The 44,641-nt window shown below is 34.5% G+C and carries 52 protein-coding genes, 9 tRNA genes, 3 rRNA genes and 1 other RNA gene; 4 read left to right on the forward strand and 61 right to left on the reverse strand.

Annotated elements, in window-relative coordinates; genetic code table 11:
* Positions 1–10: 10 nt before the first annotated feature.
* The 20 genes from M915_RS04670 to M915_RS04760 form a co-directional block, all read right to left on the reverse strand.
* Positions 11–86 (reverse strand) — tRNA-Thr (locus M915_RS04670).
* Positions 87–106: 20 nt separating this feature from the next.
* Positions 107–183, reverse strand: a tRNA-Asp gene (locus M915_RS04675).
* A gap of 26 nt (positions 184–209) precedes the next feature.
* A tRNA-Val gene (locus tag M915_RS04680) sits at positions 210–285 on the reverse strand.
* Positions 286–293: 8 nt separating this feature from the next.
* Positions 294–368 (reverse strand) — tRNA-Glu (locus M915_RS04685).
* A 9-nt stretch (positions 369–377) separates the two neighbouring features.
* Positions 378–454: transfer RNA gene (locus tag M915_RS04690), tRNA-Met, on the reverse strand.
* Between the two features lie 77 nt (positions 455–531).
* Positions 532–608, reverse strand: a tRNA-Met gene (locus M915_RS04695).
* 24 nt (positions 609–632) lie between these two features.
* Positions 633–721: transfer RNA gene (locus tag M915_RS04700), tRNA-Leu, on the reverse strand.
* A gap of 5 nt (positions 722–726) precedes the next feature.
* A tRNA-Asn gene (locus M915_RS04705) sits at positions 727–801 on the reverse strand.
* A 39-nt stretch (positions 802–840) separates the two neighbouring features.
* Positions 841–956 (reverse strand): 5S ribosomal RNA (gene rrf, locus M915_RS04710).
* 30 nt (positions 957–986) lie between these two features.
* Positions 987–3,846 (reverse strand): 23S ribosomal RNA (locus tag M915_RS04715).
* Positions 3,847–3,980: 134 nt separating this feature from the next.
* Positions 3,981–4,057, reverse strand: a tRNA-Ile gene (locus M915_RS04720).
* 155 nt (positions 4,058–4,212) lie between these two features.
* Positions 4,213–5,741, reverse strand: a 16S ribosomal RNA gene (locus M915_RS04725).
* The 16S, 23S and 5S rRNA genes sit together here with 9 tRNA genes alongside, the layout of an rRNA operon.
* A gap of 212 nt (positions 5,742–5,953) precedes the next feature.
* Positions 5,954–6,490 carry a response regulator transcription factor gene (locus tag M915_RS04730; protein WP_036730058.1) on the reverse strand — a complete coding sequence of 179 codons (537 nt, stop codon included), beginning with the start codon at positions 6,488–6,490 and terminating at the stop codon, positions 5,954–5,956.
* Positions 6,487–7,500 (reverse strand): LacI family DNA-binding transcriptional regulator, encoded by a 1,014-nt coding sequence (locus tag M915_RS04735; protein WP_036730061.1) that lies wholly within the window; start codon positions 7,498–7,500, stop codon positions 6,487–6,489. Before M915_RS04735 ends, M915_RS04730 begins: the two co-directional genes overlap by 4 nt.
* A 14-nt stretch (positions 7,501–7,514) precedes the next feature.
* Complete coding sequence (locus M915_RS04740) at positions 7,515–8,408, reverse strand: diacylglycerol/lipid kinase family protein (RefSeq protein ID WP_036730064.1); 894 nt, start codon at positions 8,406–8,408, stop codon at positions 7,515–7,517.
* A 107-nt stretch (positions 8,409–8,515) separates the two neighbouring features.
* Positions 8,516–9,010: a hypothetical protein gene (locus M915_RS04745; protein WP_009221324.1), complete on the reverse strand. Its 495-nt coding sequence runs from the start codon at positions 9,008–9,010 to the stop codon at positions 8,516–8,518.
* A gap of 15 nt (positions 9,011–9,025) precedes the next feature.
* Positions 9,026–9,508 (reverse strand): YtxH domain-containing protein, encoded by a 483-nt coding sequence (locus M915_RS04750; protein ID WP_009221325.1) that lies wholly within the window; start codon positions 9,506–9,508, stop codon positions 9,026–9,028.
* Between the two features lie 266 nt (positions 9,509–9,774).
* Positions 9,775–9,955, reverse strand: a non-coding RNA gene (gene ssrS, locus M915_RS07420) — 6S RNA.
* A gap of 49 nt (positions 9,956–10,004) precedes the next feature.
* The gene (locus M915_RS04755) at positions 10,005–11,540 is read right to left on the reverse strand and encodes a tyrosine-protein phosphatase (RefSeq protein ID WP_051259799.1); all 1,536 of its coding nucleotides are present in this window, start codon (positions 11,538–11,540) and stop codon (positions 10,005–10,007) included.
* A gap of 49 nt (positions 11,541–11,589) precedes the next feature.
* Positions 11,590–12,468, reverse strand: coding sequence for an RluA family pseudouridine synthase (locus tag M915_RS04760; RefSeq protein ID WP_036730068.1), 879 nt, complete (start codon positions 12,466–12,468; stop codon positions 11,590–11,592).
* Between the two features lie 69 nt (positions 12,469–12,537).
* Here M915_RS04760 and M915_RS04765 point away from each other — a divergent pair, with 69 nt between their 5' ends.
* Positions 12,538–13,341: an NAD(+)/NADH kinase gene (locus tag M915_RS04765; protein ID WP_036730071.1), complete on the forward strand. Its 804-nt coding sequence runs from the start codon at positions 12,538–12,540 to the stop codon at positions 13,339–13,341.
* Between the two features lie 48 nt (positions 13,342–13,389).
* Here the strand turns inward: M915_RS04765 and rplQ are convergent, their stop codons facing one another.
* The 37 genes from rplQ to M915_RS04950 all read right to left on the reverse strand — a co-directional run bounded on the left by rplQ (position 13,390) and on the right by M915_RS04950 (position 34,524).
* Complete coding sequence (rplQ, locus tag M915_RS04770; RefSeq protein WP_009221329.1) at positions 13,390–13,731, reverse strand: 50S ribosomal protein L17; 342 nt, start codon at positions 13,729–13,731, stop codon at positions 13,390–13,392.
* A gap of 13 nt (positions 13,732–13,744) precedes the next feature.
* Positions 13,745–14,692, reverse strand: a complete 948-nt coding sequence (locus M915_RS04775) for a DNA-directed RNA polymerase subunit alpha (protein ID WP_009221330.1) — start codon at positions 14,690–14,692, stop codon at positions 13,745–13,747.
* 41 nt (positions 14,693–14,733) lie between these two features.
* Entirely contained in the window at positions 14,734–15,129 is a 396-nt protein-coding gene (gene rpsK / locus M915_RS04780; protein WP_009221331.1) for a 30S ribosomal protein S11, read from the reverse strand.
* A 13-nt stretch (positions 15,130–15,142) separates the two neighbouring features.
* Positions 15,143–15,505 carry a 30S ribosomal protein S13 gene (gene rpsM, locus M915_RS04785; protein WP_009221332.1) on the reverse strand — a complete coding sequence of 121 codons (363 nt, stop codon included), beginning with the start codon at positions 15,503–15,505 and terminating at the stop codon, positions 15,143–15,145.
* A 14-nt stretch (positions 15,506–15,519) separates the two neighbouring features.
* Complete coding sequence (rpmJ, locus tag M915_RS04790) at positions 15,520–15,633, reverse strand: 50S ribosomal protein L36 (RefSeq protein ID WP_009221333.1); 114 nt, start codon at positions 15,631–15,633, stop codon at positions 15,520–15,522.
* Positions 15,634–15,662: 29 nt separating this feature from the next.
* On the reverse strand, positions 15,663–15,881 hold the full coding sequence (infA, locus tag M915_RS04795) for a translation initiation factor IF-1 (protein ID WP_036730075.1): 219 nt from the start codon (positions 15,879–15,881) through the stop codon (positions 15,663–15,665).
* Between the two features lie 20 nt (positions 15,882–15,901).
* On the reverse strand, positions 15,902–16,156 hold the full coding sequence (locus M915_RS04800; protein WP_009221335.1) for a KOW domain-containing protein: 255 nt from the start codon (positions 16,154–16,156) through the stop codon (positions 15,902–15,904).
* A gap of 2 nt (positions 16,157–16,158) precedes the next feature.
* The gene (locus M915_RS04805) at positions 16,159–16,803 is read right to left on the reverse strand and encodes an adenylate kinase (RefSeq protein WP_009221336.1); all 645 of its coding nucleotides are present in this window, start codon (positions 16,801–16,803) and stop codon (positions 16,159–16,161) included.
* Between the two features lie 11 nt (positions 16,804–16,814).
* Positions 16,815–18,095, reverse strand: coding sequence for a preprotein translocase subunit SecY (gene secY / locus M915_RS04810; RefSeq protein WP_036730079.1), 1,281 nt, complete (start codon positions 18,093–18,095; stop codon positions 16,815–16,817).
* Positions 18,095–18,544, reverse strand: a complete 450-nt coding sequence (gene rplO / locus M915_RS04815) for a 50S ribosomal protein L15 (RefSeq protein WP_009221338.1) — start codon at positions 18,542–18,544, stop codon at positions 18,095–18,097. Before rplO ends, secY begins: the two co-directional genes overlap by 1 nt.
* A 13-nt stretch (positions 18,545–18,557) precedes the next feature.
* Positions 18,558–18,725 (reverse strand): 50S ribosomal protein L30, encoded by a 168-nt coding sequence (gene rpmD / locus M915_RS04820; protein ID WP_009221339.1) that lies wholly within the window; start codon positions 18,723–18,725, stop codon positions 18,558–18,560.
* A 13-nt stretch (positions 18,726–18,738) separates the two neighbouring features.
* On the reverse strand, positions 18,739–19,245 hold the full coding sequence (gene rpsE, locus M915_RS04825; RefSeq protein WP_009221340.1) for a 30S ribosomal protein S5: 507 nt from the start codon (positions 19,243–19,245) through the stop codon (positions 18,739–18,741).
* Between the two features lie 15 nt (positions 19,246–19,260).
* On the reverse strand, positions 19,261–19,623 hold the full coding sequence (gene rplR, locus M915_RS04830; protein WP_009221341.1) for a 50S ribosomal protein L18: 363 nt from the start codon (positions 19,621–19,623) through the stop codon (positions 19,261–19,263).
* 17 nt (positions 19,624–19,640) lie between these two features.
* On the reverse strand, positions 19,641–20,177 hold the full coding sequence (gene rplF, locus M915_RS04835; RefSeq protein ID WP_009221342.1) for a 50S ribosomal protein L6: 537 nt from the start codon (positions 20,175–20,177) through the stop codon (positions 19,641–19,643).
* 14 nt (positions 20,178–20,191) lie between these two features.
* Positions 20,192–20,587: a 30S ribosomal protein S8 gene (gene rpsH, locus M915_RS04840; RefSeq protein WP_009221343.1), complete on the reverse strand. Its 396-nt coding sequence runs from the start codon at positions 20,585–20,587 to the stop codon at positions 20,192–20,194.
* Positions 20,588–20,617: 30 nt separating this feature from the next.
* Complete coding sequence (locus tag M915_RS04845) at positions 20,618–20,803, reverse strand: type Z 30S ribosomal protein S14 (RefSeq protein WP_009221344.1); 186 nt, start codon at positions 20,801–20,803, stop codon at positions 20,618–20,620.
* Positions 20,804–20,818: 15 nt separating this feature from the next.
* Positions 20,819–21,361 carry a 50S ribosomal protein L5 gene (gene rplE, locus M915_RS04850; protein ID WP_009221345.1) on the reverse strand — a complete coding sequence of 181 codons (543 nt, stop codon included), beginning with the start codon at positions 21,359–21,361 and terminating at the stop codon, positions 20,819–20,821.
* Positions 21,362–21,372: 11 nt separating this feature from the next.
* Positions 21,373–21,681 carry a 50S ribosomal protein L24 gene (gene rplX / locus M915_RS04855; RefSeq protein WP_009221346.1) on the reverse strand — a complete coding sequence of 103 codons (309 nt, stop codon included), beginning with the start codon at positions 21,679–21,681 and terminating at the stop codon, positions 21,373–21,375.
* Positions 21,682–21,696: 15 nt separating this feature from the next.
* The gene (gene rplN / locus M915_RS04860) at positions 21,697–22,065 is read right to left on the reverse strand and encodes a 50S ribosomal protein L14 (protein ID WP_009221347.1); all 369 of its coding nucleotides are present in this window, start codon (positions 22,063–22,065) and stop codon (positions 21,697–21,699) included.
* 20 nt (positions 22,066–22,085) lie between these two features.
* Positions 22,086–22,340 carry a 30S ribosomal protein S17 gene (gene rpsQ, locus M915_RS04865; protein ID WP_009221348.1) on the reverse strand — a complete coding sequence of 85 codons (255 nt, stop codon included), beginning with the start codon at positions 22,338–22,340 and terminating at the stop codon, positions 22,086–22,088.
* A gap of 4 nt (positions 22,341–22,344) precedes the next feature.
* A complete protein-coding gene (rpmC, locus tag M915_RS04870; protein ID WP_036730084.1) occupies positions 22,345–22,551 on the reverse strand; it encodes a 50S ribosomal protein L29 in 207 nt (68 codons plus the stop codon).
* Entirely contained in the window at positions 22,541–22,972 is a 432-nt protein-coding gene (rplP, locus tag M915_RS04875; protein ID WP_009221350.1) for a 50S ribosomal protein L16, read from the reverse strand. Before rplP ends, rpmC begins: the two co-directional genes overlap by 11 nt.
* Before the next feature lie 26 nt (positions 22,973–22,998).
* On the reverse strand, positions 22,999–23,760 hold the full coding sequence (gene rpsC, locus M915_RS04880; protein ID WP_009221351.1) for a 30S ribosomal protein S3: 762 nt from the start codon (positions 23,758–23,760) through the stop codon (positions 22,999–23,001).
* Between the two features lie 12 nt (positions 23,761–23,772).
* Positions 23,773–24,108, reverse strand: a complete 336-nt coding sequence (gene rplV, locus M915_RS04885) for a 50S ribosomal protein L22 (protein ID WP_009221352.1) — start codon at positions 24,106–24,108, stop codon at positions 23,773–23,775.
* 16 nt (positions 24,109–24,124) lie between these two features.
* Positions 24,125–24,412, reverse strand: a complete 288-nt coding sequence (gene rpsS, locus M915_RS04890; RefSeq protein ID WP_009221353.1) for a 30S ribosomal protein S19 — start codon at positions 24,410–24,412, stop codon at positions 24,125–24,127.
* A 14-nt stretch (positions 24,413–24,426) separates the two neighbouring features.
* Complete coding sequence (gene rplB, locus M915_RS04895) at positions 24,427–25,257, reverse strand: 50S ribosomal protein L2 (RefSeq protein ID WP_009221354.1); 831 nt, start codon at positions 25,255–25,257, stop codon at positions 24,427–24,429.
* Positions 25,258–25,273: 16 nt separating this feature from the next.
* A complete protein-coding gene (rplW, locus tag M915_RS04900) occupies positions 25,274–25,564 on the reverse strand; it encodes a 50S ribosomal protein L23 (RefSeq protein ID WP_009221355.1) in 291 nt (96 codons plus the stop codon).
* Positions 25,564–26,187 carry a 50S ribosomal protein L4 gene (gene rplD / locus M915_RS04905; protein ID WP_009221356.1) on the reverse strand — a complete coding sequence of 208 codons (624 nt, stop codon included), beginning with the start codon at positions 26,185–26,187 and terminating at the stop codon, positions 25,564–25,566. Before rplD ends, rplW begins: the two co-directional genes overlap by 1 nt.
* A 17-nt stretch (positions 26,188–26,204) precedes the next feature.
* Positions 26,205–26,837 carry a 50S ribosomal protein L3 gene (gene rplC, locus M915_RS04910; RefSeq protein WP_009221357.1) on the reverse strand — a complete coding sequence of 211 codons (633 nt, stop codon included), beginning with the start codon at positions 26,835–26,837 and terminating at the stop codon, positions 26,205–26,207.
* A 60-nt stretch (positions 26,838–26,897) separates the two neighbouring features.
* Positions 26,898–27,215, reverse strand: a complete 318-nt coding sequence (gene rpsJ / locus M915_RS04915; RefSeq protein ID WP_009221358.1) for a 30S ribosomal protein S10 — start codon at positions 27,213–27,215, stop codon at positions 26,898–26,900.
* Positions 27,216–27,584: 369 nt separating this feature from the next.
* Entirely contained in the window at positions 27,585–27,869 is a 285-nt protein-coding gene (locus M915_RS04920; RefSeq protein WP_036730089.1) for a hypothetical protein, read from the reverse strand.
* Positions 27,870–28,115: 246 nt separating this feature from the next.
* The gene (locus tag M915_RS04925) at positions 28,116–29,852 is read right to left on the reverse strand and encodes an ABC transporter ATP-binding protein (RefSeq protein ID WP_115737023.1); all 1,737 of its coding nucleotides are present in this window, start codon (positions 29,850–29,852) and stop codon (positions 28,116–28,118) included.
* The gene (locus M915_RS04930) at positions 29,830–31,572 is read right to left on the reverse strand and encodes an ABC transporter ATP-binding protein (protein ID WP_036730094.1); all 1,743 of its coding nucleotides are present in this window, start codon (positions 31,570–31,572) and stop codon (positions 29,830–29,832) included. The genes M915_RS04925 and M915_RS04930 overlap by 23 nt, the downstream gene beginning before the upstream one ends.
* A 1-nt stretch (position 31,573) precedes the next feature.
* A complete protein-coding gene (locus tag M915_RS04935) occupies positions 31,574–32,527 on the reverse strand; it encodes a helix-turn-helix domain-containing protein (protein WP_036730097.1) in 954 nt (317 codons plus the stop codon).
* 301 nt (positions 32,528–32,828) lie between these two features.
* Positions 32,829–33,569, reverse strand: coding sequence for a DUF4097 family beta strand repeat-containing protein (locus M915_RS04940; protein WP_036730100.1), 741 nt, complete (start codon positions 33,567–33,569; stop codon positions 32,829–32,831).
* Positions 33,569–34,213, reverse strand: a complete 645-nt coding sequence (locus M915_RS04945; protein WP_051259800.1) for a DUF1700 domain-containing protein — start codon at positions 34,211–34,213, stop codon at positions 33,569–33,571. Before M915_RS04945 ends, M915_RS04940 begins: the two co-directional genes overlap by 1 nt.
* A complete protein-coding gene (locus M915_RS04950; protein WP_009221365.1) occupies positions 34,210–34,524 on the reverse strand; it encodes a PadR family transcriptional regulator in 315 nt (104 codons plus the stop codon). The genes M915_RS04945 and M915_RS04950 overlap by 4 nt, the downstream gene beginning before the upstream one ends.
* A gap of 246 nt (positions 34,525–34,770) precedes the next feature.
* Here M915_RS04950 and M915_RS04955 point away from each other — a divergent pair, with 246 nt between their 5' ends.
* Positions 34,771–35,826 carry an NAD(P)-dependent alcohol dehydrogenase gene (locus M915_RS04955; RefSeq protein ID WP_009221366.1) on the forward strand — a complete coding sequence of 352 codons (1,056 nt, stop codon included), beginning with the start codon at positions 34,771–34,773 and terminating at the stop codon, positions 35,824–35,826.
* Positions 35,827–35,867: 41 nt separating this feature from the next.
* A complete protein-coding gene (locus tag M915_RS04960) occupies positions 35,868–36,854 on the forward strand; it encodes a CobW family GTP-binding protein (protein ID WP_051259801.1) in 987 nt (328 codons plus the stop codon).
* Between the two features lie 23 nt (positions 36,855–36,877).
* Here the strand turns inward: M915_RS04960 and M915_RS04965 are convergent, their stop codons facing one another.
* From M915_RS04965 to pflB, 3 genes are read right to left on the reverse strand one after another with little or no spacing between them, the layout of a single operon-like run.
* Positions 36,878–37,558, reverse strand: coding sequence for a Crp/Fnr family transcriptional regulator (locus tag M915_RS04965; protein ID WP_036730103.1), 681 nt, complete (start codon positions 37,556–37,558; stop codon positions 36,878–36,880).
* A 1-nt stretch (position 37,559) separates the two neighbouring features.
* Positions 37,560–38,306, reverse strand: coding sequence for a pyruvate formate-lyase-activating protein (gene pflA / locus M915_RS04970; protein ID WP_036730106.1), 747 nt, complete (start codon positions 38,304–38,306; stop codon positions 37,560–37,562).
* Between the two features lie 24 nt (positions 38,307–38,330).
* Positions 38,331–40,574, reverse strand: coding sequence for a formate C-acetyltransferase (gene pflB, locus M915_RS04975; RefSeq protein ID WP_036730109.1), 2,244 nt, complete (start codon positions 40,572–40,574; stop codon positions 38,331–38,333).
* 315 nt (positions 40,575–40,889) lie between these two features.
* On the opposite strand from pflB, the gene nox reads away from it, so the two are divergent.
* Positions 40,890–42,224, forward strand: a complete 1,335-nt coding sequence (gene nox, locus M915_RS04980) for a H2O-forming NADH oxidase (RefSeq protein WP_036730112.1) — start codon at positions 40,890–40,892, stop codon at positions 42,222–42,224.
* A gap of 90 nt (positions 42,225–42,314) precedes the next feature.
* On the opposite strand, the gene M915_RS04985 is transcribed toward nox, so the two are convergent.
* A partial coding sequence (locus M915_RS04985) for a Cna B-type domain-containing protein (RefSeq protein WP_036730115.1) occupies positions 42,315–44,641 on the reverse strand: 2,327 nt, incomplete at its 5' end.

A 44,641-nucleotide genomic window follows, 5' to 3' on the forward strand; every position in this document is an offset into this window, starting at 1 on the left:
TGATTTCTCTTGGAGCTGGTGAGAGGACTTGAACCCCCAACCTACTGATTACAAGTCAGTTGCTCTACCAATTGAGCTACACCAGCACTTCTTTTCCCTTTTTCTTTGGCGACCTGGATCGGGCTCGAACCGACGACCTCCAGCGTGACAGGCTGGCATTCTAACCAACTGAACTACCAGGCCTCGTTAGAACTCTCTCTTTATTTAAATGGTGGGCACAATAGGGCTCGAACCTATGACCCCCTGCTTGTAAGGCAGATGCTCTCCCAACTGAGCTATGCGCCCATTTATTTTGGTGACCCTGCCGGGAATCGAACCCGGGATACCACCGTGAAAGGGTGGTGTCTTAACCGCTTGACCACAGGGCCTGATTTTTTTGGTAGCGGCGAACAGATTTGAACTGCTGACACTGCGGGTATGAACCGCATGCTCTAGCCAACTGAGCTACGCCGCCACATATTTAGATTGGAGCTACGCTCACAGAACTCTGTTAGTATAACATAATAATATTATTATGTCAATACATTTTTTTGGTAGCGGGAGCAGGATTTGAACCTACGACCTTCGGGTTATGAGCCCGACGAGCTACCGGACTGCTCCATCCCGCGCCATTCTTTTTTTACACCTTTTTTTGGTGCCGAGGACCGGAATCGAACCGGTACGGTGTTTTACCACCGCAGGATTTTAAGTCCTGTGCGTCTGCCAGTTCCGCCACCCCGGCATTTCTGGCTCTCAGGGTGGGACTCGAACCCACAACCTACCGGTTAACAGCCGGTTGCTCCACCATTGAGCTACCTAAGATCATTTGTCGCTTATTTAGCGACTTCTTTTGTTTTTACAATCCGGCAATACCTACTCTCCCGGGCCGTCGCCAGCCAAGTACCATCGGCGTATTGAGCCTTAACTTCTGTGTTCGGTATGGTTACAGGTGTTTCCCTCTTACTTTCGTTACCGGATACCATTTAACTACAAATCTTTCTTCTTTCTTGGTCAAGTCTTCGACCTATTAGTACTCTTTAGCTTAAAACATTGCTGCTCTTACACCTTGAGCCTATCTACCTCGTTTTCTTCAAGGGGTCTTATCTTTTCAGGGGAAATCTCATCTCGAGGGGGGCTTCGTGCTTAGATGCCTTCAGCTCTTATCCCTTCCTAACTTAGCTACTCAGCCGTGCACTTGGCAGTGCAACTGATTCACCAGAGGTTAGTCCATCCCGGTCCTCTCGTACTAAGGACAGCTCCTCTCAAATTTCCTACGCCCACGACGGATAGGGACCGAACTGTCTCACGACGTTCTGAACCCAGCTCGCGTGCCTCTTTAATGGGCGAACAGCCCAACCCTTGGGACCTACTTCAGCCCCAGGATGAGACGAGCCGACATCGAGGTGCCAAACCTCCCCGTCGATGTGGACTCTTGGGGGAGATAAGCCTGTTATCCCCGGGGTAGCTTTTATCCGTTGAGCGATGGCCCTTCCACTCGGTACCACCGGATCACTAAGTCCTAGTTTCCTATCTGCTCGACTTGTTGGTCTCGCAGTTAAGCTCCCTTCTGCCTTTGCACTCTTCGCACGATTTCCGTCCGTGCTGAGGGAACCTTTGAACGCCTCCGTTACTTTTTGGGAGGCGACCGCCCCAGTCAAACTGCCCGACTGACAGTGTCCCTTCCCCTGATTCAAGGGGTTAGGTTAGAATTCTAAGCTTAAAAGAGTGGTATCCCAAGGTTGACTCCACTAATACTGGCGTACTAGCTTCTTTGTCTCCCACCTATCCTGTACATTTAAACTCAAAATCCAATGTCAGCCTACAGTAAAGCTCCACGGGGTCTTTCCGTCCTGTCGTGGGTAAGCGGCATCTTTACCGCTACTACAATTTCACCGGATCCTTTGTTGAGACAGTGCCCAAATCGTTACACCTTTCGTGCGGGTCGGAACTTACCCGACAAGGAATTTCGCTACCTTAGGACCGTTATAGTTACGGCCGCCGTTTACTGGGGCTTCAGTTCTATGCTTCGAATTGCTCCTAACATTTTCCCTTAACCTTCCAGCACCGGGCAGGTGTCAGCTCCTATACTTCGTCTTTCGACTTTGCAGAAACTTATGTTTTTGGTAAACAGTCGCTTGGGCCTTTTTACTGCGGCCCCCTTTTACAGGGGCTCCCCTTCTCGCTAACTTACGGGGTCATTTTGCCGAGTTCCTTAACAAAGGTTCTTCCGCTCGTCTTAGGATTCTCTCCTCTCCTACCTGTGTCGGTTTGCGGTACGGGCGATATGTTACTTGATAGTGGCTTTTCTTGGCAGTGTGGAGTCATATCCTTCTCTACTTGTTTTTCGATCCGCATCACACTTTAGTGTTCTTAGAATAGGGATTTGCCTCTATTCCCACCTTTGTGCTTGCACGCCTCACCAACTGGGCGCTGCTACTATCCTCCTGCGTCCCCACTTACTTTCTTACGCTTCATATCGGTACAGGAATTTCCACCTGTTGTCCATCGACTACGCTTTTCAGCCTCGCCTTAGGTCCCGACTTACCCTGAGTGGACGAGCCTTCCTCAGGAATCCTTAGGTTTTCGACGGGTGAGATTCTCACTCACCTTTCGCTACTCATGCCAGCATTCTCTCTTCTGTAAAATCCACATCGGCTTACGCCTTATGCTTCGTCTCTTACACATTGCTCCTCTACCACTACTTTCGTAGTCCACAGCTTCGGTATATAGTTTAGCCCCGGTTATCTTCGGCGCAGAGTCACTTGACCAGTGAGCTATTACGCACTCTTTGAATGTATGGCTGCTTCTAAGCCAACATCCTGGTTGTCTGAGTAACTCCACATCCTTTCCCACTTAACTATTATTTTGGGACCTTAGCTGGTGGTCTGGGCTGTTTCCCTTTCGACAATGAAGCTCATCCCACATTGTCTGACTCCTTAGTGCTTGATTTGGTATTCGGAGTTTGATACGTATTAGTAATCTTACAGACCCCTCTACGATTCAGTGCTCTACCCCCTCATCATTGATCACTAAAGGCTAGCCCTAAAGCTATTTCGAGGAGAACCAGCTATCTCCGTGTTCGTTTGGCTTTTCACCCCTATCCACAGGTCATCCGATAGCTTTTAAACGCTACCCGGTTCGAGCCTCCATTGAATTTTACTTCAACTTCACTCTGCCCATGGATAGATCACACGGTTTCGGGTCTATGACATCTAACTTTCGCCCTATTAAGACTCGATTTCTCTACGGCTCCGGTACTTTATACTTTAACCTTGCTAGATATCATAACTCGCTGGCCCGTTCTACAAAAAGTACACGATCCTGGCTTTTGCCAGTTTCGCTGCTTGTAAACATTAGGTTTCAGTTTCTATTTCACTCCCCTCCCGGGGTTCTTTTCACCTTTCCCTCACGGTACTTGTTCGCTATCGGTCACCAAGTAGTATTTAGCCTTGGGGGGTGGTCCCCCCATTTTCCCACAAGGTTTCTCGTGTCTCGTGGTACTCTTTTGTGCCGGTATTTCTTCGCCTTCGTTTACAGGACTGTTACCTTCTTTGGTTCATCTTCCCAAATGATTCTACTGGCTATTTATACTTTATGCACGGTTGGGCTCTATCCTGTTCGCTCGCCGCTACTTGGGATATCGAGTTTTCTTTCTTTTCCTCGGGTTACTTAGATGTTTCAGTTCACCCGGTTCGCTTCTTTAAGTTATTTATTCGCTTAAAGATACCTTTTTAAGGTGGGTTTCCCCATTCGGATATCTGTGGGTCGATGGATATTTGCTCCTTACCACAGCTTTTCGCAGCTTGTCACGTCCTTCTTCGCCTCTTGGTGCCTAGGCATTCACCTAATGCTCTTTTTTACTTGACCTTTGTTATATTTATTTCTAAATTTAACTTCTTTTCCAGTGTTCTTGTCTTTTCTTTATTTCTTCTGAAATTTAAGTTTTGACTTTCTTCTAGATTTGTAGTTTTCATGGTTCTTTTAATGATTTTCATCATTACTGGTGGACCTGGGAGGACTCGAACCTCCGACCTCACGCTTATCAGGCGTGCGCTCTAACCACCTGAGCTACAAGTCCATAAATTAATTCAAAACTATATAGTTTTGAATTGGATTTTTTTATATATAATTAATAGTGTAAGAGCTTAGAACCAAGCTCTCTTTGGTTTGTTGTGTGTCCTTCACTTTTGATTACTGCCTTTCCTTTTACAGTCCAACAGTTAATCTCCTTAGAAAGGAGGTGATCCAGCCGCACCTTCCGATACGGCTACCTTGTTACGACTTCACCCCAGTCATTAACCCTACCTTCGACTGCTGCTCCCCTAAGGTTAGCTCACAGGCTTCGGGTATTGCCAACTCCCATGGTGTGACGGGCGGTGTGTACAAGACCCGGGAACGCATTCACCGCAGCATTCTGATCTGCGATTACTAGCAACTCCGACTTCATGTTCTCGAGTTGCAGAGAACAATCCGAACTGAGATCGGCTTTTTGAGATTTGCTTACTTTCACAAGTTTGCTACCCTTTGTTCCGACCATTGTAGCACGTGTGTAGCCCAGGGCATATAGGGCATGATGATTTGACGTCATCCCCACCTTCCTCCGATTTATCATCGGCAGTCCCTTTAGAGTTCCCATCTTTACATGCTGGYAACTAAAGGTAAGGGTTGCGCTCGTTGCGGGACTTAACCCAACATCTCACGACACGAGCTGACGACAACCATGCACCACCTGTATAGCGGTTTCCGAAGAAAAGTATTTATCTCTAAATATGTCCACTATATGTCAAGCCCTGGTAAGGTTCTTCGCGTTGCTTCGAATTAAACCACATGCTCCGCTGCTTGTGCGGGTCCCCGTCAATTCCTTTGAGTTTCATACTTGCGTACGTACTCCCCAGGCGGAGTGCTTATTGTGTTTACTGCGGCACCGAGATTACTCCCGACACCTAGCACTCATCGTTTACAGCGTGGACTACCAGGGTATCTAATCCTGTTTGCTCCCCACGCTTTCGTTCCTCAGCGTCAGTTTGTGTCCAGTAAGTCGCCTTCGCCACCGGTATTCCTCCTAATATCTACGCATTTCACCGCTACACTAGGAATTCCACTTACCTCTCCACATCTCAAGAAAAACAGTTTCAAATGCTTACGAGGGTTAAGCCCTCGCCTTTCACACCTGACTTGCTTTTCCGCCTGCGAACCCTTTACGCCCAGTGATTCCGGACAACGCTAGCCCCCTACGTATTACCGCGGCTGCTGGCACGTAGTTAGCCGGGGCTTCCTCCTATGGTACCGTCATTATCTTCCCATAGGACAGAGCTTTACGATTCGAAAACCTTCTTCGCTCACGCGGCGTCGCTGCATCAGGGTTCCCCCCATTGTGCAATATTCCCCACTGCTGCCTCCCGTAGGAGTTTGGACCGTCTCTCAGTTCCAATGTGGCCGTTCACCCTCTCAGGCCGGCTACTGATCGCTATCTTGGTGAGCCGTTACCTCACCAACTAATTAATCAGACGCGAGTCCATCTTTGACCGCTAAACGCTTTGATTTCCATGTCATGCGACTTGGAAATGTTATTGGGTATTAATCACGGTTTCCCGAGGCTATCCCCATGTCAAAGGCAGGTTACTCACGTGTTACTCACCCGTCCGCCGCTAATCCAAGGTTTCTTTGTCCCGAAGAACTCCAAATCCTTTTCATCGCTCGACTTGCATGTGTTAGGCGCGCCGCCAGCGTTCGTCCTGAGCCAGGATCAAACTCTCAATTGAAATTTGTATCCTTAGCTTTCAGTTTCTTTCACTGACTTTTTCCGCTAAGCTTTTTGCTTTGCTTGTGTTTCTTTCTCTTACACTATTTAATTATCAAGGTTTGCCACTCTTAAAGTAGCTTTAATATTATATAACGCCTTTTGTTCTTTTGTCAAGAACTTTTTTCAGGCTTTTTGTCAACTTACTTCGTCGACTTCATTAGTTTATCATTTCTATTTTTCTATGTCAATACAAATTTTACATTTTTTAATTAATTCTGTTCTGTTATTTATTTCTAATTTTTTGTATAATTCAGTGATGTTATTTTTTATCGTTTTTTCACTTAAATACATGCCCTTAGCAATTTGCTTGTTTGTATGTCCGCTTAAAATTTCTCTTATTATTTCCCTATCTTTAATTGTCAGATCGGCATACTGTTTTTCAAAATTTTTAAGCTGTTCACTTAATTCTTCAATCTCATATTGTACATAAGTGTTACCTTTTAAAATTTCTTCAACTGATTTTTGCAATTCTTTCACAGATACATTTTTAAGCAATTTATTTTCACTTTTAGAGTATGCAGCAATATTTTTATTTTCAAATATTGTTATAGTTTTTTCTCTTTTAATTTCCTCATCACTTATTATCACACTGCTTTTATCAGTGTTTTCTTTAGAGCTGTAATATTTTATGTTATATTTTTCTTCTAATGCTCTTTCTATTCCAATTCTAAATATTTCTTCTTTTATACTGAGATATATCGTTATCATTTTTTTAAACTTTTAACGCTATTTCTTTTTAGAATTTGCACCGGAAGTGATATCCTTTCTTCATCTATCACTTCTTTATTCTCTATTCTCTTTAAAATTCTTCTTATTGCTACTGCCCCTATATCATAATATGATATTTTTGCAGTAGTAAGACGAGGTCTGTATATATCCATTAAATCTGTTCCCCCGAATCCGGTTACAGAAACATCTTGCGGTACTTTTAATCCCTTATCTACTAAATGATTTATTATGTGTATTGCAATTTCATCTTGTGAACAAAATAATGCAGTTATTCCCGAATTTATAGTTTCATCTATTTTTTCAAAAATTTCTTCAATGTCATTTTCTTTTATTCCCATTGTATAAACGATATTATCATGCAACTTTTCTTCTTTCATTGCTTTTTTATATCCATTTAGTTTATATTTTTCTTCTGTTCTGTCTATATCTTTTTGTATCACTACTGCAGCTATATGTTCATGTCCTTGTTCAATTAAATATTTTGTCATATCATAGCTTGCTTTTTCATAGTCTATCCTAACAGTAAGATTTTCTTCTATATCATAAAATCTGTTTATATTTATATATGGTATTCTTGACTCCTCAAGTTTATACATAAGTTTTTGATTTAGTACTGCAGATATTAATATTATTCCCTCAACCTGCTTTTGCGCAAAAAGTTTTGCAAATTTAAGTTCTATCTCAGGGTCTCCATAAGAACTTGATAATAAAATATCATAATTATACATTCTTCCTACTTCTTCAACGCCTCTCAGAACCTTACTTGCATATGCACTTCCTATATCATCTACTATTACTCCTATTATATTAGATTTTTTTGTAACTAAGCTTCTTGCAACTTCATTTGGTCTATAATCTAATACTTCTATTGCATGAAGAACTCTTCTTTTTGCTTCCGGACTGACTGGTTTAGAATCATTTATTACTCTTGATACAGTTGAGATAGATACATCTGCCATCTTGGCCACATCTTTAATAGTTGATGCCATTTTTATCACTCCTTCTAATTTACAACCAGATTTAATGCTTTTTCCAATACTCTAAATGTCATCGGTAATTTGCCCGCTTTTTCTCCGTCTACATCTATTACAATTTTTTCTTTTGTACTTATCTTTATTTCCTTAGTTTTCAAATACTCGACTTTTTCATGACTAACATGAGAACCGCTTAATATTGATGTTAAAAGAGTCGGCAAATCAGTAATATTTATTGCTTTTATTATCAAAACATCCAAGTATCCGTCATATACTTCAGCATCCGGAGCCAAATTTTTAAATCCTCCTATATGTCCGGAGTTTGCTATTATGAACATAAGTGTTTCTTCTTCTCGTTTGTATTCTTGGCTTTCAAATTTAATTTTTTTAAATTCTATATCATTTATTATTCCAATTTTTGATACTTCTTTAATTCCCTCTAAATAATATGCCATTCTTCCAAGTATAGTTTTTTTATCTTCCGACACCTGATATGCTATATCTGTTAAAAATCCTCCTGCTGCTACATTTACAAACACTCTGTCTCCAGCCATTCCAAGATCTACCGGCATAACTTTTCCAATTTTTATCATATTATAAAAATCTTTAATATTTGATGGTATATTCAAAACTGTAGCAAAATCATTTACAGTTCCGCACTGTAGTACTGCAAGCGGAGTTTTTCTATTTGCAAAATACATTCCATTTACAACTTCATTTAAAGTCCCATCTCCGCCTACGGAAATTATTAAGTCTTCACCCTCATCCTCACTGGCAAAGCGCAAGGCATCTCCTCTTTTTGTTGTAAATCTCAAGTCTATCTTATATCCGTCTTTGCTTATTAAACCTATAAGAGCGCTTAATTTTGCAATAGATTGTTCTCTCCCCGACTTCGGATTTACTATAATTTTTATTTTTTCCATGTCTTCCTCCGTAGATATATTATACAAGATTACAATCTTAAAATATAGTAAAATTAAAGTAAAAATAAGGCGAAATCCCGTATTTTTTTACAGAATTCCGCCTTATTTTACTTGCTTAGAAAAACCTCTTTTAATGACTCTACTATTTCTTTTAAAATATAGAAATAGTCTATTACATTATTGGCATTAACAGAAATTGTCTTTGCAGTATCCGAAATTGTATCAGATACATTCGATACTGTGTTTGTAAGCTTAAGCGCAGTAGTATCTACGCTCCTTGAAATATCACTAACTGTATTTGTTATGCTTCCAACCGAAGATATTAATTTTTCAATCTCAGGCTTTGCAGAAACCATAATTTCAGATGTTTCCGAACTGATAGTCCCTAAATTATTTGTGATTTCAACCGCATTATCAGTTAATGCAGGAACTTTTTTTATAGTGTCATCTATTATATTTTGATTTTCCTCAATAGTTTCATTTACCCTTTTTAAAATCTCAAGTAGGTTTTTAAGTACAAGAGCAAGGTATATGAGAACTCCTGTCCCCGCTAAATATAGGATGATCTTCAGCAAATCATGAAGAGTAATTGTAGCTTGCATTAATTTCCTCCTAAATTAGTCTTCTTTAGATTCATCTGAAGTTTCTTCAATTTTTTCTTTGACATCTTCTACAGATTTATCTATTGTTTCTTTAGTTTCTTTTATTTCTTCTTTTATATCTGACGCATTTTCACGAACAACTTCTCCGATTGCTTTAGCTTTTGCCTTGGCAACCTCAATACTTCCCTCAAGGTCTACTTTTACATCCGCTGCCTTTTCTTTTAAATCGGCATAAGTTTTTTTCACTTGTTCGCTTGCTTGATACGCTTTAAACTGAATACTTTCTGAAGCATCTTTAGTTGCACTTATAGCACTTTCAGCAACATCTTGAGCCTTATTTTTAATATCTTCTCTTGTTTCTTTTCCTGATTTAGGAGCAAATAAAATTCCCATAAATGCTCCAAGTGATGCTCCGGCAACAATCTTTCCCGCATCTTCTACTTTTCTTTTTCTTGCAGCTTCTCTTTTTCTTTTTTCTAAATAATCAAATAATCCCATAATATCTCTCCTTAATCAATTATCGTTATATCTTTAATACCCTATATTAAGCTTTTCAATCAATATTGAAAATATAACGATGTTTTTCTAATTTTTTATAGTTCTTATAGTTGTATAATACTATAAGCTAAGTAAAATTAAAAGGTATTATTTAATAATATATTTTAGAATTGGCTGAAAAATTATAAATTATACTAAACTAAAAAAAGACCGGTTCTGTTACCCCCGGTCTTTTTAATTCCTACTGTCTTTTAATTTTAGTTACAAAAAACTCCACAATGCCGTTGTTCCATTAATTCAGACCCGCCCCCATAAGTAGGTGGGTAACCTCATCCCATTTTCTAACTTCCACACCAAGATGGCTTGTTATATTCTGTAATAGAAAGTTTCCCGGATCTTTTTTGTCGGTTGAATTAAATGAAAATCTGTCGTACATCGTAGAGTATATTAAAATTATAACTTAATCTATGAATTTTTTCAAGATTCAGGCAAAGTTTTATGCCGCCTTTTTAACTTCTTTACCAGTTGTTAAAATACCTTCTATTGCCTTTATTGTCACATCTTCAAGCTTTATTTTTTCTCTTAAATAATTTTCTGCGCAAGATTTTAAGTCAGCCTTGTTAAGCTCTTCCATATTTGTCGTTTTTGTTATTGTCATAAGTGTTTTTAAAACATTTGACTCAGCAATTTTCTTATATTGGTCAGAACCTTTTTCTACATGGAAGAAATTCATATATGATATCATATAATCTTCTTTTATTTCTTCTACTGTTGCTCCGCCTAACATTTCAAGCAATATTGAAACAAAACCTGCTCTGTCTTTTCCCTCTGTACAATGAATTGCATAAGGAGCTTCTCCCTTGGCAAAAAATTCTAAACCGTCTTTTAATTTAGTGCCGAATTCATCCGCCATAAAATCAACTCCCATATTAAGTGCTATTACTTTTCCGCTTTCAAATAACCCTTTGTAATATGGTGAGTTAAATTCTTTATCCGCAATATACTTTTTAATCTCATCTTCTGAGTCCGCAAAATTTAAAACTGTTTTTACATTTGCTTTTTTTATTAATGTATCTGCAAATGATGCCCTCTTTAATCCCGGATTAATAGGTGATGATGTTCTATATAAAACTCCCGGTGCTATTAATCCTGTTTTAACTTCTCTAAAATTTGCAAAAACTTCATCTGATGCATAATCATCTCTATTATTTGTCCTATTTTTATCTATACTTCTGATTTTGTACTCTTCTAAATATAATTTTTTACCTTGTAACATGAGTTTTACTGTATCATCAATCTTGATTCCATAAGTTTTGGCAAAATTACCCATATTAATTGCAACAATTATATTTCCGTTCTTTTCAGGTATTACTATTTCTTTTTTATTATCCACGTTTGAATAAGTATCTCCAAAAGGAGCCGTAATCTGTTTATCTCCCGCAACAATCGTTAAAATATCCCCTGCCTCAATTTTAGCATTTTTAACATCATCTTGTTTAACCGAAATTGTCAAATTTCCATATTTTGCAATTTCAGTAACCTTGCCCTCCAAATATTTCAATTCACTAATATTCTTTAATACTTGTGCAAATTGATTTTTAGTTAAATTTTCTTTAGGTGCTAACTTAACACCATCTCCAACTAAAATATTTAAATTATATAATTTTGCAAAATCTTTTTTGTAAGAATCGGCAATAGTACTATAATCAGATATATTTTTTATAATTTCATCATCATCATTCAATATAATATTTTTTTCTACAAGAGCCTTTACTATATATCCTGCAAGTTCTTCCCTTGATATAGCATCATTTGCTTTATCCTTAAGTTCGTCTTTTACATCTAAGTTCAACACTTTATAAAGCTTTTCTACAGCTTCTACCTTTGTAATTTCATCACTAAGTTCAATTTTTTCCCCCTTGATGAAATTAATTGCATCATCATACCATACCGCATATGCAGGCTTTACAATTGAAAGCATCATAACTCCCGATAATGCTGCTAATCCTAATTTTCTCTTAAAATTTTTCATAAAATACCTCCTGTATGCAGTATAGCATAAAAAGTATTATTTTTGTATACTAACTTACTATATTTTCCATATCCTTAGGAACAGGTGCGATAAATTTTAAAAGCTTTTTAGTTCTCGGGTGTATTATTTCCATCTCATAACAATGCAAAGCCTGTCTTAGTATTAAATTAGATGTACTTCCATAGAGTGGATCTCCTAAAATCGGAGTTCCCATATGACTCATATGAACTCTTATTTGATGAGTTCTCCCTGTATATAACCTAAGTTTTACAAGTGTAAAAAAATCATTTCTCTTTATTACTTCATAGGATGTCTTACTATATTTCCCATCCGGACTTACAATTCGTCTTATTCCATCCTTTGCAATATCTATCGGTTCCTCTATAATTCCACTGTCATTTTTTATAATACCGTCTACTATTGCAACATATTCCTTTTTAACACTGTCTCCAAATTGTTCTTGAATACTGCTGTGAGAAAAAGAATTTTTTGCAACAACTACTATTCCCGATGTATCTCTGTCAAGTCTATTTACAATTCTAACTTTCCTTCTGATTTTATTATCTTCAAAATATCCCGCAACAAAATTTAAAAGTGTATTTTCAACATCATCCTTTGCAGTGTGAGTTACCATATAGGGCGGTTTATTTACGACAATAATGTCATCATCTTCATAAATTATATCCAACTTTCCATGCTGTACTTTTGCATTTAATGATTCATCTGAAAATTTTACAAACAACTCATCATTTTCTCTGAGCAATTCATTTCTATATATTTTCTTTCCATTAAGATATATATTCTCTTCTTCAATGGATCTTCTTATAAATCTTGAAGATAACCCATTTTGTACTAAAAAATCTCTTATTTTTATATTACCGTCTAAAATTTTAAAACTTAAACCTTCATAAGAATTAAAGTAATTCATCATATCCTCTTTTCTTATTTTTAAATTTATTATATTATATACTTAGTAAAGTGACAATTGGAGGATAAAGTGAAAGAAAAAATAATTAACATAATTTCAAATTCAAATTTCGAATCAAGAAAAACATCATCTATATTGACAGATATATTAAAAGAACGAGGATTTTTCCCAACTACATTCTTTAATGAAAATGCAGAACTTACAATTTGTGTAGGCGGTGACGGAGCTTTTTTGAAAGCTGCTCATAAAAATAATTTTTCTCAAATCCCATTTGTCGGAATAAACACAGGTCATTTAGGATTCTATCAAGAAGTCAGTCCCGAAAATATAAATGAATTTGTAGATTCTTATATAAATAAAAATTACTCAATAGAAGAACTTAAACTGATAGGTGCTGAGGTATTTACAAAAAATAAAAATTATATATTGACCGCTTTAAATGAAATAGTTCTAAAAGCTCAACATTCTAAAATGATTCACATAAATGTATTCATAAACAGAAATCATGTAGAAAAATTTTCCGGAGACGGAATGCTTGTAGCGTCCCCATACGGCTCAACCGCTTACAATTACTCATGCAAGGGCTCAATAATACACCCAAGCCTTGATATACTTCAAGTAACTCCTATTGCTCCTGCAAACAGCAATGCATACAGAGCATTATCAAGCTCAATTATAGTTCCCGGTTCATTTGTAGTTTCTTTGGTTCCCGAAAAAAGATATATGAATTCAAACCTTATATTAATTGACGGAAACGAATATTTTTTCTCAAATTTAAAGAAAATAAATTTAAGACTGTCAAATAAAAGCATAAAAAGACTTGTATTTTCAGAAGACACTTATTGGGATAATTTAAAGACTAAATTCTTATAAATTAATATAAACATAAAAAAGAGAATCCTTAAAGGATTCTCTTTTTTATTATACTAATTCAATTCTTGCTTCTTCCGCTCCATCGCCTCGACGATTACCCAATTTTAATATTCTTGTATATCCGCCGTTTCTTTCTGCATATTTTGGCGCAATTTCAGCAAATAATTTTGTTACAACATCTTCGTCGTAAATATATGATAATGCTTGTCTTCTTGCATGAAGATCTCCACGCTTGCCTAAAGTGATCATTTTTTCTGCCATTCTCTTTGTTTCCTTAGCACGTGTCACTGTTGTTACAATCTTTTCTTCTCTTAACAATGATGTTACAAGGTTTCTAAGCATAGCCTTTCTATGAGCAGTTGGGCGACCAAGCTTTCTTAACTTTGCCATTTTAAACCCTCCTTTATTCGTCTTCTCTTCTTAAACCTAAGCCTAATTCAGCTAATTTATTTTCAACTTCTTCCAATGATTTCTTTCCAAGATTTCTAACTTTCATCATATCGTCTTCAGATTTTTGAGTAAGCTCTTCTACTGTATTTATGTTTGCACGTTTCAAACAGTTAAAGCTTCTAACTGAAAGGTCGAGTTCTTCTACCGTCATCTCTAATACTTTTTCCTTTTGATCTTCTTCTTTTTCGACCATAATGTTTACATTATTTACATGTTCTGTAAGTCCTATAAACAAATTCAAGTGTTCTGTAAGTATTTTTGCTGCAAGAGATGTTGCTTCATCAGCTTTCATTGAACCGTCTGTTGTTACTTCAAGTATAAGTCTATCATAGTCGGTTCTGTTTCCAACTCTTGTATTTTCTACTTTCCAATTTACTTTTTTTATCGGTGTATAATTAGAATCAATTGGAATTACTCCGATTTCAGTAATTTCATCCTTCTTTAATTCAGAAGGTTCATAACCACGTCCTCTTTCTATAGTAAGTTCAATATAAACATCCGCATCTTCATTTAATGTTGCAATGTGATGATCCAAGTTTATAATCTCTACATCTCCACCTGTTTGGATGTCAGAGGCTAGTATTTCTCCTTCGCCTTTTTTTTCAATTATAACTTTTACCGGCTCATCCTCATTTGTCTTTAAGACAATTCCTTTAATATTTAGAATAATTTGCGGAACATCTTCTAACACACCGGGAATAGTAGCAAATTCATGCTCTACTCCCCTGATGTTTATAAATGAAATTGCTGCACCCGGAAGAGAGGAAAGAAGTACTCTTCTAAGAGAGTTTCCTATTGTAATGCCATATCCACTTTCAAGGGGTTCAACTACAAATTTCCCATATACGCCGGATTCATCCAACTCTAACTTCTCAATGCTTGGCTTTTCTATTTCTATCATGGGTTACCCTCCTTATCATGGGTTATTAGGAGTGTAATTAATCAAACTCTCCTACGCTTAGGTGGTCTACATCCATTATGTGGAATTGGTGTTTCATCTTTTATCATTGTAACTTCAAGACCTGATGCTTGAAGCGATCTTATTGCAGCTTCTCTTCCTGAACCAGGTCCTTTTACAAATACTTCTACTGATTTAAGACCATGTTCTTTTGCCTTACTTGCTGCAGATTCTGCAGCTTCTTGTGCAGCAAATGGTGTTGACTTTCTTGAACCTCTAAATCCAAGTTGTCCAGCACTTGCCCAGGAAATAACATTTCCGCTCATATCTGTTAGAGTTACCATTGTATTATTAAAAGTTGAAGCTATATGCGCTTGTCCTTTTTCAATGTTTTTACGCTCTCTTCTTCTAACGCGTGTTACTTTTTGTTTTTTAGCCATGTTATTCCCCCCTTTACTTCTTCTTAGATACTAATTTCTTAGGACCTTTTCTTGTTCTTGCATTAGTCTTTGTCTTTTGACCTCTTACAGGAAGTCCTTTTTTGTGTCTCATTCCTCTATAGCAATTGATTTCTTTTAATCTCTTAATGTTCATTGCTATATCACGACGAAGATCTCCTTCTACATGGTACTTATCTATTTCATCTCTTATACGAGCAAGTTCAGATTCAGTTAAGTCCTTTACTCTTGTATCAAAGTTTACATCAGCATTAGTTAAAATCTCTTGAGATCTTTTTCTGCCGATTCCATATATATAAGTAAGACCAATTTCAACGCGTTTTTCTCTGGGTAAGTCAATACCAGCAATTCTTGCCATTAATAAGCCTCCTCTTATCCTTGTCTTTGCTTATGCTTTGGGTTTTCGCAAATTACCATTATTCTACCATTTCTTTTTATAATCTTACATTTTTCACACATCTTCTTAACAGATGGTCTAACTTTCATTTATATCCCTCCTAATTTTATAGGATTATCTATTTCTTTCTCCAAGTTATTCTGCCTCTAGACAAATCATAAGGTGATAGTTCAACTGTTACCTTATCCCCTGGAAGTATTCTTATATAATTCATTCTAAGCTTTCCCGAAATGTGAGCAAGTATTATATGCCCATTTTCAAGTTTAACTTTAAAATTAGTATTGGGAAGTGCATCTACTACTGTTCCCTCAACTTCAATTACATCTTCTTTGCCCATTAAAAGGCTCCTCCTTTTCTTTAGTTATAATTCTTTAATGCTTTTCTTATATAGCTATCGTTAAAATTTTCTACTTGTAAATCAACTTTTCCATTGTACTTAATTAAGTGCTTAATCTTTTTCTTCTTAGGATTATTAAGCTTTCTATTCGAGCCGTTAACTATATATACATAGCTGTCATCCAGAATTTCATAAACTAAAAATATTAATCCTGCATCTCTGCCTGATTTTGATTTTACTACCTGTCCAACTTCTATAAAAAAAGTTTTGTCCATACTTACTTTTCTAAGCCTTCTACTATACTTTCAAATACTTCTTTAATATCTTTTGTTCCATCAATATTTAATAGAAGTCCTTGTGCATGATAGTAATCTATCAGAGGTGATGTTTGATCAAAGTATACTTTAATTCTTGTTTCTACTGTTTCTTTAACATCGTCATCTCTTTGAATTAAAGGAGTTTGGTCTTTGTCGCATATTCCCTCAATTTTAGGAGGATTGTACTCTATATGGTAAGTAGCACCACATGTTTTACATACTCTTCTACCAACTGCTCTGTCAACTAAGATGTTTGTATCTACATCTATGTTTACAACTCTATCAAGTTTTGTTCCAAGCTTATCAAGTTCCGCATCAAGACTAACTGCTTGAGCTACCGTTCTTGGAAAACCGTCAAGTAAAAAGCCGTCTTTGCAATCATCTTTACAAATTCTGTCTTGTACTATTTCTATTACTACTTCATCCGGTACAAGCAATCCTTTATCCATATATGATTTAGCTTTTTTACCCAATTCAGTTCCATTTTTTATATTCTCTCTAAAAATATCTCCAGTTGAAATATGAGGTATGTTGTATTTTTTTATAATAAAATCCGCTTGAGTACCTTTACCTGCTCCTGGAGGCCCTAAAATAACTAATTTCATTTAATTACCTCCTATTTTTTCAAGAATCCTTTGTAGTGTCTCATTAATAATTGTTGTTCTAATACTCTTGTAGTTTCAAGCACTACTCCTACAACTATTATCATACTTGTTCCACCATAGTTAAATTGTAAACTGGATAGTTTAGTTAATACTATTGGAAGTACAGCAAGTATTGAAAGTGCTATCGCTCCCGGAAGTATCAATCTATTTACTGTTCTTTGAAGATAATCACTTGTAGGTTTTCCCGGTCTTATACCCGGTATAAAACCTCCATTTGTTTGTAAACTCTTAGAATATTCCACTGTATTAAATTGAATTGAAGTATAGAAATATGTGAAGAATACTATTAATAATACGGTAAATAATATATATAGTACAGCTCCGACCGTTCCTTCAGTTGTGAAATATTTCATAATAGCTTTTCTTGTCGGTTCACTCTTTACAAAAAGTGCTATTGTTGCAGGAATTGCTACCAATGAATTGGCAAATATTATCGGCATAACTCCACTCATTAATACTTTTACAGGTATATGAGTAGATTGTCCGCCATACATTTTTCTTCCAACCACTCTTTTTGCATATTGAACAGGAATTCTTCTTTCCCCTTCGTTAAAAACAACTACAAACACAACTATTAAAATGGCAAGTATTAAAAATATCACTAAAGCTATAGGACTTGCAAGTCCAGCTTTTACCATCATAACTGATTTTATTATATCTGTAGGGAATCTACTAACTATACCGGCAAAAATCAATAACGAAATACCGTTTCCTATTCCATGCTCTGTAATTTGTTCTCCTATCCAGATTAAAAGTGCAGTACCCGCTACAATTGATAATACAACTACTGTTTTTTCAAAAAAGTTGTCAGCTAAAACTGCTTGTCTGAAAAAACCGAAAGAATATCCTATAGCTTGTACAAATGTCATTGCTATTGCAAGATATCTTGTATATTTTGCAATTTTCTTTCTACCTGTTTCCCCTTCTTTAGCAAGTGCTTCAAGTGAAGGTATTGCTATTGTCAAAAGTTGAAGAACAATTGACGCTGTAATATATGGATATATATTTGCAGCAAATATTGTATAGTTTCTAAAATTTCCCCCTGCCATCAAGTCAAGCAATGAAAATACACTTTGATTTGCTCCGCTAAAAAGCTTTTGAACCTCTTGTGCATTCATATAAGGTACTGTTATATGTGAACCTAATCTATATATCAATAACATTAGAAGTGTAAACAACATCTTCTTACGTAATTGTGGTATTTTCCATGCATTTTTAAATGTGGAAATCATTAGATCACCTCTGCCTTTCCTCCAGCAGCTTCAATCTTTTCTGCCGCAGTCTTAGAAAAATGTTGAGCCTTTACTGTCAACTTTACATTTAACTCTCCATTTCCAAGGATTCTAACGCCATCTTTAGCCTTTGCACTTTTAATTATTCCTCTGCTTATTAACGTTTCAGGTGTTACTTCTGTTCCATTTTCAAAAACATTTAACGCAGAAATATTAATTTCAGCATATTCCTTTGCGAATACATTTGTGAAACCTCTCTTTGGAAGTCTTCTAAATAAAGGCATTTGACCTCCTTCAAATCCAGGTCTTACTCCACCGCCACTACGAGCATTTTGTCCTTTATGACCTTTTCCTGAAGTTTTTCCTGTACCTGAACCGATACCTCTACCAAGTCTTTTCTTAGCCTTTACTCCTCCGCCTTCTGCCGGTCTTAAGTCATGTAATTTCAAGTTTCACACCTCCTTATTCTTCAACTTCAAGCATATATGATACTTGTTTAATCATTCCTCTGATTTGAGGATTATCTTCTTTTTCAACTACTTGTCCAATTTTTTTAAGTCCAAGTGCTCTTACTGTTCTTTTATGAGTTTCTATTCTTCCAATAGGGCTCTTTACTAATTTTATTTTCATAGTTCTTACCCCCTTATCCTAAAATCTCATCTACAGATTTATTTCTAAGTCTTGCTACCTTTTCAGCTGTCTTTAATTGAGAAAGTGCTTCTATAGTAGCATTTACTGTATTTCTCGGATTATTTGAACCAAGATTCTTTGTACGAATATCACTTATTCCTGCAAGCTCGCAAACCGCACGAACTGCTCCACCTGCGATAACTCCTGTACCGGCATGTGCTGGCTTTAAGAATACTCTACCTGCACCGACAACTCCGGTTACTTGATGAGGGATAGAAGTATCTAATAGATTTACTTCAATAAGATGTTTCTTTGCATCTTGAACTGCTTTTCTAATTGCTTCAGGTACTTCAAGAGCTTTACCTGTTCCAACTCCAACGTGTCCGTTATGATCTCCTACTACTACAAGAGCTGAGAATCTAAAATTTCTACCGCCCTTTACTACTTTTGCAACTCTATTTATAGCTACAACTCTTTCTTCAAGATCAAGTTCTGCTGCATTTATTAATGAACGTTCCATTTTTCCCCTCCTTTTTTAGAATTTAAGTCCGGCTTCTCTTGCTGCTTCTGCAAGTGCTTTTATACGACCATGATATAGATATCCAGATCTATCAAAAACTGCTTCTTCAATTCCTGCATCAAGAGCACGCTTTGCTATTGTTTCTCCAATTTTCTTGGCTGCTTCCATATTCTTTGTGTTTTCAAGTCCAAGTGACTTGTCAAGAGTTGTAGCAGATACCATTGTGTGTCCTTTTACATCATCTATTAGTTGTGCATAAATATGCGCACCTGATCTAAAAACAGATAGTCGTGGGCAAGTTGTTGTTCCGGAGATTTTATTTCTTATTCTCTTGTGTCTTTTTATTCTATTTGCGTTTCTATCAATTTTATTAAACACTATTAATTCTCCTCCTTTTACTTACCAGTTTTTCCTACTTTACGTCTGATATGTTCATCAACGTACTTAATACCTTTACCCTTATATGGTTCAGGTTGTCTATAGCTTCTGATATGAGCTGCATAAGCTCCTACTTTTTGCTTGTCAATTCCTGAAACTATAATTTTTGTAGGTGCAGGTACTTCTACTTCTATTCCTGCAGGATCTTCCAATTCTAACGGGTGTGAGAATCCAAGAGTTAATGCAAGTTTATTACCTGTCTTAGCTGCTCTGTATCCTGTTCCCACTATTTCTAATTCTTTTTTATATCCTTCTGCAACACCGATTACCATATTGTTAATTAAAGTTCTAACTAAACCGTGCATAGCTCTGTGCTTTTTGCTATCGCTTGGTCTTGTTACTGTTAAAACTGAATTTTCAATTTCAATAATCATGTCACGATCAAAACTTTGTGTTAATTCTCCCTTAGGTCCTTTTACAGTTACTGTGTTATTTTCAACCTTAACTTCTACGCCAGCAGGGATTTCAATTGGTTTTTTACCGATTCTTGACATGCTAACACCTCCTGTTACCAAACGTAGCAAATAACTTCTCCACCAACACCATTGGCTCTTGCTTCTTTGTCAGTTAAAATTCCCTTTGAAGTTGAAACTATTGCAATTCCAAGTCCTCCAAGCACCTTAGGAATATCACTGCTTTGAGCGTAAACTCTTAGTCCAGGTTTTGAAATTCTCTTTATTCCACTTATAACTCTTTCTTTATTATCTCCATACTTAAAATCTATTCTAATAATACCTTGCTTATCATCTTCAATTACTTCGTAATTTTTAATGTATCCTTCCTTTAGAAGAATTTCAGATATTTCTTTTTTAATATTTGAAGCCGGAATATCAACAGATTTATGTCTTGCATTATTACCATTTCTTATTCTGGTAAGCATATCTGCAATAGGGTCTGTCATCATAATTTTTTGCCTCCTTTCCTAATGGTAGAATTACCAACTTGCTTTTCTAACACCTGGAATTTGTCCTTTATATGCTAATTCTCTAAAACAAATTCTACAAATTCCATATTTCTTTAAAACAGAGTGTGGTCTTCCACAAATCTTACATCTTGTATATTCACGAGTGCTATATTTCGGTTTTCTCTTTTGTTTAGCAATCATAGATTTTTTTGCCACAAATGTTACCTCCTATTACTTTGCAAATGGCATTCCCATTCTCTCAAGGAAAGCTTTAGCTTCTTCGTCTGTTTTTGCTGTTGTTACAACAATTATATCCATACCTCTGATAGCATCTACTTTATCGTATTCTATTTCAGGGAAGATTAATTGTTCTTTCAAGCCAAGTGCATAATTTCCTCTTCCGTCAAATGATGTATCCTTAACTCCTCTAAAGTCTCTTACTCTAGGAAGTGCAACATTCATTAATTTATCTAAGAAATCATACATTTTTTCTCCACGTAATGTTACTTTACATCCTATTTTGTGTCCTTCACGTAGTTTAAAGTTAGCTATTGATTTTCTTGCTAACGTAACTATAGGCTTTTGTCCTGAAATCAAAGTAAGATCATTTACAGCTGATTCAAGTGCCTTTGGATTGTCTTTTGCTTCTCCAAGTCCAATGTTTATGACAACTTTTTCAAGTTTTGGAACTTCCATTACATTCTTATATCCGAATTTTTCAAGTAGATAGTTTACTACTTCATTTTCATATTTTTCTCTTAATCTTGAAGTCATAGTCTACCTCCTTACTTTATAGGTTGTCCATCTGATTTTTTAAATCTGATTTTCTTACCATCTTCTATTTTATATCCAAGTCTTGTTGCTTTATTTGTTTTTGTATCGAAATACATAACATTTGAAACATGAATTGGAGCTTCTTTCTTTTCAATCCCGCCTGGGTTTTGTGGTCCTTTAGCCTTCATGTGTTTTGTAACCATATTAACTTTTTCTATGATTACTCTATCTTCACGAGGAAAAGTCTTTAATACTTTACCGGTTTTTCCTTTATCTTTTCCGGCAATTACTTTTACTGTATCACCTTTTTTAATACGCATATAATTACCTCCTGATTAAAGTACTTCTGGAGCCAAAGAGATAATTTTCATAAAGTTTCCATTTCTTAACTCTCTGGTTACAGGTCCGAAGATACGTGTCCCTACCGGACTCTTATCGTCTTTTATAATAACTGCCGCATTATCATCAAAGCTTATATATGAACCGTCTTTACGACTAATACCTTTACTTGTTCTAACTATAACAGCCTTAACTACGCTTCCTTTTTTCACAACTCCACCCGGTGTTGCAGTCTTTACAGAACAAACTACTACATCTCCTATGCTTGCTGTCTTTCTATTTGTACCACCAAGTACCTTTATGACAAGTAGTTCTTTTGCTCCGGAATTATCAGCAACACGTAGTCTTGTTTCTTGTTGAATCATGAACTTCCTCCTTCTAAGATTTATTGAGCTTTCTCAATAATACTTACTAATCTCCATCTCTTGTCTTTGCTAAGTGGTCTTGTTTCCATTATTTTTACTTTGTCGCCAATACCACATTCATTCTTCTCATCATGAGCTTTGAATTTTGTAGTCTTTTTAAATCTCTTTTTGTAAATGGGATGAGTTACAAAAGTCTCAACAGCCACTACAATAGTCTTATCCATTTTATCACTTACTACTGTACCAACAATAGTCTTTCTATTGTTTCTTTCCATGAGATTAAGCCTCCTTTCCCACTGCTAATTCACGTTGTCTGATTATCGTCTTTACTCTGGCGATATCTCTTTTTACACTCTTTATGCTTGATGGATTATCAAGTTGACCGGTTGCCAACCTAAATCTCAAGTTGAATAGCTCGCTTTTTAATTCAATAACTTTTTTATTTAATTCTTCACTTGACATTTGGCGAATTTCCTTAGTCTTCATTTGATTCACCATCCTTTTCTTTCATTACAAACTTTGTCTTTATAGGCAATTTCATTGCTGCAAGTCTCATTGCTTCTCTTGCAGTTTCTTCATCTACGCCATCCATTTCAAACATTATACGACCAGGTTTTACTACAGCTACCCAATAAGCAGGAGCTCCCTTACCAGATCCCATACGTGTTTCAGCTGGTTTTTCAGTAACAGGCTTATCCGGGAAAATCTTAATCCAGATATTTCCACCTCTTTTTATATATCTTGTCATTGCACGACGTGCCGCTTCTATTTGATTTGAAGTAATCCATGCAGGTTCAAGTGCTTGAAGTCCGTATCCGCCGTAAGTTAATGTGTTTCCACGTAACGCCTTACCCTTCATTCTGCCTCTGTGAACTCTACGATACTTTACTCTCTTAGGCATTAACATAAATGTTTCCTCCTTTCTTCGGTAGCTTAGTTTTCTTTTTTATCTTTAGAGTCATTTCTAAAGTTTTTTCTATTATTATTTCTTTTATTATCTCTGTTATCTTTGTTTTGAGGTCTTCTTCTCTTATTATCTCTGTTATTTTTCTTCTCATCTTTCTTTTCAGGAAGAACTTCCCCTTTATATAACCATACTTTTACACCAAGCTTACCATAAGTTGTATCAGCTTCTGCAAAACCATAATCAATGTCAGCTCTTAGAGTTTGTAGAGGTATAGTTCCCTCAGAATATCCTTCTGTTCTTGCCATATCAGCTCCGCCAAGACGACCCGATACCGCTGTCTTTATACCAAGTGCTCCGGCTCTCATTGTTCTTTGAATAGCTTGTTTCATTGCACGTCTGAAAGATACTCTTCTCTCAAGTGATTCCGCTATAGCTTCCGCTACTAATTGAGAATCTAAATCTTGATTTTTAATTTCTTCAATATTTAGAACAACACTCTTTTTTGTCAATTTTTCAAGTTCTGTTCTAAGTTCTTCTACTCCAACTCCTCCACGACCGATAACCATTCCCGGTTTAGCTGTTGAAATTGAAACCTTAACTTTATTTGCAGCTCTTTCTATTTCAACTTTTGAAATTCCGGCTGTATAAAGTTTTTTCTTTATATATTTACGAATTTTATTATCTTCAACTAATAGGTCTGCGAAATTCTTCTTATTAGCATACCATTTAGAATCCCAGTCCTTGATAATACCAACACGAAGTCCATGTGGGTTAACTTTTTGGCCCATTATTTACCCTCCTTACTCTTGTTCTGCAACTACAACGCCAATGTGGCTTGATCTTTTTAATATCGGATATGCCATACCTTTTGCCTTAGGATGAAATCTCTTCATTGTAGGACCATCATTGGCATAGGCCTTTTTAACGTATAAATTATCTCTGTTTAAATTTAAGTTGTTCTCAGCATTAGCTACTGCAGAATTAAGCACCTTATATAGTTCCTTTGCTCCTCTCTTAGGAGTGAACTTTAGAATAGAAAGGGCTTCGTCAACTTGCTTTCCACGAATTTCAGCACAAATATAGTTCACCTTTAATGGTGAAATTCTCACATATTTAGCAATTGCTCTTGCTTCCATTTTAATCCCCTTTCTCTTATTTCTTTAATCCAGTTGTCTTTTCATTCTTGCCTACATGGCCTCTGAATGTTCTTGTAGGAACAAATTCACCAAGTTTATGACCAACCATATCTTCTGTTATATATATTGGAACATGCTTTCTACCATCATGAACGGCGATTGTATGTTGTACCATTTCAGGAAATATTGTGGAGCGGCGAGACCAAGTTTTAACAACTTTCTTTTCGTTTGCTTCATTTAATGCGTCGATTTTCTTTAGCAAATGTTCATCTGCAAAAGGTCCTTTTTTAACTGATCTACTCATTTTTTACCTCCCGCTTACTTCGTTCTTCTTCTTACGATATATTTATCGCTCTTCTTGTTCTTCTTTCTTGTCTTAAGTCCAAGAGCCGGTTTACCCCAAGGTGTTACCGGTGACGGTCTACCTATCGGAGCTCTACCTTCCCCACCACCATGAGGGTGATCTACAGGGTTCATTGCAGATCCTCTTACATGAGGTCTGTTTCCAAGATATCTGCTCTTTCCTGCCTTACCAAGAGTTATAAGTTCATGTGATAGATTTCCAACTTGTCCGATTGTTGCTTTACAATCAACACTTACCAATCTAAATTCACTTGAAGGAAGTCTTAATTGTGCAAACTTTCCTTCTTTAGCCATTAATTGAGCTTCAGAACCTGCCGATCTTGCAAGTTGTCCTCCTTTTCCGGGAGTCATTTCAACATTATGAACTGTTGTACCTACAGGTATATCTTTTAATTTTAACGCATTTCCTATTTTGATATCAGCGTTTTCTCCAGATTCTACTTTATCTCCAACTTTTAATCCGTTAGGAGCCAGGATATATCTCTTTTCACCATCTACATAGTTCAATAGAGCTATATAACTTGTTCTGTATGGATCATATTCAATTGAAGCTACTGTTGCAGGAACTCCGTCTTTATTTCTTTTAAAGTCGATTATTCTGTATCTTCTCTTAACTCCGCCGCCTCTATGTCTTGAAGTTATTCTTCCTTGAGCATTTCTACCGGCAGTTGTTTTTAGATTTATAGTAAGGCTTTTTTCAGGTGCCTTTTTTGTAATCTCTTCAAATGTTGAGACAGTCATCTGTCTACGAGCAGGAGAAGTTGGTTTATATCCTCTAATTGCCATCTTTTTACCTCCTCAATTATTCCATACCTTCAAAGAATTCAATTGCTTTAGAATCCTCTGTAAGTTTAACTATTGCTTTTTTCCATGATGGACGTCTTCCTTGATGCGCACCTTGTCTCTTTAATTTTCCACGCATATTCATAGTGTTTATCGTCTTAACTTTTACTCCAAACACTTCTTCGACAGCTCTCTTTATTTCAGCCTTAGTAGCATCTTTTGAAACTTCAAATGTATATTTTCCGTGTTCCATTTGATCCATACTCTTTTCAGTAACTATCGGTCTTCTAATAATATCGTATGCATTCATTAGTTGAACACCTCCTCAATTACTCTTAAAGCGTCCTCTGTTATAACAAGTGAGTTGTATTTTAAGATGTCATATACATTAATATTTTCCGCCATTGTTGTCTTCACATTAGGAATATTTCTTGCAGCTATCTTTACTTTTTCATCATATCCGGCTACTACAACAAGTGCTTTCGGATCCGCTTTTATTGCCTTTAACATTTGAACAAAGTTCTTTGTCTTAGCATCGTTCATCTTAATATCATCAACTACTATCATTTCATTTTCACGTACTTTTGAAGTAAGAGCACTTCTAAGTGCAAGTCTTCTTACTTTCTTAGGTGTTGTATATGAGAAATCTCTTGGCTTCGGTGCAAATACAATTCCTCCGCCTCTCCATTGAGGAGATCTTATACTACCTTGACGAGCACGTCCTGTTCCCTTTTGTTTCCAAGGCTTTCTTCCGCCTCCACGCACTTCTGCACGTGTCTTTGCGCTCTTAGTGCCTTGTCTTCTGTTAGCTAAAATGTTTTTAACTACTAGGTATACAGCATGCTCATTTATATCAATATCAAATATATTTTCATTTAGTTCAATTTCTGAAACGGCAGCGCCTTCCATATTGACAACTTGAATTTTAGGCATATTATACCCTCCTTTCACTACTTATGAGCTTTAACAGTTTCTTTTAAAGTTACTATTCCCTTCTTAGGTCCCGGTATCGCACCCTTTACAAGAATTAAATTCTTTTCAAGATCAACTCTTACTACCTCAAGGTTTTGAACTGTAACTTGCTCATTTCCCATCTTTCCAGCCATTCTGTGATTTTTAAATACTTTTCCCGGATAAGTAGCGGCACCCATACCACCTGGCATTCTGTGGAACTTAGAACCGTGAGTTTCTCTACCACGTCCAAAGCCGTGTCTTCTTATAACACCTTGTGTTCCCTTACCCTTTGAAGTACCTGTAACATCAATAAATTCTCCAACTGAGAATAAGTCAACTTTAATTTCATCTCCGATATTATAGTTTTCAACTTCTTCAGTTCTGAATTCTCTTAAATTCTTTTTGCATTCTACGCCTGCCTTAGCGAAGTGTCCTTTTAAAGGTTTATTAACTCTTCTTTCTTTTACAAATCCTGTTGCAACTTGAACAGCATTATATCCGTCTACTTCAACAGTCTTTTTTTGAACTACTACGTTAGGCTCAGCTTCAATAACTGTTACTGGAGTAACTTTACCTTCTTCATCAAAGATTTGAGTCATCCCAATCTTTTTTCCAATTAATAATTTCAATGCTTAACCTCCTAAATTTTTACAGCGGATTGTATCAACAATCTTATAAAGAACAATTATCTATAGCTTAATTTCTATATCAACACCAGCCGGTAAGTTGAGCTTCATTAGTGAATCAACAGTCTTTTGATTTGGATTGATGATATCAATAAGACGTTTGTGAGTTCTTTGCTCAAATTGTTCTCTTGAATCCTTATACTTGTGAACTGCCCTTAATATAGTTACAACTTCCTTTTCTGTAGGTAGAGGTATTGGACCCGAAACAGTTGCACCTGTTTGTTTTGCAGCCTCTACGATTTTTGAAGCAGAACTGTCAATAAGTTCATGATCATAAGCTTTAAGTCTGATTCTAATTTTTTGTTTGCTATTGTTTGACATAATTTCCCTCCTATTCGCATAAATACGCTTCTTGCGAGAAAGGGTTATCGATAAACGCGCCCCGGTGTTTCATCGGGTGCACAATAAAAGAAAAAATAACCCATCGCCTAAATCAAGTTTAGACTTCTCATTCATAATTACCTTGAAATCCCTTTTTTCCACAAGATTTCAAGCAACTTATGAAATCATCGCAATTAATTCATTTCAAACGCTCTAATATTATACAAAATACAACTATATTTGTAAAGAATTTTTTTAATTTTTTTTCGTTTTTATGTGAAATTTTTGTGAAATTTATTTTTGTTTCAATTATCAAAAAAAGATATAGCTAATAGCCATATCTTTTTTAATTTACACAAATTTTTATTACTAATTCAATTGTTCACCTTCAGATGACATAACTTCTCCCTGTTTTTCTTCTTCACTTAGTCTATCATACAAGTCAGGATAATATTTTTTCATCAATTCAAGTCCCGTAGGAGTCCAAACAAATTGTCTACCTTCTTCTTTTTCTTTAATCGCCTTTAAAATATTTTCTTTGATTTTCTCACGTTTTTCATTATAGGACATTTTTACAAAATCATTAATTTCTTCCCCGTTAGTTGCATCCGCCACATTATTATCACTTAAAGATTTTCTTGCATCTTCTCCCATAAGAACTTCCGCATAAATCGGCTGAGTAGCTAAACTTAAAAATTCTTCCTCCGCTTTACTCCCGCTCTTAACTTTAAATAAAACTGTAAGCACTATTATAATAGGTAATACAAAAAATATAGTTAATACAAAAAATTTTTTTATTCATAAAACCTCTTTATATTAATTAATAACTTCAGTATACAATATAAATTAATTTACTATTATAACTTTATCAAAAAAACAAATTCAATTTCAACTATCTTATCAATATAAGTATTCTTCCGTTATATTTGATCTTTGAATCATTCTGTTATACAGCTTTGAAGTTTTCATTAATTCATCGTGTTTACCTATGGATTCTACTTTTCCATTTTCCAAAACAACTATCTTATCAGCCTTTTCAATTGACTTTAATCTATGAGAAATTATTACAACAGTCTTATTCTTTATAAGAGTGTTTAATCCTTCCTGTATTTTCATTTCATTTTCTACATCAAGCGAAGCACTTATCTCATCTAAAATTATTATAGGAGCATCTTTTAATATCGCCCTTGCAATAGAAATTCTCTGTCTTTCTCCTCCGGAAAGCTTACTTCCGTTTTCTCCTATAAATGTATTGTATCCATCAGGTAATTTTTCAATAAACTCATTACAATTTGCAAGTTTTGCAGCTTTTATTACATCTTCATCACTCGCATTTTTATTTCCTATTCTGATATTTTCCATAACAGATGTATTGAATAAGGTAACATCCTGAAATACTATTGAAATTTTTTCAAAAAGCGAATCTGTATCTATATTCTTTATTTCTTTTCCGTCGATAATAATTTGCCCCTTGTCATAGTCATAAAGCCTTGACATAAGTCTTAGTATTGAAGTTTTACCGCAACCTGACGGTCCTACTAAAGCTGTAACTTCATTTTGTTTTGCAATAAACGAAACTTTATCTATTACTTTTCTATCATCATTATAAGAAAATTCTACATCTTTAAATTCAATATCATATTGTTTAATATCAAACTTTTCTCCGCCTTGTAACTGAACACCTCTCAGCTCTTGAATTCTCTTAATTCTCGCATCTATATACAATATTTCGGCAATGTTCATATATAGCCCGCTAACTCCGTCTATTATTTTTGAAGCGGCAGCTAAATATCCGATTAAGTATAACAAAGATACTTCTCCTCTAATATATAAAATACTTCCGAATAAAATTGTAAGTCCTAAAGTAAATCTGAGAACGGAACTTGACAGTGAAACAGGTATTGCTTGATAAAATTCAGATGCTATATGAATTTTTTCAGTCTTTTCAACCTTTCTATTCAGATCTTCCGCCACTTTTTCACTTTGTCCATAGCTCTTAATTTCCTGCTGAAGTTCTATAGCCTCTTGAAAACTTTCTGAATTTTCTCTCAAATTTTTATAGTACTTGGTAGTTCCATAAATTTGAAACTTTTTAGACAAAATAAGCATTATAAAACTTAAAACAACCGGAATTATTACGCAAAGTCCCAATTTAAAATTTCCTGTAAGCATCATTATACTTATTACTATAAGATAAATTATAAATCCTATAACTTGAGGAATAGCATGACTCATTGCATGTTCTATATCCGATACATCCTTCATTACAGCTTGAGATAAGTCTGATATGTCATGCTTTGAAAAATAAGATAGCGGCAAAGCTTTCAAAATATTTGCAATTTCTATTCTAAGGTTTGCACTTTCCTTATAAACTTCCATATATAAAGTATTATAATTTATATAAATAATCACATACATCGCAACAGCAATAACTAAAATTCCGACTATATAAAAATTAATTCCGTTTAGATTATTTTCAATTAATCCCTGTATAAAATACATAATTAAAATTATCGGAGCCATATATGCAAGATACATAAAAAATGAAGATATAGATGCTCTAACAAGACCTCTTGCTCCTGTTTCAGTAAGCCCAAACATCTTTTTTATTCTGTTAATCATAAATCCTCCAATCATTCGCCTTTGCAAATAAAGCTTGCAATGCACTATATTTTCCCTCAATATTCATAAGCTCTTTATCCGTTCCTCTTTCTATTACATTTCCATCCTCAATTACTAAAATTTCATCTACATTCCTAATAGAACTGAGTCTGTGTGCTATCATTATTACAGTCTTATCTTTCATAAGGTTTGAAAAAGCTTGTTGTATTTCGTATTCATTTTCAGGATCAGCCGCAGCTGATGCTTCATCAAGTATTATAATATTTGCATTTTTTAAAATTGCTCTTGCAATAGCAATTCTCTGGATTTCTCCACCGGATAAATGTACTCCTTTAGACCCTATAACCGTATTTTCTCTATCCTTAAACTTATCCAGAATGTCATCACATCTTGCACTTTTTAAGGCATTCATAACATCCTCATAGCTTGCATTTTCATTTCCCATCTTCACATTTTCAAATATTGTTGTTTTAAACAGCTTTGAATTTTGGAATACAAAGGCAATATTACTCATAAGTGCTTTTTGAGAATATTCACTTATATTTCTTTCTCCAATCAAAATAGTGCCTTCATCCACCTTATAAAATCCGGAAATAAGCTTTGCTATTGTTGACTTTCCGCTTCCTGATGAACCTACAAGTGCATATACTCTTTTATCTTTTAATGAAAAACTTACATTTTTTAATACATAATCATCTTCATATTTAAAAGATACATTTTTAAATTCTATGTTATAACTGTCAAATTTTTCTATATTTCCATGTTTTAAATTTTCAACAGACATCCCTTCAAATAGTTTTTCAAGTTTTTCCACAGCTGATACTCCCATATATTGATACATTCCAACATACATTATTTTCATAAAACATGTGAACATAATCCCTGCAAAACACATAAAGAAAACTGTCTTAGCTAATATGAACTTCGGATTTACTCCTCTATTCAAAAAATAAATTGCAAAAGGTATTGAAATTACAGCAAAAATATTAAATAAAACTTGAAATGCAACATATGGTGTTCTACAACTTATTGTATAGTTAAAGGCATATTTGGAATAACTCATTATAGATTCATAAAATGCTTTAAATGAATGAATTGTACTTCTAAATATCTTTACCACTTGCATACCTCTAACATACTCAACAGCTTCACTGTTTAATTTTTCAAGAGATGCCATATATGTTGCCATAAATTCTTTATTACCCATCATCCAATTTACTTCAATTCCACCTATAAAAATCAAAATTATAATAGCTATTCCAAACTTTATATCTACCATAAAAGTTATCATTACCATTAAAATCGGTGTTATTACAGCTCCAACAAGATCAGGAATTAAATGCGCAACAATCATATGAGTTTCTGCCGCATTATCATCTATAATTTTTCTTATCTTTCCCGATGAATTCATATCAAAGAATGCAAATGATGAATTCATCAGATATTTTATTCCTACTTTTCTCAAATTTGTTTCAAGCCTAAATGCAAGCAAATGTGATGCCCAAAGCGCAAAGAAATATACTATCGAATTGGCAATCATCATTACTACTATTAGTACAGCATAATATTTTGAATTTTCTACATTACCGTTTACTATAAGTTCATTTAAAAATTTCCAAAAATACCAATATGGGCCCATTAATAAAAAACATGAAATAACCGACAATATCATTGAAATATACGCATCATGCTTTTTTTCAGGAACATAACTCAACAATTTTTTATAAGTATTCATACTACCTCCTCATATTTCTAAATTTAGAAGGACTACATCCTTTCATGTCCTTAAAAATTTTTGAAAACTTACTTACATTTGAATATCCAAGTAAATTTGCTATTTCAGTTATGGATTTTTCAGATTCTTTAAGCAAAATTTCAGCTTCATTTATCTTGTAATCAATCAAATATGAATTTATCGGCATACCATAAATTTCTTTAAACAACTTTTTAAGAGTAGTCATCGAGATATTAAATTTCTCTGAAATAAATTCAATAGTATATCTCTTAGATAAATCGCCAATCAAAAAATTTCTTATATCCTTTACTTTTTTCACCTGAGAACTTTTATAATATGTCAAAACATCTTTCTCAGACATGTCTAAATTTTGAATATAATTTAAAATTTCAATAAGCTTTATTCTATATGTATTTACATTCAAAAAATCATGTGAATTAAATCCATATAAAATTTCATTTATTCTCGGATTATCTCTTTTCATATAAGTTTTATGAATTTTAAACTTTTCATAAATTTCTAATATATCCACTCCAAACAAGCTAAATATATTTTTAGTATGTTCGTTTATATTCTTTATAGATATCATATAGGTAATTCCCTTAAATTTTTTCATAGGAAAACTATACGACTGTACAGATAAGGGACACGTATCTACCATAAAAGACTTTTTAGACAAGTACGTATATCTATTATCTTTTAGTCCCCACTCAATTCTTCCCTCTAAACAATAAGATAAATTTAAGTTTTCTATATAAATCTCTTCCGGCGATATACATGAAACAACATCCTCATAATCTGTAATAGCAACAAGTACACCATCAAATATTTCAGCACAATACATATCAAGTTTCTCGCCATTTTTCCCTGTAAATTTATAAAACTTATTTTCTTCTCCCACAAAGCGGAGACCTTTAATATCCATAACATTTATTATAAAATCAAGTCCAAGCATAAAATCACCTTTTTTTGATATTCATTATCATAATAATAAACTAATTATAATCTCATGTCTACTCTAAAAAGATATTTTTAGCCTGATCAGACATTTTTGCATAAAAAAACAGCACCCGTATCAATCAGTGCTGCCATTAAATCTTTAATTTTAATTATTAACTGTAATTATAGCTTAATTAACAAAATTACATTAATCTCAAAATCTATTTATATTTATTAAAAACTCACAAATTATATTATATATATTTTTTCATAGCTTTCACATGCGTCTAAAGATATAGTTATAATAAAATCTATAGCTATTCAGATATATAAACTTCTCCATTTACCATTTCTATATCAATTTCATCACGCCCATTTCCAATTTTTTTATTAAATTCATGTACACCTCCTACGGAGATACGAGATTCATCTAAAAATTTTATTACTCCATTTACAGCTTCCACACTTATAACCGCATCTATTTTTTTAAAGTTTATACTAACAATACCATTTATTGTCTCTATATTTGCGTTATAAGATTCTTCTGCATTCAAATTTATAGCTCCATTTGTAAAATCAACATCCAAATTTTTCAAAACTCCATCCACATCAATACTTCCATTTACAGAATCAATCTTTACAGCTAAACTTTTAGGATCAGTTGTATAAAATACAATCTTAAATACATTTTTATTAGTGGACTTGATTTCATCGACCTTGCATTCAAAGCCTCCATCATCTTTTGACGTACTGATATTTATATACTTTCTAAAATCCGCATTAGGTATTTTAGAATATAATTCATATTTGTCTTCTTCAGATTCAACTATTGCAATAGATAAATTGGTAGAGTTTATTTTTATGCTGTCAAATTTTCCGTTCTCTTTTAAAACCGATTTATATTCTCTATCCATTTGATTAGCAATAGAATTATTCCAATAATCTTCACAAAAAACTTTATCTTTTACATTTTTATAATCAAATGCAAAAAATGAACCTACTGTTAAACACGAAAATACAACTGCCACTATAGCTGTTTTTGTCATAAAATCTCTCATTACATTTCTCTCCTCTTGTTAATCTTCCATCTTATTGCAACGAAAATATTTTTTATTCCCTTTATAACAGTTTTAAATAATTTAATTGCAAGACCTATAAATAATACACCTATTGTTATCAGTGAAATAGTAGCAAAAATTTTTGTTATCGGATTTATCTCCATAAAAATTGAAGGGATTGAAATAAAATTAGGATATATTACCGTCGGTATTAATGATAAAGGAAGAGCTAATCCGACAAGTATAAAACTTCCGCCAATCGCTATTATAGAAGCCAAAAGTCCAAATATCGCTCCAAATATACCCATCCCAACTCCAAGTATCGGTCCTAAAAATATAATACCGCCAATTACTATTAATATAATTAACATCGTATCATTAGAAGACTTTTTCTTTTTTTCTCTATTCTCAGTGTAATCATAATCTTGCATCTGAACCTTTAACTTTTTACCTTCATTCTTCATATAATCCTTAGCAATTAACTCCGGTGCTCCAAGCTCATCACATATTTGTTCCTCGCTCTTTCCCCTTTCAACAGCAAAAGAAAAATGTTCTTCATAATCTGAAATAATATCATCCACTACTATTCTCGGCATATCTTTTAAATAATATCTAAGTAAATCTAAAAACTCCTTCTTTTTCATATCTGTCTCCTTAAAATAAAATTAACACTTTTTATAAAATCATCCCACTCTTTCAATTGAAAGATACACTCATCTTTTCCGGCATCAGTAAGCTTATAATACTTTCTCGGCGGTCCACTTTGAGATTCTTCAAGGTATGTCTCGACATATCTCTCATCTTTTAATCTCCTAAGTAGAGGATATATAGTTCCTTCCGATATATTTACGTGTGTGGAAATTTCTTCTACAAGCTCATAGCCATACATATCTTTTTCCATTAAAAGAGACAGTACAAGCAGCTCTAATACCCCTTTTTTAAATTGAATATTCATACTATTACCTCACTTTATAATTGCATTATATCATTTAGTACCTTTTAATACAAGATACTAAATTAAACTTAATATTAGATTTTCCTACATAGTTCCATTTTATAAATAAAAGTATATATTTTGTAACTATCTCCAAATGATTTGATATAATATACTAAGTATTACTTTAGTTTTTTTTTCAAAATATATTGTAATGCATATGCTAATGTATTAAAATATTACCAAACGATATAAGGAGGTTTTACTATGAAAGGTTTTGCAATGTTAGGTATAGGTCAAACCGGATGGATTGAGAAAGAACGTCCTGTTTGCGGTCCGTTAGATGCTTTAGTTAGACCATTAGCTCTTTCCCCATGTACATCAGATGTTCATACTGTATGGGAAGGCGCAATCGGTGATAGACATGATATGATTTTAGGTCATGAAGGCTGTGGAATAGTTGAAGAAGTAGGCTCTCTTGTAAAAGATTTTAAACCCGGCGACAGAGTTATGGTTGCTGCAATAACTCCCGATTGGAGTTCACTTGAGGCACAAGCCGGATATTCAATGCACTCCGGCGGAATGCTTGCAGGTTGGAAATTTTCCAACTTTAAAGACGGAGTATTCGGAGAACTGTTTCATGTAAATGATGCAGATGGAAATCTTGCACACTTACCTGATTCAATATCGCCTGAAGAAGCTTGTATGTTATCTGATATGGTTCCTACAGGATTCCATGGCGTAGAACTTGCAGATGTACAATTCGGAGATACAGTTCTTGTCGTTGGAATCGGTCCTGTCGGATTAATGGCAGTTGCCGGAGCAAACTTAAGAGGAGCTTCAAGAATAATTTGTGTCGGTACAAGACAAATTTGTAGAGATGTTGCTAAAGGATATGGCGCTACAGACTTTATCGGATATAAAGACGGTTCTATTGACGAACAGGTTCTTGCTCTAACAGATGGAAAAGGCGTTGATAAGGCAATTATTGCCGGTGGCGGAGTTGAAACATTTGAACCTGTTATCAAATGTTTAAAACCGGGTGGAAAAATCGGTAATGTAAACTATCTTGGAAGCGGTACTTACATCAATATTCCTCGTGTTGAATGGGGTGTAGGTATGGGACATAAACAAATTCTTGGCGGTTTAATGCCGGGCGGACGTTTAAGACTTGAAAAACTTGCATCTCTTATCGAATGTGGAAAGCTTGATGTAAAACCAATGCTTACACATAAATTCAAAGGATTTGAACATGTTGAAGATGCTTTGATGCTAATGAAAAACAAGCCAAGCGATTTAATTAAACCTGTTGTAGTTTTATAAATTTTCTGAGAGGTCTTCGGACCTCTCATTTAGGTGATAGAATGAAAATATTATTGATATCCGGATTTTTAGGTTCGGGAAAAACCAGTTTTATAAAGGCAATGTCAAAAGCCACAAAAAGGCAATTCGTAATAGTCGAAAATGAATTTGGAGATATGGGAATTGACGGAGAAATATTAAAATCCGATACTTTGAATTCTAAAAATACAGATATGAAAATTTGGGAGCTTTCAGAAGGATGTATATGTTGTTCACTAAACCTGGACTTTACACATTCAGTTTTAACAATAGCAAATACATTAAATCCGGACTATCTGATCGTTGAACCGAGCGGAGTAGCTTTCCCAAGTAAAATCATATCCCAATTGCGCAAAATATGTTATGAAAGAATTGAACTGTTGCCCCTGATTACAATAATAGATGCATATCATTACAAAAACAGTAAAAAAGATTTTCCCGATTATTTTTATGATCAACTTAACAACGCATCCTCTATTATATTAAGCAAGTCGGAATCGATGGATTATAATAATTTTTTGTCCATAAAAAATGAACTTAATATAGACGATAAAACTTTTTTTCCAACTACTCACTATTCAAAATGGAGCGAAGATATATGGTTTAATCTTCTAAATGGAAATATAGATTATACGAGAGAAAATAAAATTTCAAACATCGAAATTACAAAAGAGCAACAACTTGATAACATCAGTATAACAAATATAGGAATAACTAATCCTGCAACGCTTACAATCGCATTAAACATACTTATTTCCGGCGCTCTCGGAAAAATTGTAAGAGCAAAAGGATACTTTAAAGCCGGTCGTGATTGGATAAAATTTGACCTTGTTGACGGCAGCTATGCAATAACAGGTTGTACTCCAATGCCGGATAACAGAGTTGTCGTAATCGGAAACAACCTTAACAAATCCTCAATTAAAATGCTGTTTGAAAATAAAGTAATAAAAAAATTAAAGAACATATCTGCAATTAAAAGTAAAAATTTAAGCATAAAAAATAGAAGATGATAAAATCATCTTCCTTTTTATATTTAAATAGTCATATCATATAAAGCTTCAAGATCTTCTATTAATATTTTTCCTTTCGGCAACAAACTTATTATATTCATAGTTTCAAAATGATTGAGTTTTCTACTTATTGTTTCTCTTGACACTCCGGTATATGAACCGAGTTCTTCTCTATTTATGTTCAAATCTAATAAAATTTTATTATTTTTCTTCTTTCCACATATTTTTATTAAGTCTATAAGAAGCTTTGCCACTTTCATATCCGCATTAATTACAGACAATCTGTCTATAAGTTCTTCCGATTTTCTTATCCTGTAATAAGACTGATCTAAAAGTTTGCGCAAAATTTTTACATTTTTTAACAATATATCTTCAAAATCTTCTTTATGAATTATTATTATTTTAGTATCTGTGAGTGCCACCGATGTATATACATAACGATCTCCGGAAATTATATTAAATCCGCCTACAAAATCTCCTTCCTTGTATATATAGAGAATTTGCTCTCTTCCGTCTGATAAAAACATGGAAATTTTCATAAAACCATCATAAACTATATACATTTGCCTTGCTTCATCTTTAGATCTGAATATATATTCTCCTTTTTTAAATTCTTTAATCTGGGGTTTTGAAATAAATCTCTTTATCTCTTCCTCAGTTAAATATTTAAGTAAAGGTGTTTTTTTGTAATCTATAGTATCCATCCTAAATCACCTTATGATATTTTACCTCATAAGATTGTAACACATCATTTGCATATTCTTCAAGTTCCTTGGCTACATTCTTGTCCATAGCTTCCATATCTTTCAGCTTATATTCAATCCCCAAATCCTCATACTTATGGACTCCCATTGTATGGTATGGAAGAATTTCTATTTTTTCAATTTTATTTTTTATCGGAGCAATAAATTCACACAACTTATCCATATGATATTTACTGTCGGTAACTTTCGGCATCATAACATGTCTTATCCAAACAGGTGTGTTATGTCTTTCTACCGCCTCAATAAATTTTTTAAGAGGAGATATATTTCTTTCTGTTATATCTTTAAATCCGACAGCATTATAATGCTTTATATCAAGCAAAATTAAATCCGCCTCTTCAATTATCTCATCATAATACTTCTGATCTCCGACTCCCGATGTATCTACTGTAACATGAATTCCCTCAGCTTTTACCGCTCTTATCGCATCTAATAAAAATTTGCCGTCAAGTGTCGGTTCTCCTCCCGAAAAAGTTACTCCTCCCTTACCGTTTCTAAAATAAGGTTTCATTTTCCTTGACCTCTCAACTATTTCTTCAACAGTTATATTTCTTCCTCCAAAGGGATTTTGAGTATCTACATTGTGACAAAATGCACATCTTAAAGGACAACCCTGCAAGAAAAACACCGTTCTTACACCTGGTCCGTCAAAGACTGCAAATGTTTCAATTGAATGTAATTTTGCCATGGTTGCCCTCCATAATAATTATATCTAAGCTCTTTGATGGAAAGTTCTTGAAAGAACTTCTCTCTTTTGTTCATCAGATAGACGATTGAAATGTACTGCATATCCGCTTACTCTTATAGTTAAGTTAGGATATTTTTCAGGATTTTCATAAGCATCCATCAACTTTTCTTTATTTAGAACATTTACATTCAAATGGAATGCCTTTTGTCCAAAATAGCCGTCCATTATTGTAACTAAATTATCTACTTTTGCCTCATTACTCTTTCCAAGTGCATCAGGTACAATTGTAAACGTATTTGAAATTCCGTCTTCGCAAATTTCTTCATATGGAATTTTTGCTACCGAGTTAAGTGAAGCCAATGCTCCGTTTTCATCTCTTCCGTGCATCGGATTAGCTCCCGGTGCAAATGGTTCACCCTTCTTTCTTCCATCAGGTGTTGTACCTGTTTTTTTACCGTACATTACATTTGAAGTTATTGTAAGAATTGAAAGAGTGTGTCTTGCATTTTTATATGTCGGAGTCTTTTTTAATTCAGAACTGAATTTTTTAACTATTGCTACTGCCAAGTCATCCACTCTGTCATCATCATTTCCATACTTAGGGAATTCTCCGACAGTTTCAAAATCAACCGCTAATCCGTTTTCATCTCTAATAGGCTTTACCTTTGCATACTTAATTGCTGAAAGCGAATCTGCCGCTATTGAGAGCCCCGCAACTCCACATGCCATATTAATTCTTATATTCGTATCATGAAGCGCCATTTGACCTGCCTCATAAGCATATTTATCATGCATAAAGTGAATTGTATTTAAAGTATTTATATAAAGAGGTGCCAATTTTTCCATAACACGTTCATAGTTTGCAAATACTTCATCAAAATCCAAAACTTCAGAAGTTATAGGTTCTATTCCGTCAAATACTCTTATCGGATTTCCGTCTTTGTCCTTCTTAATTTCATCTACTCCGCCATTGATAGCATATAAAAGTGATTTTGCAAGATTTGCTCTTGCTCCGAAGAATTGCATCTCTTTTCCGACTTTCATGGCACTTACACAACAAGCTATTGCATAATCATCGCCATATAACGGTCTCATCAACTCATCACTTTCATATTGAATAGAATCTGTTAAAATACTAATTTTTGCACAATATTTCTTAAACGCCTCCGGAAGATTTTCAGACCAAAGTATAGTCATATTCGGTTCCGGTGCAGGATTTAAGTTAATAAGTGTGTGCAAAAATCTGAATGAAGTTTTTGTTACTAAAGGTCTTCCATCTAAACCGATTCCCGCTATTGATTCTGTTATCCAGTTCGGATCTCCACCGAATAATTCATCATAATCAGGAGTTCTAAGATGTCTTACAATTCTCAATTTTATAACGAATTGGTCAATAAGCTCTTGTGCTCCGACTTCATCCAAAATTCCTCTTTCCATATCTCTTTCAATATAAATATCAATGAAGTTTGTATTTCTTCCAAGGCTCATTGCAGCTCCGTTGTTTTCTTTTACCGCTGCAAGATAACCCATATATAAATATTGAACAGCTTCTGTTGCATTTGTAGCAGGTTTAGAAATATCTACTCCATATTTCATCGCCATATCCTTAATTTTTTGAAGAGCTCTTATTTGTTCAGAAACTTCTTCTCTAAGTCTAATAGTTGCCTCAAGCGCATTACCCGTAATATTTTCCTTGTCCTTTTGTTTTTCTTCAATTAATCTGTCTATACCGTAAAGGGCAATTCTTCTATAATCGCCAATTATTCTTCCTCGACCGTAAGCATCGGGAAGACCTGTAAGCAGACCTACTGTTCTTGCCTTTCTTGTTTGAGTTGTATATGCATCAAAAACTCCCTCATTATGAGTTTTTCTAAATTCCTTAAAATATTTTTGAGCAGTTTCATCCATCTTTAGTCCATAAGCATCTAAAGATTCCTGAACCATTCTATATCCTCCATAAGGATTTACAATTCTCTTTAAAGGTTCATCAGTTTGAAGTCCGACTATAACCTCATTATCTTTATCAATATATCCGGCGTCATAAGCATCAATAGCCGAAAATTTAGTTGTATCAGCTTTTCTCTTATTATTTTTTATTTCATCAAGAATAAGTTTATCAACCTTGTCCCATAATTTAGCGGTTTTTTCTGATTTTCCTTCTAAAAAACTTTCATCATTTGTATATGGCTTGTAGTTGTCTTGAATAAAAGCTCTAACATCTATATTTTCTTGCCATTTAGTTCCTTTAAAACCTTCATATGCGTTCATAATATCTTCCTCCTATATGTAATTTGTGAAAAGGTATTCTTAATTTCAAAATAAGTATAGTACAAGATTAAATATAGATATGTGATTCTAATCACAATGAGTTAAAAAGATAACAAATTTTTACACCTTGTAAAAAATATCTGTAATAAAATACAAATATTTTCAGGAAAAAGTTATCTCATATAAAATTTACAATAAATAAATCACATCTGCTATTAAAAAGTAAATAAACTATACTTAAACAGTTTACTTTTGTTTGACTATATGTTAAAATGTTGACGAATTATTTTTAAGAACATAAACAGGGAGGATATTATGAGTAAAATTGTAGTAATAGGAGCAAATCATGCCGGTACTGCATGTATAAACACAATACTTGGAGCAAAAACAAAAGATGAGGTAGTAGTATTTGATAGAAACAACAACATAAGCTTTTTAGGCTGTGGTATGGCATTGTGGATTGGAAACCAAATTCATAGCGGAGACGGTCTTTTCTATTCAAATAAAGAAAAACTTGAAGCAGCAGGTGCAAAAGTAAATATGGAGTCGGAAATAAAATCAATTGACTTTGAAGACAAAAAAGTAAACGCAGTCTTAAAAGACGGAACAACAGTTTCAGAAAGCTATGATAAATTGGTATTAGCTACAGGTTCAATACCTATCGTGCCAAATATTCCGGGAAAAGATTTAGAAAATGTACAACTTGTAAAACTATATCAAAATGCACAAGAAGTAATTGAAAAATTAAAAAATCCTGAAATAAAAAACATTACAGTTGTAGGAGCGGGATATATCGGCGTTGAACTTGCAGAGGCATTTGAAAGACACGGAAAGAATGTTACTTTAATTGATGTTTGTGATACTGTACTTGCATCATACTATGACAAAGAATTTAGCCAAAAGATGCAAGATGTTCTTGTAAATCATGGAATTAAAACTGTTTTTGAAGAAACGGTAATAGAAATAAAAGGTGATGGGAAAGTAGAATCGGTTGTTACAGATAAAGGTGAATATAAATCTGATATGGTAATTCTTTCAATAGGATTTAAACCGAACAACGAACTTGGAAAAGAAAAACTTGAATTATTTAAAAATGGTGCATACCTTGTCAACAAGAAACAAGAGACAAGCATTAAAGATGTTTATGCTATCGGGGATTGTGCAACAGTATATGACAATACCATCGGAGATAGAAACTACATTGCACTTGCAACAAATGCGGTACGTTCCGGAATAGTTGCCGCAAGCAATATCGTAGGAACTGAACTTGAAACAATAGGAGTACAAGGTTCAAACGGAATCTCAATCTACGACTATAAAATGGTATCAACAGGGCTTAGTGTTAAAAAAGCAAATTCTCTCGGAATTGAAGTTGAATATGTCGACTTTAACGACCTGCAAAAACCGGAATTTATTGAAACAGAAAATCCTGAAGTAAAAATCAGAATAGTATATGATAAAAAAACAAGAGTAATACTTGGAGCACAAATTGCATCATACTATGATATGTCCATGGGAATTCATATGTTTTCACTTGCAATACAAGAAAAAACTACAGTAGATAAATTAAAATTACTTGATATTTTCTTTTTACCACACTTCAACAAACCGTACAATTATATAACAATGGCAGCATTAAACGCAAAATAATAAACGACCTATCATCAGGATAAGTCGATACAAACCAACATGCTACCATAATCATAAAAAAAATAAGGTGAATTAATTCACCTTATTTTTTTAATCTTCTTTTTTCTTTTTAAATACATAAACGCCACATATTCCCGCAATAACTGTCGCTATTCCCAAGTATGCCGTTTGATCCATAAATCCTGTCTTAGGAATTTTTTTCTCTTGCGGTACTTCAGGTGGTGTACTTGGTACTTCCGGAGGTGTCTGTGGTATTTCCGGTGGTGTCGGCGGTGTAGGTGGTACTTCAGGTGGTGTGTGCGGTGGTGTATATGGTGGCACTTCAGGTGGTGTCGGCGGTGTCGGCGGTTCATAAGGCGGTCTCCAAGGCTTTCTGGTATTAATTACTACATAACCCTCTTCTGCCGTTCCCGTAATTACACTTACATAACCGTTTCCGATTGCAACTTCCCTAATAGTATACTTTATTTTCTTTCCATCCTTGTATTCATCAAGGTTTGTGAAACTTCCTGTCCAATTGTTGGCTTTGGTTAGAGTTAAAGTTTTTCCGGGTACTTCTACTCCGTCTGCCAATAACTGAATGATTACACTGTCAGGTCTTACTCCGTCCTGGTCATTATTATCTCTCCATACCTTTGTAACTTGTATACTTGTTTTGCCCGGTGTATATGAATTCTTGACATTGTAACCTTTTACTGTTGTGGAGTAGCCTTCTACTTTTTCTTCCGTTATTGTGTAAGTGATTTCTTGTCCGTTTTCATACTTGTCAAGATTTTCAAATTTCCATTTCCAACCGTCTGCTTTTGTTACTTTTTTGGAATCTATTTTTGTTCCGTTCTTTAACAGATTTATGATGATTTCTGTAGGTCTCTTGCCATCTTGATTGTTCGCATCATCCCAAGTCTTTGCACCTTCAATATTTATTTTTTCAGGAGTATGGCTATTTGTAACGTCATAATTGTTAATTTCGGTTTCATAGCCATCTACTTTTTCTTCTTCTATGGAGTACGTTATTAACTTTCCGTTTTCGTACTTGTCAAGGTTCTCAAACTTCCACTTCCACTTATGGTCTGCACCTTCTGTAACCTCTTTCGTTTCCTTAATTACAGCAGCTTCATTACCTACTTTTTTTAACAGCTTAATAATAATTTTGGTTGGACGCTTTCCATCTTGGTTGTTATTATCATTCCAAGTCTTTTCTCCTTCAACCTCTACTTTTTCAGGTTTATGCTTATTTGTTATGTTATAGCCGTTAATCTCGGTTTCATAACCGTCTACAGGCTCTTCTTTTATGGAATATATGATTTCTTTACCATTTTCATATTTTGGTAAATCATTGAATTCATATTTCCACTTACCGTCATCACCCTTTGAAACTTGTTTTGTTTGTACAACTACAGGAGCTCCACCACCAACTTTTTTAAGCAATTTAACTGTAATTGTAGTTGGACGCTTTCCGTCTTGGTCGTTATTATCATCCCAAGTCTTTTCTCCTTCAACCTTTACTTTTTCAGGAGTATGTTTATTTGTGATAATTATATTGCCATGATTTGCATCATCATATGATGTGATATAACCATTTATTTCTCCAACTTCTTTTACAGTGTACTTTATGGTTTTTCCTGCTTTTTTCTCAGGAAGGTCATTCCATGTGTAAGTCCAACCGGTTTCCTTCTTAAGTTCTACTTCATCTCCTACCTTTTTATCATCTCCATACAGCTGCACCTTGATGCTTTCAGGGCGCTTTCCATCCTGGTTATTAGCGTCATCCCAGTTCTTAGTTACTGTTACACTTGTTTTTCCAGGCGTGTAGCTATTCTTGATGTTGTAGCCGGTAATTTCAGTTTTGTATTCAGATACGACATTTTCTGTTACGGTGTACTTTATCTCCTGTCCATTCTCATACTTTGGAAGGTCGGTAAAACTGTACTTCCAGTTATCATCTTTCGTAACCTTAACTTCTTTTATCTTATTTCCGTTTGCAAGAAGATTTACTATGATTTCCTTTGGACGCTTTCCGTCTTGGTCTTCTGCATCATCCCAAGTCTTTTCTCCTTCAACCTTTACTTTTTCAGGAGTATGTTTATTTGTGATAATCACATTTCCCTGACTATCATTACCATATGATGTAGTGTAACCGTCTACTGTTCCGACTTCTTTTACAGTGTAAGCTATAGGTTTTCCTGCAGCATTCTTAGGAAGCTTTTCCCATGTGTAAGTCCAGCTATTTCCGTCGTTAAGTTCTACTGCATCTCCTACCTTTTTATCATCTGCATACAACTGCACCTTGATACTATTCGGACGCTTTCCGTCTTGGTTGTTCGCATCATCCCACTTCTTGGTTACCTTTACACTTGTCTCTTCAGGTGTGTGGTTGTTTGTTACGTTATAGCCGTTTATTTGTGTTGTATAGTCAG

The organism is Peptoniphilus mikwangii, assembly GCF_000468535.1.
In the GTDB taxonomy this organism is placed as follows: Bacteria; Bacillota; Clostridia; order Tissierellales; family Peptoniphilaceae; genus Anaerosphaera; species Anaerosphaera mikwangii.

Coding starts and splice junctions, on each gene's coding strand:
- M915_RS04730 (WP_036730058.1), bottom strand. CDS start 6,490: ATGATAACGATATATCTCAGTATAAAAGAAGAAATATTTAGAATTGGA.
- M915_RS04735 (WP_036730061.1), bottom strand. CDS start 7,500: ATGGCATCAACTATTAAAGATGTGGCCAAGATGGCAGATGTATCTATC.
- M915_RS04740 (WP_036730064.1), bottom strand. CDS start 8,408: ATGGAAAAAATAAAAATTATAGTAAATCCGAAGTCGGGGAGAGAACAA.
- M915_RS04745 (WP_009221324.1), bottom strand. CDS start 9,010: ATGCAAGCTACAATTACTCTTCATGATTTGCTGAAGATCATCCTATAT.
- M915_RS04750 (WP_009221325.1), bottom strand. CDS start 9,508: ATGGGATTATTTGATTATTTAGAAAAAAGAAAAAGAGAAGCTGCAAGA.
- M915_RS04755 (WP_051259799.1), bottom strand. CDS start 11,540: ATGAAAAATTTTAAGAGAAAATTAGGATTAGCAGCATTATCGGGAGTT.
- M915_RS04760 (WP_036730068.1), bottom strand. CDS start 12,468: ATGAATTACTTTAATTCTTATGAAGGTTTAAGTTTTAAAATTTTAGAC.
- rplQ (WP_009221329.1), bottom strand. CDS start 13,731: ATGGCAAAGTTAAGAAAGCTTGGTCGCCCAACTGCTCATAGAAAGGCT.
- M915_RS04775 (WP_009221330.1), bottom strand. CDS start 14,692: ATGATAGAAATAGAAAAGCCAAGCATTGAGAAGTTAGAGTTGGATGAA.
- rpsK (WP_009221331.1), bottom strand. CDS start 15,129: ATGGCTAAAAAACAAAAAGTAACACGCGTTAGAAGAAGAGAGCGTAAA.
- rpsM (WP_009221332.1), bottom strand. CDS start 15,505: ATGGCAAGAATTGCTGGTATTGACTTACCCAGAGAAAAACGCGTTGAA.
- rpmJ (WP_009221333.1), bottom strand. CDS start 15,633: ATGAAAGTTAGACCATCTGTTAAGAAGATGTGTGAAAAATGTAAGATT.
- infA (WP_036730075.1), bottom strand. CDS start 15,881: ATGGGCAAAGAAGATGTAATTGAAGTTGAGGGAACAGTAGTAGATGCA.
- M915_RS04800 (WP_009221335.1), bottom strand. CDS start 16,156: ATGGACAAAACTTTTTTTATAGAAGTTGGACAGGTAGTAAAATCAAAA.
- M915_RS04805 (WP_009221336.1), bottom strand. CDS start 16,803: ATGAAATTAGTTATTTTAGGGCCTCCAGGAGCAGGTAAAGGTACTCAA.
- secY (WP_036730079.1), bottom strand. CDS start 18,095: ATGATTTCCACATTTAAAAATGCATGGAAAATACCACAATTACGTAAG.
- rpmD (WP_009221339.1), bottom strand. CDS start 18,725: ATGAAAATAAAATTAGTAAAGAGCCCTATTGGAAGAATAGAAACTCAT.
- rpsE (WP_009221340.1), bottom strand. CDS start 19,245: ATGGAACGTTCATTAATAAATGCAGCAGAACTTGATCTTGAAGAAAGA.
- rplF (WP_009221342.1), bottom strand. CDS start 20,177: ATGTCAAGAATCGGTAAAAAACCAATTGAAATCCCTGCTGGCGTAGAA.
- rpsH (WP_009221343.1), bottom strand. CDS start 20,587: ATGATGACAGACCCTATTGCAGATATGCTTACCAGAATAAGAAATGGT.
- rplE (WP_009221345.1), bottom strand. CDS start 21,361: ATGACTTCAAGATTAAGAGAAAAATATGAAAATGAAGTAGTAAACTAT.
- rplX (WP_009221346.1), bottom strand. CDS start 21,681: ATGCGTATTAAAAAAGGTGATACAGTAAAAGTAATTGCCGGAAAAGAT.
- rplN (WP_009221347.1), bottom strand. CDS start 22,065: ATGATTCAACAAGAAACAAGACTACGTGTTGCTGATAATTCCGGAGCA.
- rpsQ (WP_009221348.1), bottom strand. CDS start 22,340: ATGGAAAGAAACAATAGAAAGACTATTGTTGGTACAGTAGTAAGTGAT.
- rpmC (WP_036730084.1), bottom strand. CDS start 22,551: ATGAAGACTAAGGAAATTCGCCAAATGTCAAGTGAAGAATTAAATAAA.
- rplP (WP_009221350.1), bottom strand. CDS start 22,972: ATGTTAATGCCTAAGAGAGTAAAGTATCGTAGAGTTCACAGAGGCAGA.
- rpsC (WP_009221351.1), bottom strand. CDS start 23,760: ATGGGCCAAAAAGTTAACCCACATGGACTTCGTGTTGGTATTATCAAG.
- rplV (WP_009221352.1), bottom strand. CDS start 24,108: ATGGAAGCAAGAGCAATTGCTAAATATGTGAGAATTTCACCATTAAAG.
- rpsS (WP_009221353.1), bottom strand. CDS start 24,412: ATGAGTAGATCAGTTAAAAAAGGACCTTTTGCAGATGAACATTTGCTA.
- rplB (WP_009221354.1), bottom strand. CDS start 25,257: ATGGCAATTAGAGGATATAAACCAACTTCTCCTGCTCGTAGACAGATG.
- rplW (WP_009221355.1), bottom strand. CDS start 25,564: ATGAATGCATACGATATTATTAGAAGACCGATAGTTACTGAAAAGAGT.
- rplD (WP_009221356.1), bottom strand. CDS start 26,187: ATGCCTAAAATTCAAGTTGTCAATATGGAAGGCGCTGCCGTTTCAGAA.
- rpsJ (WP_009221358.1), bottom strand. CDS start 27,215: ATGTCAAACAATAGCAAACAAAAAATTAGAATCAGACTTAAAGCTTAT.
- M915_RS04920 (WP_036730089.1), bottom strand. CDS start 27,869: ATGGGAGAAGATGCAAGAAAATCTTTAAGTGATAATAATGTGGCGGAT.
- M915_RS04925 (WP_115737023.1), bottom strand. CDS start 29,852: ATGATTGGAGGATTTATGATTAACAGAATAAAAAAGATGTTTGGGCTT.
- M915_RS04930 (WP_036730094.1), bottom strand. CDS start 31,572: ATGAATACTTATAAAAAATTGTTGAGTTATGTTCCTGAAAAAAAGCAT.
- M915_RS04935 (WP_036730097.1), bottom strand. CDS start 32,527: ATGCTTGGACTTGATTTTATAATAAATGTTATGGATATTAAAGGTCTC.
- M915_RS04940 (WP_036730100.1), bottom strand. CDS start 33,569: ATGAGAGATTTTATGACAAAAACAGCTATAGTGGCAGTTGTATTTTCG.
- M915_RS04945 (WP_051259800.1), bottom strand. CDS start 34,213: ATGAAAAAGAAGGAGTTTTTAGATTTACTTAGATATTATTTAAAAGAT.
- M915_RS04950 (WP_009221365.1), bottom strand. CDS start 34,524: ATGAATATTCAATTTAAAAAAGGGGTATTAGAGCTGCTTGTACTGTCT.
- M915_RS04955 (WP_009221366.1), top strand. CDS start 34,771: ATGAAAGGTTTTGCAATGTTAGGTATAGGTCAAACCGGATGGATTGAG.
- M915_RS04960 (WP_051259801.1), top strand. CDS start 35,868: ATGAAAATATTATTGATATCCGGATTTTTAGGTTCGGGAAAAACCAGT.
- M915_RS04965 (WP_036730103.1), bottom strand. CDS start 37,558: ATGGATACTATAGATTACAAAAAAACACCTTTACTTAAATATTTAACT.
- pflA (WP_036730106.1), bottom strand. CDS start 38,306: ATGGCAAAATTACATTCAATTGAAACATTTGCAGTCTTTGACGGACCA.
- pflB (WP_036730109.1), bottom strand. CDS start 40,574: ATGAACGCATATGAAGGTTTTAAAGGAACTAAATGGCAAGAAAATATA.
- nox (WP_036730112.1), top strand. CDS start 40,890: ATGAGTAAAATTGTAGTAATAGGAGCAAATCATGCCGGTACTGCATGT.